General features: G+C 71.1%; 46 protein-coding genes, 1 other RNA gene and 3 pseudogenes (1 of these 50 running past the window's edge). 22 read left to right on the top strand and 28 right to left on the bottom strand.

Translation table 11 applies throughout. The annotated features are described in order from the left end of the window. The 4 genes in view from KUF83_RS16820 to KUF83_RS16805 are tightly spaced (at most 24 nt apart) and all read right to left on the bottom strand, a layout consistent with a single transcriptional unit that may run on beyond the window. Window positions 1-661: the start of a type I restriction endonuclease subunit R gene (locus KUF83_RS16820; protein WP_217455500.1), read on the bottom strand. Its footprint begins 2,645 nt before the window's first position; only the first 661 of its 3,306 coding nucleotides appear in the window; the start codon lies at window positions 659-661; its stop codon lies off the left edge, out of view. Further along, window positions 658-1,893 carry a restriction endonuclease subunit S gene (locus KUF83_RS16815; protein ID WP_217455499.1) on the bottom strand — a complete coding sequence of 412 codons (1,236 nt, stop codon included), beginning with the start codon at window positions 1,891-1,893 and terminating at the stop codon, window positions 658-660. Before KUF83_RS16815 ends, KUF83_RS16820 begins: the two co-directional genes overlap by 4 nt. Beyond that, window positions 1,886-3,508, bottom strand: a complete 1,623-nt coding sequence (locus KUF83_RS16810) for a class I SAM-dependent DNA methyltransferase (protein WP_217455498.1) — start codon at window positions 3,506-3,508, stop codon at window positions 1,886-1,888. The genes KUF83_RS16815 and KUF83_RS16810 overlap by 8 nt, the downstream gene beginning before the upstream one ends. Before the next feature lie 24 nt (window positions 3,509-3,532). Continuing rightward, the gene (locus tag KUF83_RS16805; RefSeq protein ID WP_217455497.1) at window positions 3,533-5,674 is read right to left on the bottom strand and encodes an N-6 DNA methylase; all 2,142 of its coding nucleotides are present in this window, start codon (window positions 5,672-5,674) and stop codon (window positions 3,533-3,535) included. A 304-nt stretch (window positions 5,675-5,978) separates the two neighbouring features. On the opposite strand from KUF83_RS16805, the gene KUF83_RS42610 reads away from it, so the two are divergent. Beyond that, a complete protein-coding gene (locus KUF83_RS42610) occupies window positions 5,979-6,110 on the top strand; it encodes a hypothetical protein (protein WP_302828520.1) in 132 nt (43 codons plus the stop codon). Window positions 6,111-6,223: 113 nt separating this feature from the next. After that, the gene (locus tag KUF83_RS16800; protein ID WP_217455496.1) at window positions 6,224-7,930 is read left to right on the top strand and encodes a DUF6119 family protein; all 1,707 of its coding nucleotides are present in this window, start codon (window positions 6,224-6,226) and stop codon (window positions 7,928-7,930) included. A 186-nt stretch (window positions 7,931-8,116) separates the two neighbouring features. Here KUF83_RS16800 and rnpB read toward each other — a convergent pair. The 5 genes and pseudogenes from rnpB to KUF83_RS16775 form a co-directional block, all read right to left on the bottom strand. Further along, window positions 8,117-8,521: RNase P RNA component class A (rnpB, locus tag KUF83_RS16795), an RNA gene on the bottom strand. 229 nt (window positions 8,522-8,750) lie between these two features. Then, window positions 8,751-9,470 (bottom strand): annotated as a pseudogene (locus KUF83_RS16790) (DMT family transporter); the annotation flags it as partial. An 82-nt stretch (window positions 9,471-9,552) separates the two neighbouring features. Further along, window positions 9,553-10,404, bottom strand: a complete 852-nt coding sequence (locus tag KUF83_RS16785; protein ID WP_217455495.1) for an AraC family transcriptional regulator — start codon at window positions 10,402-10,404, stop codon at window positions 9,553-9,555. A 14-nt stretch (window positions 10,405-10,418) separates the two neighbouring features. Then, window positions 10,419-10,928 carry a TetR/AcrR family transcriptional regulator gene (locus KUF83_RS16780; RefSeq protein ID WP_217455553.1) on the bottom strand — a complete coding sequence of 170 codons (510 nt, stop codon included), beginning with the start codon at window positions 10,926-10,928 and terminating at the stop codon, window positions 10,419-10,421. Between the two features lie 109 nt (window positions 10,929-11,037). Continuing rightward, window positions 11,038-11,436, bottom strand: a complete 399-nt coding sequence (locus KUF83_RS16775; RefSeq protein WP_374106078.1) for a DUF4260 family protein — start codon at window positions 11,434-11,436, stop codon at window positions 11,038-11,040. Window positions 11,437-11,814: 378 nt separating this feature from the next. On the opposite strand from KUF83_RS16775, the gene KUF83_RS16770 reads away from it, so the two are divergent. Next, window positions 11,815-12,594 (top strand): MerR family transcriptional regulator, encoded by a 780-nt coding sequence (locus KUF83_RS16770; RefSeq protein ID WP_217455493.1) that lies wholly within the window; start codon window positions 11,815-11,817, stop codon window positions 12,592-12,594. Beyond that, window positions 12,591-13,220, top strand: coding sequence for a hypothetical protein (locus KUF83_RS16765; protein WP_217455492.1), 630 nt, complete (start codon window positions 12,591-12,593; stop codon window positions 13,218-13,220). Before KUF83_RS16770 ends, KUF83_RS16765 begins: the two co-directional genes overlap by 4 nt. Here the strand turns inward: KUF83_RS16765 and KUF83_RS16760 are convergent. Continuing rightward, window positions 13,171-14,610: an RNB domain-containing ribonuclease gene (locus KUF83_RS16760; protein ID WP_217455491.1), complete on the bottom strand. Its 1,440-nt coding sequence runs from the start codon at window positions 14,608-14,610 to the stop codon at window positions 13,171-13,173. The two genes, KUF83_RS16765 and KUF83_RS16760, sit on opposite strands and share 50 nt — an antisense overlap. A gap of 90 nt (window positions 14,611-14,700) precedes the next feature. Between KUF83_RS16760 and yaaA the strand changes: the two genes are divergently transcribed. Together yaaA and eda are read left to right on the top strand one after the other, a co-directional pair. Then, on the top strand, window positions 14,701-15,483 hold the full coding sequence (gene yaaA, locus KUF83_RS16755; protein WP_217455490.1) for a peroxide stress protein YaaA: 783 nt from the start codon (window positions 14,701-14,703) through the stop codon (window positions 15,481-15,483). A gap of 102 nt (window positions 15,484-15,585) precedes the next feature. Then, entirely contained in the window at window positions 15,586-16,269 is a 684-nt protein-coding gene (eda, locus tag KUF83_RS16750; protein WP_217455489.1) for a bifunctional 4-hydroxy-2-oxoglutarate aldolase/2-dehydro-3-deoxy-phosphogluconate aldolase, read from the top strand. Window positions 16,270-16,651: 382 nt separating this feature from the next. Here eda and KUF83_RS16745 read toward each other — a convergent pair whose 3' ends face one another. From KUF83_RS16745 to KUF83_RS16725, 5 genes and pseudogenes are all read right to left on the bottom strand, one after another. Then, window positions 16,652-20,017: a S8 family serine peptidase gene (locus tag KUF83_RS16745; protein ID WP_217455488.1), complete on the bottom strand. Its 3,366-nt coding sequence runs from the start codon at window positions 20,015-20,017 to the stop codon at window positions 16,652-16,654. Between the two features lie 206 nt (window positions 20,018-20,223). Then, window positions 20,224-20,862, bottom strand: a pseudogene (locus KUF83_RS16740) (histidine phosphatase family protein); the annotation flags it as partial. A 356-nt stretch (window positions 20,863-21,218) separates the two neighbouring features. Beyond that, the gene (locus KUF83_RS16735; RefSeq protein WP_217455551.1) at window positions 21,219-21,962 is read right to left on the bottom strand and encodes a zinc ribbon domain-containing protein; all 744 of its coding nucleotides are present in this window, start codon (window positions 21,960-21,962) and stop codon (window positions 21,219-21,221) included. Beyond that, on the bottom strand, window positions 21,959-22,807 hold the full coding sequence (locus KUF83_RS16730; protein WP_217455487.1) for a Nif3-like dinuclear metal center hexameric protein: 849 nt from the start codon (window positions 22,805-22,807) through the stop codon (window positions 21,959-21,961). Before KUF83_RS16730 ends, KUF83_RS16735 begins: the two co-directional genes overlap by 4 nt. Before the next feature lie 121 nt (window positions 22,808-22,928). Continuing rightward, the gene (locus tag KUF83_RS16725) at window positions 22,929-23,966 is read right to left on the bottom strand and encodes an ABC transporter substrate-binding protein (RefSeq protein WP_217455486.1); all 1,038 of its coding nucleotides are present in this window, start codon (window positions 23,964-23,966) and stop codon (window positions 22,929-22,931) included. Window positions 23,967-24,174: 208 nt separating this feature from the next. On the opposite strand from KUF83_RS16725, the pseudogene KUF83_RS16720 reads away from it, so the two are divergent. Further along, window positions 24,175-25,353: pseudogene (locus KUF83_RS16720) on the top strand (hypothetical protein); the annotation flags it as partial. Between the two features lie 870 nt (window positions 25,354-26,223). Beyond that, window positions 26,224-26,400 (top strand): hypothetical protein, encoded by a 177-nt coding sequence (locus KUF83_RS16715; RefSeq protein ID WP_217455558.1) that lies wholly within the window; start codon window positions 26,224-26,226, stop codon window positions 26,398-26,400. 192 nt (window positions 26,401-26,592) lie between these two features. Here KUF83_RS16715 and KUF83_RS16710 read toward each other — a convergent pair whose 3' ends face one another. From KUF83_RS16710 to KUF83_RS16700, 3 genes are all read right to left on the bottom strand, one after another. Continuing rightward, entirely contained in the window at window positions 26,593-27,546 is a 954-nt protein-coding gene (locus tag KUF83_RS16710) for a 3-oxoacyl-ACP reductase (protein ID WP_217455485.1), read from the bottom strand. 38 nt (window positions 27,547-27,584) lie between these two features. Beyond that, the gene (locus tag KUF83_RS16705) at window positions 27,585-28,661 is read right to left on the bottom strand and encodes a Zn-dependent alcohol dehydrogenase (RefSeq protein WP_217455484.1); all 1,077 of its coding nucleotides are present in this window, start codon (window positions 28,659-28,661) and stop codon (window positions 27,585-27,587) included. Between the two features lie 146 nt (window positions 28,662-28,807). Then, window positions 28,808-29,683, bottom strand: a complete 876-nt coding sequence (locus KUF83_RS16700) for a MaoC/PaaZ C-terminal domain-containing protein (protein WP_217455483.1) — start codon at window positions 29,681-29,683, stop codon at window positions 28,808-28,810. A 446-nt stretch (window positions 29,684-30,129) separates the two neighbouring features. Between KUF83_RS16700 and KUF83_RS16695 the strand changes: the two genes are divergently transcribed. From KUF83_RS16695 to KUF83_RS16680, 4 genes are all read left to right on the top strand, one after another. Beyond that, window positions 30,130-31,029 carry an ABC transporter ATP-binding protein gene (locus tag KUF83_RS16695; protein WP_308403029.1) on the top strand — a complete coding sequence of 300 codons (900 nt, stop codon included), beginning with the start codon at window positions 30,130-30,132 and terminating at the stop codon, window positions 31,027-31,029. Continuing rightward, window positions 31,029-31,748, top strand: a complete 720-nt coding sequence (locus KUF83_RS16690; RefSeq protein WP_217455481.1) for an ABC transporter permease — start codon at window positions 31,029-31,031, stop codon at window positions 31,746-31,748. The genes KUF83_RS16695 and KUF83_RS16690 overlap by 1 nt, the downstream gene beginning before the upstream one ends. 98 nt (window positions 31,749-31,846) lie before the next feature. Further along, complete coding sequence (locus KUF83_RS16685; RefSeq protein WP_217455480.1) at window positions 31,847-33,226, top strand: sensor histidine kinase; 1,380 nt, start codon at window positions 31,847-31,849, stop codon at window positions 33,224-33,226. A 437-nt stretch (window positions 33,227-33,663) separates the two neighbouring features. Further along, window positions 33,664-34,296 carry a response regulator transcription factor gene (locus KUF83_RS16680; protein ID WP_217455550.1) on the top strand — a complete coding sequence of 211 codons (633 nt, stop codon included), beginning with the start codon at window positions 33,664-33,666 and terminating at the stop codon, window positions 34,294-34,296. A gap of 136 nt (window positions 34,297-34,432) precedes the next feature. On the opposite strand, the gene KUF83_RS16675 is transcribed toward KUF83_RS16680, so the two are convergent. The 5 genes from KUF83_RS16675 to KUF83_RS16655 form a co-directional block, all read right to left on the bottom strand. Then, complete coding sequence (locus KUF83_RS16675) at window positions 34,433-35,275, bottom strand: hypothetical protein (RefSeq protein ID WP_217455479.1); 843 nt, start codon at window positions 35,273-35,275, stop codon at window positions 34,433-34,435. Next, window positions 35,275-35,814, bottom strand: a complete 540-nt coding sequence (locus KUF83_RS16670; protein WP_217455478.1) for a SigE family RNA polymerase sigma factor — start codon at window positions 35,812-35,814, stop codon at window positions 35,275-35,277. Before KUF83_RS16670 ends, KUF83_RS16675 begins: the two co-directional genes overlap by 1 nt. A 212-nt stretch (window positions 35,815-36,026) precedes the next feature. Next, window positions 36,027-37,463 (bottom strand): MFS transporter, encoded by a 1,437-nt coding sequence (locus KUF83_RS16665; RefSeq protein WP_217455477.1) that lies wholly within the window; start codon window positions 37,461-37,463, stop codon window positions 36,027-36,029. A gap of 250 nt (window positions 37,464-37,713) precedes the next feature. Further along, window positions 37,714-38,913 (bottom strand): lipid-transfer protein, encoded by a 1,200-nt coding sequence (locus KUF83_RS16660; protein WP_217455476.1) that lies wholly within the window; start codon window positions 38,911-38,913, stop codon window positions 37,714-37,716. Continuing rightward, window positions 38,910-41,240, bottom strand: coding sequence for an acyl-CoA dehydrogenase (locus tag KUF83_RS16655; RefSeq protein ID WP_217455475.1), 2,331 nt, complete (start codon window positions 41,238-41,240; stop codon window positions 38,910-38,912). Before KUF83_RS16655 ends, KUF83_RS16660 begins: the two co-directional genes overlap by 4 nt. 278 nt (window positions 41,241-41,518) lie before the next feature. Between KUF83_RS16655 and KUF83_RS16650 the strand changes: the two genes are divergently transcribed. The 9 genes from KUF83_RS16650 to KUF83_RS16610 all read left to right on the top strand — a co-directional run bounded on the left by KUF83_RS16650 (window position 41,519) and on the right by KUF83_RS16610 (window position 51,070). Continuing rightward, complete coding sequence (locus KUF83_RS16650) at window positions 41,519-43,273, top strand: MFS transporter (RefSeq protein ID WP_217455474.1); 1,755 nt, start codon at window positions 41,519-41,521, stop codon at window positions 43,271-43,273. A gap of 262 nt (window positions 43,274-43,535) precedes the next feature. Next, window positions 43,536-44,186 (top strand): class I SAM-dependent methyltransferase, encoded by a 651-nt coding sequence (locus KUF83_RS16645; RefSeq protein ID WP_217455473.1) that lies wholly within the window; start codon window positions 43,536-43,538, stop codon window positions 44,184-44,186. 157 nt (window positions 44,187-44,343) lie between these two features. Further along, entirely contained in the window at window positions 44,344-45,351 is a 1,008-nt protein-coding gene (locus KUF83_RS16640) for an AraC family transcriptional regulator (protein WP_217455472.1), read from the top strand. Window positions 45,352-45,471: 120 nt separating this feature from the next. After that, window positions 45,472-45,978 carry an RICIN domain-containing protein gene (locus KUF83_RS16635; RefSeq protein WP_217455471.1) on the top strand — a complete coding sequence of 169 codons (507 nt, stop codon included), beginning with the start codon at window positions 45,472-45,474 and terminating at the stop codon, window positions 45,976-45,978. 103 nt (window positions 45,979-46,081) lie between these two features. After that, window positions 46,082-46,630, top strand: a complete 549-nt coding sequence (locus KUF83_RS16630; RefSeq protein WP_217455470.1) for an RICIN domain-containing protein — start codon at window positions 46,082-46,084, stop codon at window positions 46,628-46,630. Continuing rightward, window positions 46,618-47,802 (top strand): sialidase family protein, encoded by a 1,185-nt coding sequence (locus tag KUF83_RS16625; RefSeq protein ID WP_217455469.1) that lies wholly within the window; start codon window positions 46,618-46,620, stop codon window positions 47,800-47,802. The genes KUF83_RS16630 and KUF83_RS16625 overlap by 13 nt, the downstream gene beginning before the upstream one ends. Before the next feature lie 148 nt (window positions 47,803-47,950). Continuing rightward, window positions 47,951-48,913, top strand: a complete 963-nt coding sequence (locus KUF83_RS16620) for an N-acetylmuramoyl-L-alanine amidase (protein WP_217455468.1) — start codon at window positions 47,951-47,953, stop codon at window positions 48,911-48,913. Between the two features lie 158 nt (window positions 48,914-49,071). Continuing rightward, window positions 49,072-49,935 carry a DUF5336 domain-containing protein gene (locus tag KUF83_RS16615; RefSeq protein ID WP_217455467.1) on the top strand — a complete coding sequence of 288 codons (864 nt, stop codon included), beginning with the start codon at window positions 49,072-49,074 and terminating at the stop codon, window positions 49,933-49,935. A gap of 127 nt (window positions 49,936-50,062) precedes the next feature. After that, on the top strand, window positions 50,063-51,070 hold the full coding sequence (locus KUF83_RS16610) for an LLM class F420-dependent oxidoreductase (RefSeq protein WP_217455466.1): 1,008 nt from the start codon (window positions 50,063-50,065) through the stop codon (window positions 51,068-51,070). Window positions 51,071-51,197: 127 nt separating this feature from the next. Here KUF83_RS16610 and KUF83_RS16605 read toward each other — a convergent pair whose 3' ends face one another. From KUF83_RS16605 to KUF83_RS16595, 3 genes are read right to left on the bottom strand one after another with little or no spacing between them, the layout of a single operon-like run. Then, complete coding sequence (locus tag KUF83_RS16605) at window positions 51,198-51,956, bottom strand: hypothetical protein (protein WP_217455465.1); 759 nt, start codon at window positions 51,954-51,956, stop codon at window positions 51,198-51,200. Continuing rightward, complete coding sequence (locus KUF83_RS16600; protein ID WP_217455464.1) at window positions 51,943-53,535, bottom strand: VWA domain-containing protein; 1,593 nt, start codon at window positions 53,533-53,535, stop codon at window positions 51,943-51,945. Before KUF83_RS16600 ends, KUF83_RS16605 begins: the two co-directional genes overlap by 14 nt. Next, the gene (locus KUF83_RS16595) at window positions 53,532-54,854 is read right to left on the bottom strand and encodes a hypothetical protein (protein WP_254643954.1); all 1,323 of its coding nucleotides are present in this window, start codon (window positions 54,852-54,854) and stop codon (window positions 53,532-53,534) included. Before KUF83_RS16595 ends, KUF83_RS16600 begins: the two co-directional genes overlap by 4 nt. 269 nt (window positions 54,855-55,123) lie before the next feature. Between KUF83_RS16595 and KUF83_RS16590 the strand changes: the two genes are divergently transcribed. Beyond that, a complete protein-coding gene (locus KUF83_RS16590; RefSeq protein ID WP_217455463.1) occupies window positions 55,124-55,417 on the top strand; it encodes a hypothetical protein in 294 nt (97 codons plus the stop codon). 22 nt (window positions 55,418-55,439) lie between these two features. On the opposite strand, the gene KUF83_RS16585 is transcribed toward KUF83_RS16590, so the two are convergent. Together KUF83_RS16585 and KUF83_RS16580 are read right to left on the bottom strand one after the other, a co-directional pair. Further along, window positions 55,440-56,510 carry a prenyltransferase gene (locus KUF83_RS16585; RefSeq protein ID WP_217455462.1) on the bottom strand — a complete coding sequence of 357 codons (1,071 nt, stop codon included), beginning with the start codon at window positions 56,508-56,510 and terminating at the stop codon, window positions 55,440-55,442. Further along, window positions 56,507-57,310: a class I SAM-dependent methyltransferase gene (locus tag KUF83_RS16580; RefSeq protein ID WP_217455461.1), complete on the bottom strand. Its 804-nt coding sequence runs from the start codon at window positions 57,308-57,310 to the stop codon at window positions 56,507-56,509. The genes KUF83_RS16585 and KUF83_RS16580 overlap by 4 nt, the downstream gene beginning before the upstream one ends. Between the last annotated feature and the right edge of the window lie 58 nt (window positions 57,311-57,368).

Raw genomic sequence — 57,368 nt, 5'->3', positions numbered from 1 at the left:
CATCGGACAGCAACACCAGCGCGTTGTAGCGGAACGCCGTCGGGAACTCCTCCACATACCGGCTGATCTGCGCGTGCGCGCTTTCGAGGGTGGCGCTTTCGTCGCCGGCGCGCTTCAGTTCGATCACGGCGAGGGGGAGGCCGTTGACGTACAGGACGAGGTCGAAGCGGCGATTCTTCTCGCCGTCGATCACGATGACCTGGCGGACGGCACGGTAGGTGTTCGCGTCGGGGTCGGTGAGGTCGATGACGCGGACGGTGGGATTGTGTTCCGCGCCGAAGGAGTCGGTGTAGGTGACGGAGCGGATGCCGGCGGTCAGGAAGCCGTGCGCGGTCCGGTTCTCCTCGTATGCGTCCTGCGAAGCGGGGGTCGCGGCGGTGGCGAGAGCGTCACGGACGGCATCCGGGGGGAGGTCGGGGTTCAGTCGCTCGATCGCGTCACGGAGATCGGTGTAGAGGACGAGGTCGTCCCAGGAGGCGCGGTGGCCGGAACCGGGGGCTAGTTCGTTGCCCTCGGCCTTCGGCCAGTCGAGCTCGACGAGCTCGTCGAGGGCGAGGTGCTCCCAGTCGACTTCCAAGGGACGGTAGTTGCCGCTCGGGAGGTTCGCGATGGTGTGGGAGTCGTACGTGCCGTCGCGGTTGTCGCGACCGTCGTTCGTCATACCTGGCCCTCCACGATCCTCTCGGCGTCTTTGACGCGCAGTCGGCCGGACATGAGTTGAGGGAGGAGGGTGTCGCGGAGGGTGGCGAGGGTGCGGGACTCGCCCTCCAGAGATTTCATGTGCACGAAGGCCGACGATGCCTGCTGCCCAAAATCTCCGAGCGCAGTCGGGTCGGGCTCGTTCACCAGGTAGTTGGAAGCATCTGCCGCACTGACACGCTGGCGCCCCGATGTTCCAGCCATGTTGCGAATGGCGTGAGCCCGGAATCGCGCATCACGTGCAATGAAGTAGCTCAACTCACTGGGGACTCCCGGCCGGGAGCGCATCACGATGAATTCAGTGGATCCGAGCCCGATCTCCTCGTCACTCATGAAGTCGACGTAGCCGGTTTTACCGTTCTCCAGGCACGGAGTAATGCGTGCCAGAAGGGTGTCGCCGTTCATGAATCGCGGCCCAGACTTCGGAACGCGTCGACTCCAGGAAGGAATCCCTGCCCGATTTGTCTGGAGTGCAGCCATGTCGACATAGACGGGCTCTTCCTCGCTGGGTTTTCCCAGCTTGGGATTGAAGGCGATCAGATCCGTCAGAGGAATGGCCCGCGCACCGTCAGGCTCGTCAGCCATCCCCAACTCGGCAAACCTCACCTGGAGCAATGCTTCATACGTAGCCGCGATGCGCTCGTTGACGGCGATTTTGTCGTCCAGCGCCCCGAGCACGGCAGCCACAGCCGTCTGTTCCCAAAGCGGGGGATGCGGGACTTTGAGGTTCCGGATAGACGTCAGTGGAGTGGCGATTCCCGGCACACCAACTGTCGACGCGTTAGCTAGAATCGATCGCTGCCCCTCACTCGACTGGAACCAGTAATGATAGAATTCCGGAACCGCAATTTCCTCGTCAAGCCTGGTCTTCACCTGGCTTGACCCGATGACATATCGGCGGAACTTCGGATTTCGCGTAACCATGGAAACCTGGCCGATGGTTCCACGGTGAGTGAAGATCAGATCCCCGGGCTTTACGTTTGCGGGCCCAATCTCGTCTGCCTTTTCTTCGTTGATAAAAACGTAACCGTCGTCAACGAACGCGCCGCGAGTCAAGTTTACGCCGCGAATTACGGGAACTCCGGACTCGACATAATTTTCCTTCGTGATCTTAGAACCGAACGGCCCCATGGAGAAGGCAGAGCGATCCTTCGACGCAAGAGACTCATAGGCGACGAAATCCCAACTAGCCATTGATGCCCTCCAACTGCACCCGAACCGCCTTCGCCAACTCGTCCGACTTGTCGAAGAGCGCGTACAGCTCCTCCGTCAGCCGCGCGATCTTCTCCGCGACCGCCCCCGCGTCCTCTTCCTCCGCCTCAACGGCGCCCACGTACCGCCCCGGCGTCAGCACATACCCGTGCTCCCGCACCGTCTTCAGATCGGCGGTGAAGCAGAACCCGGGCTCATCCGCGTACGAAAGCCCTTCCTCGCGTGCCGACTTCGTCCCTCGCCACGCGTGATATGTATCTGCGATCTTCGCGAGGTCGGCCTCCGTCAGCACACGCTCCGTGCGGTCGGCCATCTCGCCCATCGCACGCGCGTCGATGAAGAGGATCTCCCCACGCCGGTCGTCCAGGCGCTTCGCGCCCTGTGGCGACTTGTTGCGCGACAGGAACCACAAGCAGGCCGGAATCTGTGTCGTCCGGAACAACTGCGAAGGCAGCGCCACCATGCACGCCACAAGGTCCGCCTCGACCAGCGCCTTGCGGATCTCGCCCTCACCGCTCTGCTGGCTGCTCATCGAGCCGTTGGCGAGGACTACGCCAGCCGAGCCGTTCTCACCGAGCTTGCCGATGATGTGCTGGAGCCAGGCATAGTTGGCGTTGTTCTTCGGGGGAACGCCGTACTTCCAGCGCGGGTCGGACTCCTTGCGCGCCCAATCCTTGATGTTGAAGGGCGGGTTGGCCATGACGTAATCGGCCTTGAGGTCCGGGTGCTTGTCCTCGGCGAAGGTGTCGCCCCAGCGGGCGGCGAGGTTGCCGTCGATGCCGTGGATGGCGAGGTTCATCTTGGCCAGGCGCCAGGTGCGTTCGTTGAGTTCCTGGCCGTAAACCGCGATGTCGGACTTGTGGTCGCGGCCCCGGTGCGCCTCGATGAACTTACCGGCCTGGACGAACATGCCGCCCGAGCCGCACGCCGGGTCGTACACCCTGCCCTCGTACGGCTCCAGGACCTCCACCAGGAGCTGGACGACGGACCGCGGTGTGTAGAACTCGCCGCCACGCTTGCCCTCTGCGCGGGCGAAGTTGCCGAGGAAGTACTCGTACACCTCGCCGAGCACATCCTGGGCGGGCTTGTCGCCGCTGCCGCCGAAGCGGGCGTCGCTGATCAGGTCGACGAGTTCGGCGAGGCGCTTCTGATCGACGTTGTCGCTGTTGAAGATCTTAGGGAGGACACCGGTGAGCGAGGGGTTCTCGCGCATGATCGCGTCCATGGCCTCGTTAAGGAGGAGGCCGACGCCCTTGGCCTTGGCGTTCGCCGCGATCCAACTCCATCGGGCGGTTTCAGGGACCCAGAAGACGTGTTCGCCGGTGTACTCGTCCTTGTCTTCCAGGAGTTCGGCCTGGCGCTCCTCCTCGATTCCCTCGTCTGCGAGCTCCTTGGCTAGCGCTTCGCGGCGCTCGTCGAAGGCGTCCGAGATGTACTTGAGGAAGATCAGGCCGAGGACGAACTCCTTGTACTGGGGGGCGTCCATGGAGCCGCGCAGCTTGTCGGCGGCCTTCCAGAGGATGTCCTGGATCTCCTTGGGAGTGGACGCGGAGAACAACTCCCCTTGCGGGGCGGGCTTCTTCTTAGCCGGAGGCATGAGGTGCAGGGCTCCTTCTAGGTGTCAGAGTGCGTGGCTCGGAAAGTCGGGGGCGAGGATCGTGAGGGTGCCGTCGGTGAGGCCGGCGGCCGTCAGACGGCTCAAGTCCTCCAGCGCCGCAGCCTGTTCGCGTAGAAGTGCGGCACGCCGGGCGATCTCGACGAGCAGGGCGTCACAGCGGGCGGCTTCGTCGGGATCCAGGTCCGGTATCGCCATGTCCTCGATGCGTCGGGCAGCCCGGACGGCTCCACTGGTGCGGCGGTGTTCGGCCGCTGCCGCGCGAAGCAGGGCGGCCAACACACGTGGGCGGAGCGGTTGTTCGGCTCCGGGGCGGACACGTAGGACACGGGCTGGATACGCGACGACCGACAGGCCCTCCTCGTCGACGTAGACCCCGAAGCGGGGAGTGACGGTGATGACCACGTCGCCGGGTTCGGTGAACTGAGCGTGCTCGTACGCCGTCATCAGCACCGCACGGTCGATGCGGTGCGTGCCGACCGGGGCGGTGCCGGTGATCTCGGCAGGAGTGATGACGTCGTAACGGCCCTCAGGTCGAAGGTGCTCGGCGTCGATGCGGTGGCCCGGCAGTTTGCGCAGGCGGCGTTCCTTGAGGAGTCGGGTGACTGTGGTGCGCCGTATGGGCCGGTCGGAAGGACGGAGTGCCGCGCGAGTGCGTAATTCCGGGCGTTGATCGTGCTGGCGATGCGCGGCGTCGGTGAGCCGGCTCAGGCGTACTTCGAGTTCCGAGATCAGGGCGGGGCGGTCGATCACCGCGCTGGTGTAGCGGCTGGCGTGGGAACGGTGTTGGGGGGTGAAGGCGATACCTGGCCGGCCGTCCAAAACCTGGATTGGCAGGATGACGCCGTGACGCGGTTCGTGGCGGCCGTCGTCGTCCCAGTTGGCCGTGCGCCAGATGTGGACGTCCTCGCACAGCGCGTCGAGGGTGCGGTGGGTCAGGTCCTGCGCGGAGAGGTCGATGAGGAGGACGCGGCCTCGTCGCTGCTCCTGCGGGGTGCGGTGCAACACCCACAGGGCGGTGCGGTAGGCGGGCCGGTAGGGCATGACCCCACCGGGGAGGTTGACGACGGCCTTGACCAGACCAGAGGTGAGCAGGGATTGGCGCAACCGGTCCGCCTCCCCTCGCGGGGGCAGTGCCTGGGCGAGGGCATCGGCGGGGCCGAGGACCACCGCCATGCGGCCGTCCGCGAGGAGGTCGGTCAGGGCCTCTATGCGCTCCAGCGCAACCAGCGGGTCCCGGTCCTCGCCCGCCTCGTAAGGGAGCACGGCAGTGATGAGGTCGGGCGCGTCGAAGGCTTCGATGGGCAGCTCATCGCCCTCACAGATGTCGAGTTCGAACTCCGCGATGTCGTGGACCAAGGCCCGGCGCCGGACCAGGCGCACCAGGGACGGGTCCGGGTCGCAGGCCTGGTAGAGGTGTCCTGTGTCCGTGACGTCCGTGTCACGCAGGGCCGTCAGGAGGTCGCCGGTCCGCACGTAAGGGATACCGATGACACGGCCGTCCGCCATCTCCTCGATGCCAGAGAGTCGGGCGATGCACTGGGCCATGGCCGGGGTGACGGAATCCTTCGCCAGGTGATGGGCGCCCAGGCGGCGGCGCGCGTCGAGGATCCAGGTGAACGGTTCGGCCGGCGAGTACGCGGTCTCGACCAGTTCGTCGGCCACGGCCCGGAGGCCATCGAGCTGCTCCCCGGATTGGGCGGCCGCCGCGATCTCACGGGCGAAGAAGGCGTCTTCCTCATCGAAGTACCGGGCGCGCTCAACCAGCTCGGGCCATCCGTCGGCGGCAAGCGGCATGTCGTCATGACGGCGCAGGCAGATCAGTGACGTCAGGGTGTCGACGAGGGCCGCTCCCGGCAACCGTTCGCTCCATGCGGCGAGGGTGTGGAGGGCGAGCTCGCCGCGCAGGTGGCGGGCGTCGGCGTTGCCTCGTCCGGTGTCCAGAAGCCATCGGACGACGGCGTGACCGTCGAAGAGCGGGCGGGTGCCGTCGTGCTCCACCGGCGCGGGAAAGTCTGGGTACCGGCGGGCCCAGGTGGTGACGACGGGACGTTGGACCTGAGCCAAGGTCCCGATTTCCGTGTACGTGATCCGCCAGAGCGTCTGATCCGGCAGGATGAAAGTCGCCGCCTCGTGCTCAGTGGGCATCTGGTCTCACTCCTCTCCGCAGGCGGATCACGCACGGCTTGTACGTCCTGACGTCGCCGGCTCATCTGCAGGCATCACAGACTCTATCGCCGATCTGAAAATGGACCTCTGAGGCATCTGATAACCCTGGTTATCAGGATTTCAATTCTGCTTTCCACGACCTGTCTGCCACTTTGGATGCGTCAGGCCCCGGCCTTCCGCCGAGGCCCATCGGCCAGGGAGACGCACCGACGTCTCCCAAGCCGCCAGCACCACCACTCCGATCCCGGATCCCTTCCATTCCCGCAAGAGAGGCAGCCGCGCCATGTCCGCAACCCCCACCCTCGTCCAGCGCCTGACCGACGACTTCGCCGCCCGGACCAGGAACCACCGCGCGAACCGCGTCCTCACCGCACTCAGCAGGACAGGCCACGTACCGCACCTGCCCGTGGTTTGACCACGTCGCATCACTTCGACCTCACCGCTCGCCACTTCTTTCAACACCCGTAAGGCACGCACCTGTTATCCCGTCCCGCGCACATCGCGCTCCCCTGCCGCATGGAGGCACTCATGGCTCTTCGCACCTGCACCCGCACCGTCTACCAGCTCCCCGGCGTCACCCCGACCGTCGAGGCCATGCTGGAGGCGGTGAACCAGAAGTACCTGAACACCCCCCACGCTGTACTGAGGGTCTCTGCGCCGCAGGAGCCGATCCAGCAGATCGCGGTCATCGTCCCCAACGACAGGGAGCAGGTGGGTTGGGGTGATGTCTTCTCCAGCGGCTACGGAGAGTCCTTCACCATCTCCTCCAGTCGGCCCGCCGCCCTGCATCTGCTCGCCGTCGATGGCATGGTGTACGCCCTCGGCGCCGACATGGGCTACCGGATGCTGGAGGACAGCTACGTCAACAAGCGGTTCGGGCTCGCGTTCGTGCTTCGCGCGGGCGATCCCTACCAGTTGCGGGGTCTCGTGTCCCGCACCATCGGCGAGGCACGCACCGACATCGCGCTGACGCCCGCAGGGAAGCCTGTGCTCAGCTTCGCCGTCCGCGAGCACGCTCAGCACGTCGACCGGCTCGGCGCCTACCTCAAGGATCTCAAGCTCACCCGTTCCCACCTCGGCCGCGTGGAACAGTTCGGTGCGGACGGTGGCGCGGGGCTGCGTATCCCCCTCGGCGTCGAGCGCGAGGACCTGATCGCCGACCTCCGCGAGATCGGACGCGTTCTGCGGGACGAGAAGCCTCAGCCGGAGCTGGAGTTCGTCGAACACATCACGCCGGTCAAGGACACCGAAACTCTCGAACTCCTCGACATCGCCCTGGATGCCGCCCTCGGTGAGCCCGCCGACGGCCGGATCGTCTCCGCCGTCCCTACGGAACTCTGGCAGCCGTACCAGGCAGCCCGGATGTTCCACATCAGGATCGGCCGCAGCGAGCCCGGCCACCATGACGATTTCGACCTGGCCTATCTTCTGGGCCGCGCCCGCGTACACCGCCAGGGGACGCGCCTGGACGCCGTACGCATGGGCACGGTGAGCGGCTACCTCTATCCCAAGGGCGGCGGCCAGGAGCGTCTGTTCACCACTTCCGCGCTGCGCTGGATCGAGGCCCAGATCTCCGTCAGATCCCGCCGCTTCTGCTTCACCGACGGCGAGTGGTACGAGCTCGGCGCGCGTTTCGTGGAGACGATCCGCGCGATCATCGCCAGGCTCTTCACGCCGCGCCCCTCGGTGGATCTGCCCACCTGGTACAAGGGCCAGACCGAGCGCCAGTACAACGAGAGCGTCCCCGACACCCACCCGCAGCTGCTCTGCATGGACCGCAAGAACGCGCGCAACCCCGTCGGTACCAGTTCGAGCCAGTTCGAGGTCTGCGACCTGCTCACCAAGGACGGCACCCTGATCCTGGTCAAGCCCGCCCACGGCGGTTCCGGACCGCTCAGCCACTTGTTCAACCAGAGCATCGTCGCCATCCAGCTGCTCCTGCAGGACGCGGAGGTGCGCCGCCAGTTCACCGAGCGTGCTGCTGCGGAGGCCAAGGACAAGGGCAAGAACGGCTTCTACCTGCCCGCCGACTTCGTCCCGCGCCGCGTCGTCTTCGCCATCAAGCTGGGCAACGGCGCGACGCTGACGCCGGAGACCCTGTTCCCCTTCTCCCAGATCACCCTCGCCCAGACCGCCCAGGCACTGGAGCAGGCCGGCATCAGCGTGGAGGTGATCGGCATCCCGGAGTCCACGGAGAAGCGCCCGGCGAGGTCGGCCTTTACACCAGCGGCATAGTCACCGCCGACCTCCCCTTCCGCATGGTTCCGAGCACGATCCGGACGGCTGTTCCGGTACCCCGTTGCACACCAGTGCAAAAAACGGGCGGGAACTCCCGGGACACCCCAGGTCAGCCGGGCACACCCACTACGACGACAAAAACGGCCCTGTCCCGAGGAAACCTCCAGGTCAGGGCCATAAAAGCAGACGAGTCAGGCTGTACGCCGGGTTCTGTCGCCCGGGCGCCTCGCGGCGGCCGGGGAGACGGCCATCCATCTAGGGCCGGCGTTGCCGCCGGCCTCGTGCGGTCTACCCGCGGACTCGGGCGGGCAGCCCTCGAACGTCCGCGCAGAAACACCTGGGTGCTTCCTTTTGACCTTGCTCCGGGTGGGGTTTACCTAGCCGCCTGAGTCGCCTCAGGCGCTGGTGGTCTCTTACACCACCGTTTCACCCTTACCTGGGACCGAGGTCCCGGGCGGTTTGTTTTCTGTGGCACTGTCCCGCGGGTCACCCCGGGTGGCCGTTAGCCACCACCCTGCCCTGTGGAGCCCGGACGTTCCTCGGGAAGCGCCCCCGAAGGGGACTCCACGCGGCCGTCCGCCCGGCTCGTCTGCCGTGTCGACCATGCTACCGGGCCTCCGGCCGGCTCCGCTCCCGAGGGCCCGGCGGGTACAACAGGTACAACGGGTACAACGGGTGCCACCGGTGCAGCGGACACAATGGGCGGCTCCCCCTGCTTCCCCGACCCCGTCCCTGGCCTCGCCCCCGGCCCCGCCGTCGCCAGGAACGACCCCAGCAGGATCAGCGTGAACGCCGCCACCACTCCCGCCGTCAGTTCCTCGTCCAGGAACAGGACCCCCGCCGTCACCGCCACCGCCGGGTTGACGTACGTGAAGACCACCGCCCTGGTCGGGCCCGCCTCCCTGATCAGTTCCAGGAAGACCACGAAGGCCAGAGCCGTGCAGATCACTCCCAGGCCCGTGAGGGACGCCAGGACCGACGGGGAGGGGACCGATGTCGGCCAGGACAGCGCCGCCGCCGGGGCATACACCAGTGCCGACAGGAGCAGGCACGGGGCGATCAGTTGCAGCGTCGGGACCGGCTTCAGGTAGCGGGCCATGATCAGCGGGGCCGTCGCGTAGCCCACCACCGTCACCAGCATCTCCGCCAGGGAGCGGGCGTCGCCGCCGGTCAGGTGCGGGGCCGTCAGGACCGCCACGCCGCCGAGGCCGAGTGCCAGGCCCGTCATTCGGCGGGCACCCAGACGTTCCGTCTCGCCGAAGAAGCGGGCCAGGAGTATGCCCACGATCGGTACGCCCGCGATCAGCAGGCCCGCCGTCGAGCTGGAGAGGTGGCGTTCGGCGTCGGTCAGCGTCCACCACGGGCCGATGATCTCTATGCAGGCGAAGGCGAGCATGGGGCGCCAGTGCGTCCGTACGACTCCGGCGAGGTTGCCCTGGCGGATCGCGAAGGGCAGGAGCAGTGCCGCGCCCAGCGCACAGCGTACGAACACGACCATGGACGGGGACATGTCGCCGTCCACCGCCACTTTGATCATCAGGTAGGGGATACCCCAGAGCACTCCCATGAGGGAGAAGAGAAGCCAGCCGCGTGCAGTCATGCGGGCAGTCTCGGCGGGGTCAGCGGCGGGCGTCTTGAACGCTGTTGCGGTACGCCGCCGGGGTGACCCCCAGGACCCGCCGGAACCAGCGTGTCAGGTGCGCCTGGTCCGCGAAGCCCACGAGTGCGGCCGCCTCGGCGGGGCGGTGGCCCGCCTCCAGCAGGCACCGGGCACGGTTCACCCGGTACTGGGCGAGCCAGGCGTACGGCGGCATCCCCATGCTCGTACGGAAGGCGCGCAGCAGTTGGTAGCGGGACAGGCCCAGGTCGGCGGCCAGTGCGGCGAGTGAGGGCGGGGCGAGGAGTTCGTCGGCGAGGCGGTCCCGTACCGCCTCGGCCACGCGGCCGGCGCCCGGGATGGTGTCGCACACGGGGCGGGCCGTGGAGTGGCGGCGGGCGAGGGCGGTCAGCAGCCACGGTATGCGGGACTCGGTCTCCAACGGGTCGGGGCAGGCGCTGAGTTCGGTGTGCGTGAGGCGCAGGGCGGTGGCCAGTTCGGGGTCGTCGAGGAGGGGTTCGCGGAAGTCCGGGACGCCCAGGGTGCCCTCGGTGAGCAGGGGCACCTCGGCGTACAAAGCGCGGTAGGCGTAGCCGTCGTCCGCCGCCGGGGCGCCGGTGTGCACCTCGCCCGGACCCAGGACGACGATCGAGCCGGGGCCGGGGCGGATGCGGCCGCCGCGGTAGTCGATGACCTCGGCGCCGCCGACGCAGACGCCGATGGTGAACTCGTCGTGCGCGTGGGGCGCGTACCGGTGGCGGTCGAAGCGGGCCGTCAGGAGGTCGAGCGGCCGGCCGGATCTGCCGAGGGTCGCCCTGGTCCAGACGGCCTGTTCACGCCCGGCCGTGCGTTCGTGCTCACCCGCTGCCCCCATGGCGGCGCACCCCCTCAGGAGTGCAACGCGCGCGTGCCCCGTTTCCATGCCCCGGCCAGGTCGGCGTCCTGCGGAAACCTGCCGTGGATCTCCAGGATCACCATCCCGTGGGCGAAGGCCCAGGTCGCGCGGGCCAGGTCCGCGTCGCCGTCGCAGGCCCGGACGAGCGGCGCCGCGGCGCGGGCCTCCAGGCCGGGCGGGAGGGCGGCGCGGGGCAGCGGGCGTTCGGTGGCGAGGCAGTAGAGGTGGGGGTGTTCGAGGGCGTACGCGCGGTACGCCTCCGCGAGGGCCGGGATCGAGCCGGGGGTCTCGGCCTCGGCCGCCTCCAGGGCGTCGGCGGACTCGGCGAGCATCTGCGCGATCAGTTCGACCTCGACGGCCGACTTGTCGGGGAAGTGCTTGTAGAGGGACGGGGCCTTGATGCCCAGGTGGTCGGCGAGGGCCCGCATGGTCAGCGCCGCGGGGCCGGACTCCTCCAGGAGTGCGCGGGCCGCCGCGACGATCGCGCGGGCCCGGGGCGACAGCCCACCACCCCCGGCCCCGCCCCCGGCCCCGGCGCCTCGCCGGTCGGCCTTGGCACCTTGCCGGTCGGCCGCCTTGGCGCCTTGCTCGCCGGCCTTGGCCTCTTGCCGGTCAGTCACGCTGGAAGCCCTCCTTGGTCCGCAGTCCGTAGCCGAAGGCGCGATCGTACGAGATGTGGGCGAGCCAGCCGCACAGGGCCGCGAACGCCGGGGGCCAGGCCACGGGGCCGAAGGCGTAGAGCGTCATCAGGGCGAGGGGGAGGGCCGCCCGGTGCGCGGCGTTGTAGTACGGCACCGCGCGGGGCGGGAGCTGACCCTTCGCCATGCGGGGAGCGTCGCCGAGGCCGACCAGGAAGGTGAGGTCGGGGGCGACGAAGAACGCCGCGGCGAGGAGTCCGGCGAGCCAGCCGTGGTTCGCGCCTTCGAGCACGGCGAAGGCCGACCAGAAGAGGGCGTTCAGCAGCCAGGCCGTGCGGCGGGTGACGGCGAGGGCTCCTCGGCGTCGCAACACCGTGGCCGTATCCGTCGTACTCGCTGTACCGGTCGCACTCGCCGTACCAGTCGCACTCGCTGTACCGGTCGCACCAGTCGTGCCAGTCGTAACGGTCGAGCCGACCGTGCCGGTTGCGGTGCTCGTGCCGGTTGCGGTGGTCGTGCTCATCGGTGCCTCCTGAGAGTGGACGGGCGGACAGACGGACGGCGCGGCAGTCGGCCGACGACCACCGGCTAACACTGTTAGCCACAACCGTAAGGCTAACAGCGTTAGCCGTCAAGAGGTGGGCCGGAGTGCGTCAGACACCCGCCCGGCGGGTGGGCCGGAGCGCACCGGACACCCGCCCGGCGCACCGCCGCTTGACCCCGACGCAACGTCAACGTTTCTACTGAGGGCATGCGGATCGGAGAGCTCGCCTCGACTGTCGGAGTCACCACGCGGACCGTGCGGCACTACCACCACCTCGGGCTGCTGCCCGAACCCGAGCGGCGGTCCAACGGCTACCGCGACTACGGACTGCGGCACCTCGTCGCGCTCGCCCGGATCAGGCGGCTGACCGAACTGGGGCTCGGCCTCGCCGAGGTCCGGGACGTCCTCGCGGACGACGCGGGACGCGACCTCACCGAGGTGCTCGCGGAACTCGACGACGACCTGGCACGCCAGGAGGCGGCGATCCGGGCCCGGCGGCTGCGGCTGCGCGCCCTGCTCGACGGGGGCGACATGCCCGCCGAAGGGCCCGTGTCCCCCGAACTCGCCGCCATCTTCAGCGAGTTGACCCGGTACCCGGAACCGGCGATGGCCGCGAAGGACCGCGAGATGATCGCCCTGCTCGAAACGGTCGCCACCCCGAAGGACCGGGAGCGTCTGCTGTCCGCCCTGCGCACAGCCGCCGACGTGCCGGGCGCTGCCGAGCGTACGCACAGGGCGTACGGGCTGCTCGACGACCTCGCCGACGCCGACGCGGCCGACCCGCGCGTCGAGGAGGCCGCCCGCGCCCTCGCCGAGTGTCTTCCGGACGAGGCCCTGGCGGACATGGGACTCGCCCAACTCGACCTGGACGGAGTCGGCATGAACGACAACGGCGGCTTTCTGGGCACCTTCCTCGACGACTTCCCGCCCGCGCAGGCCGCGGCGGTCCGGCGGACGATGCAGCTCCTCGTGGAGCGTGCGCGATGAAGGCCCTGAGGGTCCTGCGGCGGCTCTTCGCCCATGAGGTGCGGCTGCTGGCGAGCATCGCCCGGTGGGCCGCCCGGCGCCCGCACGGCATGGAGGGGGGCCGTGCCTTCGGGTACGCCCGGGGGCAGGGCGCGATGATGTTCGGCATCGCCTTCGTGTGCGTGCTCGAAAGCGTGTGCATGGCGGTGCTCCTGCGCAACCATCCCGCCGTACACCGGGTGGTGCTGGTCCTCGACGTCTACACACTGCTGCTCGTCGTCGGCATGCACGCGGCCGCCGTGACCCGTCCGCACGTCCTCGACGGCACGGTCCTGCGCATCCGCCGGGCCGCCCATGTCGACCTGCGCGTCCCGCTGTCCGCCATCGCGTCCGTACGCCGCGAGCTGGTCACCACGCACGAGCGGAGCGAGGGACGGCTCGACCTGGCCATGGCCGCCCAGACCACAATCACGCTCGAACTGGCCACCCCTGTACGGCACTTCACGTTCCTAGGGCGCCCGCAGGACGTACGGCTGATCCGCTTCCACGCCGACGAACCCGACGCGCTGGTACGCGACCTACGGGCCGTGCGTGAGCTCACGCGGGAGCGAACAGCACCTTCGCCGACCCCGGGTCGGCCTGCGTGAGCCGCACCCGCAGCCGCTCCCCCAGCGGCAGCGGCCCGCTCCCGCCCTCGACGCGGGCGACGATGGCCGGGTCCGCCAACTGGACGGTCCCGACGGAGGGTTCACCTTCCCGTACGTCCACGACCGTGCCGTCGAAGAGTTCGCCGACGCGGTCCTTGAGCAGGGCCGCCTCGACGAGGTCGACGCACCCCCGCTCGACCGCGCCCGCGCGGCGCGTGCCCTCGGCCATCCGCTTCGGCAGGTCGTCCAGGGCGGCGAGCACCCATTCCGGCGGCTCCTCCCCCGCCACCGCTGCCAGGGACAGCTCGGAGGCGTACCGGTCGACCAGGCGGCGCAGGGGAGCCGTGCAGTGGGCGTAGGGGGCGGCGACGGCGGCATGCGTGGTGAGGTCCGGGACGACGCCGTCCCGGAAGACGGTGTAGCCCGCGCCGCGCAGCAGCGTCGTGCACTCCTGGAGGAACGCCGCGTGGTGCGGCGAGCGCGGATCGAGCGAACGGACGAGCTGCGCGTACGAGACGTGGTGCGGCCAGTCGATGCGCAGCGCCGTCGCGGTGCGCCGCAGCCGGCCGACCGCGCCGTCCGGGGCGGCCGGGAGCGTGCGCAGGATGCCGGTGCCGTGCGTGAGCATCAGTTCGGCCGCGGCCAGGCCCGTGAGGAGGGAGATCTGCGCGTTCCAGCCCTCGGCCGACAGCGGGGCGCGGTAGGCGAGTTCGTACGTGCCGTCGCGCTCGACGATCTCCTGCTCGGGGACGCTCAGCGAGATGCCGCCGCGCGCCACCTCCCGCTGTTCGCGCAGGAGGCCGATGTCCTTGAGGAGGGCGAGCGGTTCCTCGGCAGTGCCCGCGTCGATCCGCTGCTGCACGGATGCGTAGTCGAGTTTGGCGCGGCTGCGGACGAGGGCCCGGCGGACGTCCGTGGCGGTGGGACTGCCATCCGCGTCGAGGTCGATGGTCCACAGGACGGCCGGACACGTCTGTTCCGGGAGGAGGCTCGCGGCGCCCTCGCTCAGCGCCGCCGGGTGGAGGGGGATCCTGCCGTCCGGGAAGTAGAGGGTGGTCACCCTGCGGTGTGCCTCCGCGTCCAGCGGTCCCCCGGGTGCGACGTACGCGGCGACGTCGGCGATGGCGTACCGGACGCGGTAGCCGCCCGGGCGGCGGGACAGGTGCATCGCCTGGTCGAGGTCGGTCGACGTGGGCGGGTCGATGGTGAAGAGGGGGATGTCCGTCGCGTCGTACGTCGGCAGTGTCGGTTCCCTCGCGGCCCGCTCCGCCTCGGCGAGCACGTCCGGCGGGAAGGCCTCGGGCACGCCGAGTCCGGTTCGCAGCGCGCGCAGCTCGGCCCGCAGAGGAGCCTCGGCTGCACCGGTCACACGTATCTGGCGGCGTGGCATACGGCGAGCGTAGGACGGGGTGCGGCGGGCGGCACCCCGTAGGCTGGCGCCTGCTTCTCGTACGTACCGAAAGTCCCAAGGAGAACCGCCGTGCTCGTGTTGCTGCCGCCTTCCGAAGGAAAGGCTCCCTCCGGGCGGGGCGCGCCGCTGAAGCCGGAGTCCTTGTCGCTGCCGGGGCTCACCGAGGCGCGGCAGGCGGTGCTCGACGAGCTGGTCGAGCTGTGCGTCGGCGACGAGGAGAAGGCGCGTGAGGTGCTTGGCCTGAGCGAGGGCCTGCGCGGCGAGATCGCCAAGAACACGGAGCTGCGGACCGCGGGCGCTCGCCCCGCCGGGGAGATCTACACGGGTGTCCTGTACGACGCCCTCGGCCTGGCCTCGCTCGACACGGCGGCCAAGCGGCGGGCCTCGCGGTCGCTGCTCGTGTTCTCGGGGCTCTGGGGCGCGGTCCGGGTGACGGACCGGATTCCCTCGTACCGCTGCTCGATGGGTGTGAAGCTGCCGGGTCTCGGGGCGCTGGGTGCGCACTGGCGGGCGCCGATGGCCACCGTGCTGCCCGAGGCCGCCGGGAGCGGGCTCGTGCTGGACCTGCGGTCCTCCGGATACGTGGCCGCGTGGCGGCCGAAGGGTGAGGTCGCGGGGCGTACGGCGAGCGTGCGGGTGCTGCACGCGCCGACCCGGAAGGTGGTCAGCCACTTCAACAAGGCGACCAAGGGGCGGATCGTGCGGAGCCTCATGGAGTCCGGGTCCGTGCCGTCGGGGCCCGCGGAGCTGGTGGAGGCGCTGCGGGACCTGGGGCATGTCGTGGAGGCGGCGCCCCCGGGCGGTACGGGCAAGGCGTGGATGCTGGACGTGCTGGTGGACGAGATTCACTGAGCGCAGTCAGCCAGCCAGCAGCCAGCAGCCAGCAGCCAGCCGCGCATTGCATCCTGCGCAACGGCCTTTGCGGAGAGTGTTCGTCGCGGGCAGGATGAGGGCATGGCCCTGCCCTCGCCCGCATCCCCGTCACACTCGACTCCCCTGTCGTTCCCGTCGCCCTCGTCCCTGCTGGAACTCGCGCCCGTCGTGCCCGTGGTCGTCGTCGAGAACGTCTCGGACGCCGTGCCGCTGGCGCGGGCGCTCGTCGCGGGCGGGCTGCCCGCGATCGAGGTGACCCTGCGGACCCCGGTGGCGCTCGACGCGATCCGGGCCATCGCGGACGGAGTCCCGGACGCGGTGGTCGGGGCGGGCACGGTCATCTCGCCTGAGCAGGCCGCGCTGTCGGTGGCCGCCGGGGCGCGCTTCCTCGTCAGCCCCGGCTGGACGGACGCGCTGCTCGACGCCATGAAGGCGTCCGGAGTGCCGTTCCTGCCGGGGGTGTCCACGACGTCCGAGGTCGTGGCGCTGCTGGAGCGGGGCGTGCGCGAGATGAAGTTCTTCCCGGCACAGGCGGCGGGCGGCACGGCGTATCTGAAGTCGCTGGCCGGACCGCTGCCGCAGGCCCGCTTCTGCCCCACCGGGGGCATCGGCCCCTCCGTGGCCCCGGAGTACCTGGCGCTGCCCAACGTCCTGTGCGTGGGCGGCAGTTGGATGCTTCCGCCGGACGCGATCGCGTCCCGGGACTGGCCGCGCGTGGAGGAACTTGCGCGGGAGGCGGCGAGTTTGGGCCACGCCTCACGCTGAGGCGCTCGCAACCCGCACCCCGTGACCCGCACCCCGCACCCCGTGACCCGTGACCGGGAAACCCGAACGCCCCGAACGCCCCGAGCGGTGTCGGACCCGCGCGCCGATGTACGCGCCGTCGGACCACGCGGCGTCGGACCACGCGCCATCGAATCCGCGTGCCGATCCGCATGCTGTCGGACCCGCGCGTCGGTCCACCCGCCGTCGAGCCCGCGCGTTCGGCCGGTTCGCCCGGTGCCGATTCCCTGCCAGTCAGTACTGATTGCACTGCTTGCCGGTCGAGCGGACGTGAGTCCGGCCCGGTCCCCGCGGGTGCGGGGCCGGGCCGGAGGGTTCACCGGTGCCGGGCACCGATCATCGCCGTGCGGTCATCTCACGCATCTCACGGAGCGAGCCGGTAGGCGTTCGTGATCGTCTCGCGCACGGTGTTGCCGCCCTTGTCCTTCAGGTCCACCCGGAAGGTCACTGCCTTGGCGGTCGCCGGGTGCTTGACGCTCACCGAGCGCGCCCCCTTCGCGTCGGTCGTCACGGTGAGCGGCTTCCACGTCCGGCCGCCGTCGAAGGAGACCTTGACGGTCAGCGTGGCGACCTGCCCGGCCGCGGCGGCCGCGCCGCCCAGCTTCAGCGGCACCTTGAGCGTGCCGCCCGCCGGAGCCGTGCCGCGCAGGGTCAGCTTCGGCGCGAACCGCACCGTCGACAGCGGCAACCTGACCACGTCGTCCGACGTCGGCCGGGCCGAGGTGAACGTCCACACCCCTGTCACCTTCGTACTGGTGGAGGTGTCCGCGGCGGCGCGGCTCGCCTCGACCGTCAGACGGTACCCGGCGGAGGCGGCGGGGACCTCGGTGCTCAGCCAGTCCGTGGCCGGGCCCTCGGCGAGGACGCGCCCACCGGACTCCAGCCGGGCGAAGCCCTTGGTAACCGTCGAGGAGCCCAGGTTGCCGCCGCCGTCGTTGAACAGCGGGACCATGGCGAGGACGGAGTCGCCGATCCGCTCGGCACCCTGCTGGTGCGGGCTGCCCGCCGCGAGGTCGGGACCGACCACACCGGTGTTGAACTTCAACGTGTGGCTGGAGCCCGGCCGGTAGGTCACCTCCTCCTTCGTGTAGGTCATGCGCGCCTCACTGCGGGCGTCTAGCTGCAAGGCCCTCCAGGACCAGCGCACGCCGGCCGTGCTGAGGTAGTGCGTGGTGCTCCGCGGCAGGGTCTGCTCCGGCGGTTCGCCGATACCGATGCTCCTCCCGTCCGCGTCCAGCGGCGTGATGTGGACCTGGCCCTTGACCCCGGTGACGGAGGCGCCGAAGCCGAGCTTCACCTCGGCCACGTCGGCCCGGGTGACGGTGCGGTTCAGGCCGGTGAAGAAGCTTCCCTTGCGGTTGAAGGCGAGCCGGTAGTCGACGTTCTTGCCGGCCGCGCCGGGTGTCTTCCACACGCCGTTGAACTGGGCCCGCATCGTGTCGGAGGCCGCGCCGACGGCGGCGGTGCGGATCGGCGGTATCCCGTTGGTGGACCAGGTGTTGGACCCCGCGGCATCGTCGTAGTAGCCGACGATCGAGGTGACGAGCTTCGCGGCCGGATCCGGGGCCTTCACGACCATCGGCTTCGCCTTGCGCGAGTCGAGAGTGACCGAGACGTCCTTGTCCACCTTCAGAACCGGCTGGACGAAGAAGCCCACCTCGTTGTCCTCGGCGAAGACCAGGCTCTCCAACTGGTAGGAGCCCTTGGGCAGTCGCTGGACCACCGTGCCGTTCTCGCTGGACGGGAGCTCCGTGCGGGCGCCGTTCCCGTCGACGGGGTTGATCGTCGTCGCGTAGTTGGACGCGTTCACCCCGTCGGCGTCGATGTGCCGCACCGTGACGTCGTACGACTCCACCTCCCGTTCGACCACGAGTCCGGTGCGCACCTGCTGGCCGCCTCCCGACGCCAGTACGGTGCCGCCGAAGACGCCGTCGACGGCGCCCTTGCGTGTGTCGGCGGTGACGGTGGTCTTCGCGGTGCCGCCGGCCGGGACGGTGAGCTGCGCGTCCTTGACGGTGAACATGCCGGCCGGCACGGGGTCGCCCGACGAGTCGGCGCCGGAGGCACTCAGCTGCAGGGTGAGGGCCTCGGTGCCGTGGTTGCGGTAGGTGAGGGTCTTGGCGACGGGCTTGTCGTCGGCGTGCGGCCAGGCGTGCGTGCCGAAGCTCAGGGAGCCGGGCTCGGCGGCGACCTGGGCCGTGGCGGCGCGTGTCAGGTCCACCCGGCCCGCGCCCTGCTGGTTGGCGTTCAGCAGCGGGTGGGGCTTGGCCGAGCCGGTCAGGAGGGACTTCAGCCGGGCCCCGTCCCAGTCCGGGTGCTGCTGGAGCACCAGGGCGGCGGCGCCCGCGACGTGCGGAGCGGCCATCGACGTGCCGGACTGGGACACGTAGCCCTCGTCCGAGGGGGTCTCGCTCTGCGTGGTCAGGGCGGCGGTGATGTCCTCACCGGGGCCTGTGATGTCCGGCTTGGGCACTCCGTCGAGAGTCGGGCCGCGGCTGGAGAACACGGCGAGCTCGTCCTGCTTGTCCACGGCGCCGACGGTGAGCGCCTCGGGGGCGCTGGCCGGCGACCTGACCGTGCGGGGCCCGTCGCCCTCGTTGCCCGCGGACACCACGAACAGGGCCTTGTCGGAGAGCCGGGCGACGGCCGTCTCCACCGGGTCGTCCCCCGGGGAGTCGGTGAAGCCCAGACTCACGTTGACGACCTTCGCGCCCTGGCCGACGGCCCACTCCATGCCGGAGACGATGTCCGACATGCTTCCGTCGCCGTAGTCGTCCAGGACCTTGCCGTCGAGCAGCTGCACGTCGGGCGCCACACCCTTGTAGCGGCCGCCGGACTTCGCCCCGCTCCCGGCGAGGATGGAGGCCACGTGCGTGCCGTGCCCGTAGCGGTCCTTGGTGTCGGGGGACGTGCTGAAGTTCTTCTGCGTCGTCTCGACTCCCTGGAGGTCCGGGTGGGTCTCGTCCACACCCGTGTCCAGGACCGCCACCTTGATGCCCTTGCCGGTGTAGCCCGACTTCCACATGTCGGGCGCGCCGATCTGCGGCACGCTCTCCGCCAGGGTGGGCCGGACCTTCGCGTCCAGCCAGACATGGGCGACGGGCCGCGCGGAAGCGCCCGTACCGCCTGCCGTACGGGCCGACGAGCGGCCGGTGACAGCCGCCCACACCGCCTGGGCACCGGACTTGGGCACCTCGAAGGCCTCACCGTCGACCACGGGCAGCGCACGGCGCTCCCGGACGGCCACGCCCGCGAGCGGGTCGCGGGCTTCGCCGCGGGCCCCCGCTCCGGCGCTGTCCTTCCCGTAGCCGACGATCAGCGGCAGCGTGGTGCGGCGCGCGTCGCCGTACCCGTCCTTGACGAGCTGCGCGACGTCGAAGAGCTGCCGGTCGAGCACCCCGTCGGCGACCAGGCGCAGGGCGTCCTGCGGGACGACGTACGTGTGGCCGGTTTCGCGCCGTATCGAGAAGCCGAGCTTCTCGCGGCCCTTGCCGCGTACGAGTCGGACCACCTTGCCGTCGGAGTCGACGGTCACACGGTCACCCGTGATCAGCGTGACGGTCGCCGGTGGCTTCGCCTTCGCCGAGGCGTTCTTCGCCTTCTTCCCGTCGTGCGTGGCTGAGCCGGCCGCCTGCGCCGGCTGGCCGCCGGCCGACACCACCCCCGTGACCAGCGCCCCGGCCATCGCGGCGGCCAGTGCCGCCGTTCTCGCGCGTGCTGTGAACCCCATTCGCGTTCCCCCGCTTCGTGTGCATGCCAACGCGTTCTCCGGTACTACGCACGGGGGACGCGTTCGGTTGCCTGCGGTGTTCGTGAATCGCGCCGGGTCCTGACGGCACGCCGGGAACTGCGCGTGGGAACTGCGCGTCCGGGCCTCACCGGCCCGCGGCCGTCCACAGCCGTCCACAGCCGGGGGCGGCCCTCCCCACAGCTCGACTAACGCAGCGCGGACGTGTCGTTGAGGAACCGCACGCTCGCGTTCCCGTCCGCGTAGTACGCCACCGCCGACAGCGAGGCCGCGGACAGTTCCATGCGGAACAGGGCTTCCGGCGGGGCGCCCAGAGCCAGCCGTACGAGGGTCTTGACGGGCGTGACGTGGGAGACGAGGAGCACGGTACGGGTGGCGTACGACGCGAGCAGTCTGTCGCGGGCCTCGGCCACGCGCCCGGCCACCGCCTCGAAACTCTCGCCGCCGCCGGTCGGTTCGGCGTCCGGTGAACCCAGCCACGCGGTCATGTCGTCGGGGTATCGCTCCCGTACCTCGGCGAAGGTCAGGCCCTCCCACGCCCCGAAGTCCGTCTCACGCAGCCCTTCTTCGACGCGTACGCCGAGTCCGAGCGCGGCGGCGACGATCTCCGCGGTCTCGCGGCAGCGGGCGAGGGGGGAGGACACGATGTCCTGCACGGTGCCCTGGGCGGCGAGCGCGCTCGCGACGCGTGCGGCCTGGTGGCGGCCCACGTCCGACAGTGCGGGGTCGCTGCCGCCGCTGCCGGAGAACCGCTTCTGGGGGGTCAGGGCGGTCTCGCCGTGGCGCAGCAGTACGAAGGTGGTGGGGGCGCCGAGGTCGGGTGGCGGGGCCCCTCCGGCGGCCGGCGCCCGCGAGGCCACGTTCCGTGCGGCACCGCTGTCCCTGGCGTCGGAGGGGGCGGTGGTTGTCGCCTGACCGCGGGCAGGCTGCGGCTGGGCGCGCCGTTCCCCGCGCCCTTCGCGGGGCGCCTCCGACACCGGCGTCGCCAACGCGGCACCGTCGGCACCGTCGTCACCGGCCACAGGAGTACCGCCGGGAGTTGCAGTCGCCCGGCCGCCGGTCGGCCGTGGCTGGCCGCGCCGTTCCCCGCGCCCCTCGCGGGGCGCTCCCGTGCCGGGGCCCGCGGGGCCCGGGACGGGAGCGCCCCGGGAACCCCCGTCTGCCTCGGCGGTCAACTCGCTTCCTACAGGCCGGACTCGGACGTACGGATCAGGATCCGGCGGCAGTTCTCGCAGCGCAGCACCGTGTCCGGCGAGGCCGCCTTCACCTCGTTGACCTCGGTGATGTTCAGCTCCAGGCGGCAGCCCTCGCAGCGGCGCTGGTAGAGGCGGGCCGCACCGACGCCGCCCTGCTGCTCACGGAGCTTCTCGTACAGCTTCAGCAGGTCGGCGGGCAGGGAACCCGCGATGACCTCACGCTCCTTGGTGACCGTCGCGGCCTCGCCGTCGAAGGCCTCGACCGCGCTGTCCCGCCGGGCCGTCGCGTCGTCGATCTTCGACTGGACGGAGGAGACCCGCCCGGTCAGCTCGGCGACCCGCTCCTGCGCGGACTCGCGGCGCTCCATGATCTCCAGGACGACGTCCTCCAGATCACCCTGCCGCTTGGCGAGCGAGACGATCTCGCGCTGGAGGTTCTCCAGGTCCTTGGGGGACGTGACGGCGCCCGAGTCGAGGCGCTGCTGGTCGCGGGAGGCACGCTGGCGCACCTGGTCGACGTCCTGCTCCGCCTTGGTCTGCTCGCGGGAGCAGTCGCTCTCCTCCGTCTGCGAGGCGACCAGCAGGTCACGCAGCTGGGTGAGGTCCTTGGTCAGCGACTCGATCTCGGCGTGCTCGGGCAGCGACCTCCGCAGGTGCGTGAGCTGCTGCAGGCGGGCGTCGAGGGACTGGACGTCGAGAAGTCGGATCTGGTCGGCGGGCGCGGCGTTCAGTTGGGGGCTCCAGGTGAAGGGGAGTGGGAGTTCCACGGGTCGGTGACCGTCTTCGAGACATGGACCCGCAGGTCCCAGCCGTGACGGTCGGAGATCTCGTCGAGCTGGGCTGCGGCCAGCTCGCACCAGGGCCACTCGGTGGCCCAGTGCGCCGCGTCGAGCAGCGCGAGAGGACTGTGCGTGCCGTCCGCCATGAACTCCGACGCCGGATGGTGGCGCAGGTCGGCGGTGAGGAAGGCGTCCACGCCCGCGGCACGTACGTCGGCGAAGAGGCTGTCGCCGGAGCCGCCGCTGACCGCGACGGTCCGCACCAGTGCCTCGGGGTCGCCCGCGACGCGGATGCCCTGCGCGGTGGCGGGCAGCCGCTCGGCGGCGCGGGCGGCGAACTCGCGGACGGTGACCGGATGGTCCAGCTCGCAGACGCGCCCCAGGCCGCGGCGGCCCCCGGGGTCGGCGGGGTCCGGCACCAGCGGGCGTACGACCCTCAGGTCCAGCGCGCCGGCGAGGGCGTCGCTCACTCCCGGGTCGGCGCGGTCGGCGTTCGTGTGGGCGACGTGCAGCGCGATGTCGTTCTTGATGAGGGTGTGCACGACGCGGCCCTTGAAGGTCGAGGCCGCGACCGTCGTCGTACCGCGCAGATAGAGCGGGTGGTGGGTGACCAGCAGGTCCGCGCCCAGCTTCACCGCCTCGTCCACGACCTCCTGGACCGGGTCGACGGCGAACAGGACACGGGAGACCTGCTGGTCGGGGTCTCCGCAGACCGTCCCGACCGCATCCCATGCCTCCGCGCTCCCGGGGGGCCAGAGGGCGTCGAGCGCGGCGATTGCTTCAGACAGACGGGGCACGAACGAAAGGCTACCTGCCCTGGGTCCGTGCCCCGCCGGTCGCGGGCCACGTGACCAGCTGTGACCGGGCGACCCCGCTCCGGGCGCCCGGTCGTGCGGCCCCGCCCCGCCGCTTCGGCGGCTACTTGGCGAGGTAGCCCTCGAGATCGTCGAGGACCTCGTCGGCGGCGGTCACACCGAGGCCGAGGTACCAGGTCTCGTCGGGTACGTCCTTGGCCTGCCCGTTCTTCACGGCGCCGAGCTTCTTCCAGAGCGGGTTGTCCTCGGCGCTCGCGCGGTCGGTCTTCTTCGCGTCGCCGTAGACGCCGGTGAAGATCCAGTCGGCGTCGGCCTCGTCGATCCTCTCCGGGCTGATCTCCGCCGCGAGGTCGTTGATCTGCTGGTTCTTCGGGCGCGGGATGCCGACGTCGTCGAGGATCGTGCCGATGAAGGACGCCTTGGCGTAGAGGCGGATCATGCCCGGCAGGTAGCGGAGCATGGTGACGGTCGGCTTGTCGGCGCCGAGTTCACCGCCGAGGGCCTCGGCCTTCTTCTCGTACGCGGCGAGCTGGGTCTTCGCCTCGGCGGTCTTGTCGAGGGCGGCGGCGTTGAGGAGGTAGTTCTCCTTCCAGGTGAAGCCCGGGCGGATGGAGAAAACGGTCGGCGCGATTTTGGAGAGCTGCGGGTAGAGCTTGGCGGCGCGCAGTTCGCTGCCGAGGATGAGGTCGGGCTTGAGGCCGGCGATGGCCTCCAGGTTGAGGGCGTTGATCGTGCCGACGTCCTTGGGGCTGCCCGCGTCCTTCTTCAGGTACGAGGGGATGCCGGCCGACCCCTCGGTGGGTGCCCAGCCGACGGGCTTCACGCCGAGCGAGACGACGTTGTCGAGTTCGCCCACGTCGAGGACGACGACCCGCTTGGGCTCGGCCTTCAGTTCGGTCTCGCCCATGGCGTGCTCGATGGTGCGCGGGAACTCCCCGGCCTTGGCCGTGGTGCCCATCTTCGCCGTCTCCTCGGCCGCCTTGGAGAAGTCCTCGCCGCCCACGGCGACGGACTTGCTGCCGCTGCCGTTGTCGGACTTCTTCGAGTCGGAGCCCGCGTCGCCCGACGAGCAGGCGGCCAGGGACAGCGCCGCGGCCACGGCGAGGGCGACAGCGGCGGAGCCGCGGCGGCGTGGGGACATCAGGGAACACACTCCAGAGGTTGCTCAGCCGACGCACAGGCTGTACTTAGGCCGCCCTAACCATAAGCGCCCTCATCTCGTCCAGCACACCCGCCCCTGTTCCCTCAGGCGAATCGAAAGTCGGCCACTCTTATGTGTGAAGGGGCTGCTTGCCGGTCCCACGTCTGTGCGTGCGAAAACTAGTTTCGTCGCCGGAGGTGACCGAACGATGGCGGCCTGTGCGATCGAGTCCGCGGCGGTGCCCGGGAACGAGTGGGCCACGCGGGCAGGGTGCGTGATCACCGTCGACGGGTCCTACGCGGCCCGGCTGGCCCGCAGCGGCGATTCCTGGTTCCCGGAGCGCTGGACGCTGGACGGCCCCGAGCCGTACGCGGTGCCGCTGCCCGGCAACCAACCGGAGGAGCCCGGCACGGAGGTGTTGCCGCTGGCGGACGGGCGGGTGCTCATCCACCGGCTCGTCGACGGTCGGCACGCGTTCTCGCTGCTGTACCCGACCGGCCCCGGGACGGGCGAGGTACCGCTCGGCGCGGTCGAGTGCCCCGAACCGGGGACGGAGATGCGGCTGCTGCCGCCCGCTCCGGGCGGCACACGCGCGTACGCCCTTGCCGTGGGCCGCGGTTCGACCGCCGTGTGGCTCGTGGCGGGCGGCGCCTTCGGTCCCGAGCATCTCGCGGAGGTTCCGGGCCGCTGCTCGGGCGGGGTGTGGCTCGGCGGCGGGGACCGACTGCTCGCGCTGGACCGGGAGTTGGACGGCCGCACCAAGACGGTGGTGGCCGACCTGGAGCGCGGGGGCGAGCTGTCGCCGCTGCTGCAGATCTCCGAGGAGAGCAACGACCGGCTGCTGCTCGCGGACGCCGACAGCGGGCTGCTCCTGATCCGCTCGGACGCGCCCTCGCCCGGGCAGGAGCGGCTCGGCTGGGGCGTGCTGGGGAGCACGCTCCCGGTCCGGTTCCCCGAGTGTCTCCACCTGGCCGGCTGCGCGGTCACGCCGTTCGCGATCCAGCCGGGCCTGGTACTGACGCCGGAGAGCTGCGGGGTCGCTCTGCGGATCGACGGCGCCTCGGGCAGCTGGCTCGGCGTATGGCGTCCGACCGAGCGGTACGTCCAGCAACTCGCCGCGCCCGAGGGCTGGTTGACGGGGTCGGGTCGGTGGACCAAGGACGGGGTGCTTCAACTGCCGTACGCGACGGGGACGGTGCCGTGCGGCGTGTCACGGATGGAAGCACCCACGGGGGCGGGGGACGCGGGCCCGGGGGATCCGGACCGCACGGCCGAGGCGCCGGGGGAAGCGCCGCGGGGGCCGTCGGTCACGGGTCCCCCGGAGCCTGTCGTGGCCCGTCCGGTACCGCTTCAGCAGGCCCCGCTGACGGGCCGGACGGTCGCGAACGCCTTCGCGGGACGGCGGTTGGCGCAAGCGGCCACGAAGGGCCGGGCACCCGACGAGGCGACGGGGGCGGTTGCCGGAGAGGGGCCCGGCGGAGGGCATGGCGGGGTGCCCGGCGGAGGGTATGGCGGGGTGCCCAACCAAGGGGCGGCCCCGGTGGGCATGCAGAGGGCGGACCAGGCGGGCACGCAAGACGCGGACCAGGCGGGTACGCAAGGCGCGGACCGGGCGGGTACGCAAGGCGCGGGCCACACGAGCACGCAAGACGCGCGCCGCACGAGCACGCAAGACGCGCGCCGGGTGGGCACGCAGGTGGCAGGCGCTGGGGCTGCGGCAGACGCAGAGGCTGCGGGACGCTTTGGGGCAGCGGGAGGCGCCGGGGCAGTGGGAGGCACAGCGGCTGCGGCAGGCGCCGGGGCTGCGGGAAGCACCGCCCCCGCGGCGGAACCTCCCATCCCGGTGGCGGCAAACCGTTCCGTCGCGTCGGAGGACCGTTCCGTCGCGGCGCCGGACCGTTCCGCCCCGGCGGCCGGCGAAAGCATGCGCCGGACGTTTCCGGCGGTCGCCGGAATCAGCCTGCCTGCAGCGCCCCTGAGCATGCCTCCGGCGGCACCCGCGGGCGTTCGCCCGGCCGTCCCCGGAGGGCTTCGTCCCGAGGGCTCCGAGCCGGTGAAACCCCTGTGTGTCGAGCAGGTCAGTACCGAGGCGCCGCCGGCCTTCCGCACGCTCCGGACGACCGCCGGGACCACCCCGTCTCTCACCCCTCCCAAAGTGACCACCGAGTAGCCCCAACCACCCCTCAGGCCGGTCACATCCGCCCGTTAGACTCGCCCGCGCTGTAAAGAAGGATCTTGTTGACGGGGTGAATCACACATGAGCGACACGAGCACCATGGAGACGACGGACACCGACCCGCGGGGGGCGTTGGCGCAGGCCACCGCCGACGGTGGCCAAGGTCGGCACCGGGGACCGGTTTCCGCCCAGGAGGACGGGGCGACCCCCCGCGGGCGGCACCGCAGGCCGGCCGAGCAGAGCGACACGGCGGCCTGACCACACCGCAGGTCCGTACCGTGAAGCGGCCCCGCCCGACATCTCGTCGGGCGGGGCCGTTCCGCGTGGGTCGCGGCCTTCACGGTCGTACCCGGATCCGCTCCCCGTCCGGGACCTGCTCGGGGAGCGTCTCAGGGACCGACCTGGGTACGTCGGGGGTACGTCAGGGATACGTCACGGTGACGCCATGGGTCACTCGTGCCGCAGACCCAGTACTTCCGCGGCCGCGAACGTCTCCCCCGCCGGCCGGTCCGCGAAGTGGGGCGTGAGCAGCGCGTCCAGTTCGTCGTAGGTGAAGGCGTCCTGCTTGGTGTCGAACTTCGCTGCCACACGCGGCCGTTCGACGGCGGCGACCATTCCGCCGTGCACCACGAGGAGCTGGCCGTTGACGTGGGCCGCCGCCGGCGAGGCCAAGTAGCCGACGAGTGGGGCGACATGCTCGGGAGCGAGCGGGTCGAGCCGCCCCTCGGCTTCCTCGCCGCCCGGTTCCTGGAAGCCCGCGAAGACGTCCGCCGTCATCCGGGTCCGGGCCCGAGGGCAGATCACGTTCGCCGTGACGCCGTACTTGGCGAGCGCGAGCGCCGACGAGGTCGTCAGGCCCACGATCCCCCCTTTGGCGGCCGCGTAGTTGGGCTGCCCCGCGGAGCCCGCGAGGAACGCCTCCGAGGAGGTGTTCACGATCCGCCCGTACACCGGCGCGTCCGCCGCCTTGGACCGTGCCCGCCAGTGCGCCGACGCGAAGTGGGTGGTGTTGAAGTGGCCCTTCAGGTGGACCCGGATCACGGAGTCCCACTCGTCCTCGGACATCGAGAAGACCATCCGGTCGCGCAGGATGCCCGCGTTGTTGACGAGAACGTCCAGCCGCCCGTACTCCGAGATCGCCAACTCGACGAGCTCCCGCGCCTGTTGGTGGTCGGCCACGTCACCGGTGTGCGCGAGTGCCCGGCCGCCCGTCGCACGGATCTCGGCGGCGACCTCCTCGGCGGGCGCGGCCGAGGCGTCGCCGGACCCGTCCCGGCCGGGCTGTCCGAAGTCGTTGACGACGACGGCGGCACCGAGCCGGGCGAGTTCCAGCGCCTCCGCCCGGCCGAGGCCGCGGCCCGCACCCGTGACGACCGCGGACCGGCCCTCAAGTGGCAGTGACATCAAGGTCCTTCCGGTCGACGGCAGTGGGGTTCAAAGCGTCAGATCTCGATGCACGTACGCAGCGCCACGCCCGTACGCATCTGGTCCAGCGCCTCGTTGATGTCGCTCAGCGGCACCCGGTGCGTGATGAGGCCCTCCAGGTCGATGCGTCCTGCGCGCCACAGCGCGATCGTCCGCTCGTAGGACCGCAGGACGTCCCCGCCGCCGTACATCGACGGCAGGATCCGCTTCTCGTCGAAGAACAGCTCGAACATGTTGAGCTGGAGGTAGTCGTCCATGGCGCCCGCGCCGACGACGACCAGGGTGCCGCCGCGGCGCGTGTTGTCGTACGCGGTGCGGGCGGTGGCGGACCGGCCCACGACCTCGAAGACGTAGTCGAAGCCCTCGCCCGCGGTCACCGACTGCTTGGCGTCGGGGAGTTCTTCGGGCGAGACGGCCCTGGTGGCACCGAACTTCAGCGCGGCCTCGCGGCGCGAACCCACCGGGTCGACGGCGACGATCTCGGCGGCGCCCTTGAGCCGGGCACCCTGGATCGCGGAGATGCCGACGCCGCCGCAACCGATGACGGCGACCGACGAACCGGCCTCCACGTCAGCGGTGTTGAGGGCCGCGCCGAGTCCGGTGGTGACTCCGCAGCCGATGAGGGCGGCGATGTCGAAGGGCACGTCGTCGGGGATCGGCACGGCACAGCCGGCGTCGACGACGACCTCCTCGGTGAAGGTCCCGGTGCCCGCGAAGCCGAAGACATCGCCGCCGGGCCGCTTGAAGTTGGGCGTGCCCGCGTTCATGAAGCCCGCCAGGCACAGCTCGGTCTGGCCGCGCTTGCAGGCGGGACACACGCCGCACGCGGGCAGCCAGCAGACGACGACCCGATCGCCGGGCTTGACGCTCGTGACGCCCTCGCCGACCTCCAGGATCTCGCCGGCCCCCTCGTGTCCGGGGATGAACGGGGCGGGCTGCGGCAGGACCCCGGCCATCGCCGAGAGGTCCGAGTGGCACAGGCCGGTGGCCCGCACCCGGATCCTCACCCGGCCCGGCCCGAAGCCCGTCGCCTCGACGTCGTCGAATATCTCCAGCTTGTCCTGGCCGATCTCGTGCAGTACGGCTGCGCGCATGGTGCGGCTCCCCTCGGAAACGTACGTACGACACTCAGGTGTGCCGACACCCGGGTGCGGGACTCACGGCGGGATGCGTGGGCGGGACGCATGGGCTGGGGCGGGCGGGGCTCAGGTGTGCTCCGCGACTCGGGGGTGTCCACGACTCAGGTGTGCTCCACGACGGTGTCGGCGAGGACCGGCGCGTCGTCCCGGTCGGCCGCCCCGACCGTCACCCGGACCGTGCCGTCCCCCTGCCACATGCGGATACGCAGGGTCTCGCCCGGGTACACGACGCCGGCGAAGCGCGTGGCGTAGGAGCGGACCCGGCCGACGTCGCCGCCGAGCACCGTGTCCACGACCGCCTTCAGCGTCATGCCGTACGTGCACAGCCCGTGCAGGATCGGGCGGTCGAAACCGGCGAGCTTGGCGAACTCCGGGTCGGCGTGCAGGGGGTTCCAGTCGCCGGAGAGCCGGTACAGGAGCGCCTGGTCCTCGCGGATCGCGCGCTCGACCTGCCGGTCCGGTGCGCCCGTCGGTGGTTCGGGACGGACGGAGGGGCCGCGGTCGCCGCCGAAGCCGCCTTCGCCGCGTACGAAGATCTGGGCGTCGTTGGTCCACAACGGGCCCTGTTCGTCGCGCACTTCGGTGCGTACCACGAGGATGGCGGCCTTGCCCTTGTCGTACACGTCCGCGATCCGGGTGGTGGCGACCGCCTCCCCCTCGACCGGAATCGTCCGGTGCAGCACGATCGTCTGGCCGCCGTGCAGGACATGGGCGAGGTTGACGTCGACGCCCGGCATGGAGAGGCCGTTGATCACGCCCGGGGAGCCCGCGCCCGCGACGGTCGCGAAGCTCGGCAGGACGTGCAGCCGGGACTCCAGGGTGTAGCGCAGTTCGTCGGGGTCGGTCGCCGGGTTGTGCCTGTCCGGGTTCGCGGCCGCGCCGACGCCGAGGTGGTAGAGCTGGACGTCCTTGTGGCCCCAGGTGATCCCGGCGGACCGGGGCTCGGCCGCGAGGGCCCTGGCAACGTCGATGGGCATGGGGCTCCTGACTGCTGGGCGTGAAGACCCCGGTGCGGCCGTCCGCACCGTCGGCCGCACCGAGGTCGACCTTGAACCGGGGAACCCGCCTGTTCTAGAACGCGTTCCAGTCCGGCGAACCCCTGTATAGCCGAGCCCCCGGCACATGTGAAGACTCCTGACGCCATGTCAGATGTGGTGTCGGGCGTTGGGAGCCGGGGGTCGGGTGTTGGGCGTCGGGAGTCAGGTGTCCGGCCCGGATGTCACGGGCGGGGTCGGCTCCTGGGGTGCCGGGGCTCGGCCGTGACATTTGTCCTGCCCGAGTCCGTACATGCGCATCTGCCGTGCACCACCGGCCGGTTCGTAGCGTCGTACGCATGACGAAGACGGGGACGAAGACAGGCACGACAGGCAGGACGGGTCCGAGGGCGGCCGGGACGGCGACGGTCTCCGGCACGGACCGGGCCGTGTCCTTCACCGGAGCGGTCAAGACCTTCGGTGCGGTACGGGCCGTGGACGGTGTCGACCTGGAGATCTCCCGCGGCGAGACGGTCGCGCTGCTCGGCCGCAACGGCGCCGGCAAGTCCACCGCGATCTCTCTCCTGCTGGGCCTGAACGAGCCCGACGAGGGCGTCGTCCGCCTCTTCGGCGACGCCCCGGAACACGCCGTGCGGGCAGGCCGGGTGGGCGCCATGCTGCAGGACGGCCGACCGGTGCCGCGCGTGACGGTGGGCGAGCTCGTCGGGTTCGTGGCCGGGACCTACCCCGCGCCGATGCCCGTCACCGAGGCACTGGAACTCGCGGGGATCACCGAGCTTGCCGGGCGGCGCGTCGACCGGCTCTCCGGAGGCCAGACGCAGCGGGTGCGGTTCGCCGTGGCCCTCGTCGGGAACCCTTCACTGATCGTGCTCGACGAGCCGACCGCAGCCCTGGACGTCGAGGCCCGGTACGCCTTCTGGGACGCGATGCGCGTCTACGCCCGCCACGGCCACACCGTCCTCTTCTCCACGCACTACCTGGAGGAGGCGGACGTCAACGCCGACCGGATCGTCGTCGTCGACCACGGGCGCGTCGTCGCCGACGGCACCGGCGAGCAGCTCAGGCGGGCCGCGGGCGGCAGCCTCGTCGCCTTCGACCTCGCCGGGACCGGCGCGGACGGGCTGTCCCTGCTGCCCGGAGTGGTCTCCGTGGAGGTACGCGGCGACCGGGCCCGGCTGCGGACCGACGACCCGGACGCCACGGTGATCGCCCTCGCGGAGCGCGGCGCGATACGCGGCCTGGAGGTCGCGCCCGCCTCGCTCGACGACGCGTTCCTCGCTCTGACCTCCCCCTCCGCCACGCGGCCCGCTTCCCTGGAGACAGTGTGATGCTCGACTACCTGCGGCTCGAAGTGCGCCGGACACTGCGCGACACCGGCTTCGTGATCGGCGGTGTCGTCATGCCGGTGGTGATGTACCTGCTGTTCACGAACCTCGGCGACGGCAGCGACGGCGGCTGGAAGACGGCCTCCATGATCGGCATGGCCGCGTACGGCGCGATGGGCTCGGCCCTGAACACCGGCGGCGGGGTGGCCGAGGACCGGTCGATCGGCTGGCTGCGACAGCTGCGGATCACCCCGATGAGCCCACGCCAGGTCGTGACCGCACGGGCGCTGACCGGCGCGGTCACGGTCCTGCCGGCGATCCTCGCCGTCCTCGCCGCGGGCGGCCTGGTCAACGGTGTCCGTCTCGACGCCTGGAAGTGGGCGGTGATCGCGCTGCTGCTGTGGCTCGGGTCGATTCCCTTCACCCTGCTCGGTCTCGGCAACGGCTACCGCCTGACCGCGCAGGCCACGGGCGTGGTGAACATGGTGTGCAACCTGACGCTCGCGGTGGTCGGCGGGCTGTGGTTCCCGCTGAGCCTCTTCCCCGGCTGGCTGCGGTCCCTGTCCTCCTACACGCCCACGAACCGCTTCGCTCAGCTCGGCACGGCCGTCGCCGACGGACGGGCACCCGCCCTCGGAGCCGTGCTGGTGCTGACCGGCTGGCTGCTGGCCTTCGGCTCGTACGCTGTGGTCTCGTACCGCAGGACCGCACGGACCGTGTGAACCGCTCCGTGAACCGTATGAGCCGATCCGTGCACCGCGTGAGCCGATCCGTGAACCGTGTGAACCGATCCGTGGACCGTCCGAACGGAGGTGGGGACATGCCCTGGTCGCAGAGGGTCAGCTGCCGGATGGCCGAGTGGCAGGAGTCGCGGACGCACCGGAAGGCCGACCGGGACGCGTTCGTGGCCGACCAGAAGGCCGGGCGGCGTACCGGGAAACTGCCGGAGCACCTGGGCCCGCCGCCCAGCGGTTTCGCGCTCCTCCCCTGGCTCCTGATGGGCATGGGCGCCTTCTCCAACCTCTTCCAGGGCCGGACCCCGAACCCGTGGGTCGGCGGCATCGGCCTCTTCGTCTTCAACTCCCTCTACATCCACGTGGTGTTCCGCGCCTTCACGAAGGAGGCCCGCGAGGCTCTCTCCACCCGGGCCGCGCTGATCGCGCTGGGCGTGGTGACGTGCCTCCTCGGCGGTCTGTACGGCGGCAGCTGGCTCCTCTTCTTCCCGCTGCTCGGCCTGGCCGCGGGCGCCATCGTGCGGGGGCGGTGGCTCGGCAGGACCGGCATCGGGCTGAGCGCGCTCGCGGGCGTCGTGGCCGGGCTGCGGGACGGCTGGGGCGCGGTGAACGTCGCGTACGGCACGTTCCTGTCCACCATGGTGACCGCCGCGATCCTGTCCCTGTCCGAGGCCGTACGTGAACTGCGCGCCGCCCGCGAGGAACTGGCCCGCCGCGCCGTCGAGAAGGAACGCCTGCGCTTCTCCCGCGACCTGCACGACCTGCTCGGGCACACGCTCTCCGTCATCGTCGTGAAGTCGGAGGCCGCCCGGCGCCTCGCCCACCGGGACCTGGACGCGGCACTCGTCCAGGTCTCCGACATCGAGTCGGTCGGCCGGCAGGCCCTCACGGAGATACGCGAGGCGGTCACCGGTTACCGGGAGGGCAGCCTGGCCACGGACCTCGACCGGGCATGCTCGGCGCTCCTGGCGGCCGGCATCGAGCCCGTCGTCCGGCAGTCGGGGCCGCCGCTGTCCGCGCAGACCGAGGTCCTGCTCGGCTGGGTCGTCCGCGAGGCCGTCACCAACGCCGTCCGCCACAGTGGCGCTACTCGCTGCGAGATCACGGTGGAGGGGGCGCCGGAGCGGGTCCGGGCGTGCATCTCGGACAACGGGGGTGGTGCCGGTGTTCGTACCGGATCCGGGTCCGGCTCCGGCTCGGGCTCCGGCTCCGGCTCCGGCTCCGGCTCCGGGATCGGCGGTACCGGCCTTAAGGGGCTTACGGAACGGCTTGCGGCCGCGGGCGGGTCCCTCGAGGCGGGGGTGGGACCGCGGGGCGGGTTCGTGGTGACGGCGGAGCTTCCCGTTGAGGCGGCGGAGAGGGCTGAGGCGGGTGGCGTGACGCCTGCGGCGGCGACCACGTCCGCGTCCGCGCCTGCGGCTGTGGCTGCGGCCGGCGAGGTCGGCACCCCGGGGACGGTGGGCTGAGCCTGCCGGCCGTGGTGTGTCGGGTGCGGGTTCGCTGTGGCTGGTCGCGCAGTTCCCCGCGCCCCTGAAGGGCCGAGGCCAATTGTCCGGTGCGGGTCTGTTGCGGCTGAGCGCGCCGTTCCCCGCGCCCCTGAGGGGCCGAGGCCAACTGTCCAGTGCGGGTCCGTTGGGGCTGAGCGCGCCGTTCCCCGCGCCCCTGAAGGGCCGAGGCCGACTGCCCGGTGCCGGTCCGTTGGGGCTGAGCGCGCCGTTCCCCGCGCCCCTGAAGGGCCGAGGCCGACTGTCCAGTGCGGGTCTGATGGGGCTGAGCGCGGCGTTCCCCGTGCCCCTGAAGTGCGGGGGCCGGTCGGCCGGTAACGGGGGGTTGCCGTGGCTGGGCGTGGCCTTGGTCGCGGCTCTTGTGGTGCGGTGGCGCCTACTCTTGGGCCGTGAACGAGATGCCTCGGGACCATCGGCCCGCCAAGTCCATTCGTGTTCTCCTCGCCGAGGACCAGGGGATGATGCGTGGCGCTCTTGCCCTGCTGCTCGGGCTGGAGGCGGACATCGAGGTGGTCGCGCAGGTCGGGACGGGGGACGCGATCGTGGGGGCGGCCCTCCAGTCGCGGCCCGATGTCGCGCTGCTGGACATCGAGCTGCCCGGTATCAGCGGGCTGGACGCCGCCGCGCTGTTGCGGGACGAGACGCCCGACTGCCGGGTGCTGATCCTCACCACCTTCGGCCGACCCGGGTACCTGCGGCGGGCCATGGAGGCCGGGGCCGCGGGGTTCCTGGTCAAGGACGGGCCCGTCGAGGAACTGGCCCAGGCGATCCGCCGGGTGCTGACCGGGGAGACCGTCATCGATCCTGCGCTCGCCGCCGCCGCGCTGAGCGCCGGGCCCAATCCGCTCACCGCCCGCGAGTGCGACGTGCTGAAGGCCTCGGCCGACGGCGCGACCGTCTCCGACATCGCGTCCAAACTGCACCTCTCCGAGTCGACCGTCCGCAACTACCTCTCCTCCGCGATCGGCAAGACGAGCACCCGCAATCGCATGGAGGCCATGCGGGAGGCCCGGCAGCAAGGGTGGCTCTGAGGCCGGGGGCCGAGGGTGAAGGGGCGCGCTCCCCCGGCCCCGCCCCGGCCGCCACGCCGCCTCACTTTCCTGGTCAGCGCGCCGCCTCTTCGCCGTCTCACCGCGTCGGGTGTTCTCGTCCGCCCTCAGCGCGGGTCTACTCCGTCACCTCCGCCGACTCGTAGGACACGCCCTCAGGTGCCAGGCACACGAACCAGTTGGGCTGGGAACCGGCTACCGGGCGGATCGCGAGCGCGTCACCGCTTCTGACGTCGGTGTCACTCGAAACCCGGCGGGCATCGGTCGTCGTGCCGTCGTCCCAGGTGCAGGTGACACGCCGCGCGGTGGGAGCGACCTTGCCGATCACCAGCCGCTGAGCCGCGCCGGCCTTGTCGGCGTCGTTCGTCTCCAGCGGCATCCCGTACGCCTGGATGTCCTTGCCCGACAATGAGTCGCCCTTCTCCACCGGCCCCTGCACCACCACCGAGGGAGCGCCGAACCCCACGGTCAGCCGCACGAACACCCAGCCCTTGCCCATGATGTCCTCGGCCTTCCGCACCTCGCTCGGCCGGACGCCGTACTCGTTCATCGAGTCGAACTGCAGCCGTGCCTCCGCCTTGTCCTTCGGCGCCGACCACACGTCGATCTCGACCTGCCACTCCTTGCCCCGGTCGGTCCCGATCGCGAGCGTGGTCCGCCGGGCCGCGTACTCGTCCGGCTGGTCACTTTTCGCGGGCTTCGTGGCTGCCGGAGCGACCCGGCTCCCGTCCCCGTCCAGCGCCCCGGCCAGCGCCAGTGACCCCGTCGAGCCCGCGATGACCAGTGCCGCCGCCGCGGCCACCGCCCACCGGCGCGCCCTGCGGCGCCTGCCGCCCCGTACGACCGCCTGGTAGGGGGCTATGCCGATCTCGACCTCGTCCGCGGCGTCCGCCAGCAGGAGGGCGATGTCCCTGTGCGAGCTGTGCGTCATGTCGTGGTTCGTCTCCCGGTCCGCGCTCATCACTTCCGCCCTCCGTGTTTCACCGTGTCGGCCAGGCACGGTATGGCGCGGAGCTTGGCGATCCCCTTCGCCGCGTTGCTCTTCACCGCGCCCACCGAGCAGCCCATCGCCTGTGCCGTCTGTGTCTCGCTCAGGTCCTCCCAGTAGCGCAGGACCACCGCCTCGCGCTGGCGGGGCGGCAGCTGGGACAGGGCCGTGCGCAGCGCGGAGCGGTCGTCTGCCTGGGCGATCCGGTCTCCCGTGTCGGGCCGCTCGGGTGTGAGGTCCGTGTCGGTCCTGGGGGCCAGGAACTCCTTGAGGCGCCTTCGGTGCCTGCGCGCGTGAGCGTTGATCATCAGACGCCACACGTAGGCGTCGGGGTCGTCCGCCGTGCTGACCTTGCGCCAGGCCACGTACGCCCGCTCCAATGACGACTGGACCAGGTCCTCCGCCGCGTGCTGCTCCCCCGTGAGGAGAAATGCCGTACGCATCAGCCGTGGCCAGCGGCCGATGACGAAGCTCTGGAACTCCTCGTCCTGAGCCTGTTTCCGATCCCCCATGGGCACCTCCTAGATGACCAATAGAGTCCATGGGTCCCGGATTTCGTTGCCTCCCCCAGACGATCCGTTTTCGAGGTCGCACGCGGCATCGCGCCAGGCCGGAGCGGCCCGGGCGTGCGGCGCCCCGGGCGGCCCCGCCGGCCTGGGCGCCGGTACCCGCCAGCACCTTCCGACTGCCCGCCCGGACCTGCCGGCTGCCCGCCGACTGTCCCTCAGGCCTTCGTGACCGGTCCGCGCGGCAGCCACACCAGCATCAGCAGCGCGCCCGCGAGCATGACGCCCCCGCCCGTCCGGAACACCAGTGCGTACCCCTCCGTGAGGGCCTCCGGCGAGGTCCCGCCGCCCGTACGGGCCGCCGCGATCGTGGCCATCACCGACAGGCCGAGCGAGCCGCCCATCGTGCGCGAGGTGTTGACGAGGCCCGAGACCAGTCCGGCGTCCCCGGGCTCCGCGCCGGAGGTGGCGAGCGCGGCGAGCGGCGTCGCGGAGAGTCCGGCGCCGAGCATCATGAGGATGCCGGGGAACATGATCGCGGTGAGGAACGAGCCGTCCGCGGTCATCGTGGACTGCCAGCCGAACCCGGCCGCCGCCACCAGCGCCCCGATCACCGCGACGTTGCGTGCTCCCACGACCGGCATGAGCCTCGGCGCGGCCTTCGAACCGATGATCACGGCCAGGGAGCTGGGCACGAGCGCGAGTCCGGCGTCCAGGGGTGTGTAACCGAGCACGTTCTGCGCGTACAGCGTCATGAAGAACCACATGCAGAACATCGCGGACCCGCACAGGAACATCGACACGTTCGCCGACGACACGGACCGCACCCGGAACAGCTTCAGCGGCATCAGTGGCGTCTTCGTCCGTGCCTCGACGAGTAGGAACAGCCCGATCAGGACGGCTCCGCCGGACAGCGGGACCAGCGTCGCGGCGGACGTCCACCCCGAGGCCTCGGTCTGCACGATCCCGTACGCGAGGGTCGCAAGGCCCGACGTCACCAGGACGGCACCCGGCAGGTCGAGCCGTCGCCCGCCGCCGACCCGGCTCTCGGTGAGCCACCACAGGGCGCCGGCCAGCACCACGGCACCGATCGGCACGTTGATGAGCAGGACCCATCGCCAGTTGAGCCCGTCGACCAGGAGTCCGCCGACGAGGCCGCCCGCCGCGCCACCGCCACCGCCGACCGCGGTCCAGGTCGCGATGGCACGCGCGCGTGCCGCCCCCTCCGGCACGGCCGACGTCAGGATCGTCAGCGTCGAGGGCGCGAGCACCGCCGCTCCGAGCCCCTGCACGGCCCGCGCGGCCAGCAGCTGCCACTCCGCCTGGGCGAGGCCGCCCGCGAGCGAGGCCAGCGTGAACAGCGCCAGCCCGACCAGGAACATCCGCTTGCGCCCGTACAGGTCGCCGGCCCGCCCGCCGAGCAGCATGAATCCGGCGAAGGCGATCGTGTACGCGTTGACGACCCACTGGAGTCCCGGGGCGCTCAGGTCCAGGTCGGACCGCATCGACGGCAACGCCACGTTGACGACGGACACGTCGAGGACCACGAGGAACTGCCCCGCGCAGGCCAGGGCGACCACCACCCAGGTGGGTGGCGTGGGGCGGCGGGAGACGGGTGTCTCTGCGGTGGCTCTGAGCGTGGGCATGGGAGTCATGCTCGCAGGGGCCCTGCGCCCCGTACATCGTAATTTCGCTGCATGATTCGTCCGCCGCAGGACCTAGGCCGGATGCGGGCCGGACCTGGGCCGAAGACAGGCGGGTCCCGCCCGGGTCGCGTCGAGGAGCCGGCCGGGTTGGGCTCAGGCCGGGTCCCGGGTCGGGCTCAGACCGCCTCCGCCTCCACCTCCACCTCCGACTCCGCCTCCATCTCCGCACCCGACCAGCCGGGCCCGGCCCCTGTCCCGTTCAGGCGCGCCTGAGGAGTGTCACCACCGCCGCGCCTCCGAGCCCGATGTTGTGGGCGAGCCCCACGCGCGCGTGTTCCACCTGCCGGGCCTGCGCCTCGCCCCGCAGCTGCCACACCAGCTCGGCCACCTGCGCGATGCCCGTGGCGCCCAGCGGGTGCCCCTTCGAGATGAGCCCTCCCGAGGGGTTCACGACCCACCGGCCGCCGTACGTCGTGGCGCCGGACTCCACGAGCTTGCCGGACTCCCCCGCCTCGCACATGCCGAGCGCCTCGTAGGTCAGCAGTTCGTTGACGGAGAAGCAGTCGTGCAGTTCCACGACGTCGACGTCCTCGATGCCGAGCCCGGCGCTGTCGTACACCTGGCGGGCGGCGGCCCGTGACATCGGCTGCCCGACGACGTCGATGCACGACCCCGAGGCGAACGACTCCTCGGTGTCCGTGGTCATCGCCTGCGCGACGATCTCCACGGCCCGCTCCCCCAGCCCGTGCCGCTCCACGAACCGCTCCGACACGACGACGGCGGCGGCCGCCCCGTCCGAGGTCGGCGAGCACTGGAGTTTGGTCAGCGGGGAGTGCACGGTACGCGCGGCGAGGATCTCGTCGACCGAGTAGACGTCCTGGAACTGTGCGTACGGGTTGTTCGCCGAGTGCCGGTGGTTCTTGGCTCCCACGGCCGCGAGCTGCGCTTCGGTCGTGCCGTACCTCTCCATGTGCTCACGCGCGGCGTTCCCGAAGATCTGGGCCGTGGGCGGCGTCATCTCGAAGCCGTGCCGCGCCGCCATCACGGCGTAATGACGCGCAACCGGTGACGCCTTGAAGTCGCCCCCGTCTCCACCTCCGGCCCCGCCGCCCAGCGCGCCGCGCGTCATCTTCTCGAACCCCACCGCCAGTACGCAGTCGCTCGCGCCGCCCTCGACGAACTGCCGCGCGAGCATCAACGCGGTCGCGCCCGTCGCGCAGTTGTTGTTCACGTTGTAGACGGGCACACCGCTCAGACCGAGTTCGTAGGCGGCCCGCTGCCCGGCCGTGGAGGCCTGGAAGCAGTAGCCGACGGGCACCTGCTCCACCGCGTCGTAGGAGATCCCGGCGTCCGCGAGGGCGCCCGTGCCCGCCTCCCGGACCATGTCCCAGTACTGCCAGTCCCGGGTCTCCGGCTTCTCGAACCTGGTCATTCCCACACCGACGACGTACGCCTTCATTGGCTCTCCCCAGTTCCTGGTCCCCGGTCAGTTCCTGGTCCCTGGTCGCGCGGCAGGCCGAGGATGCGCTCCGCGACCACGTTCAGCTGTACCTGTGTCGTCCCGCCGGCGATGGTCAGGCAGCGCGAGAGCAGGAACCCGTGCACGGCCCGCTCCGCCGCTCCCTCACGCAACGCCCCTTCCGGGCCCAGCAGTTCGAGCGCGAGCTCGGCGACCTGCTGCTGGTGCACGGTCTGTACGAGCTTGCGTACGGAGGCCCCGGCGCCCGGGTCCGCGCCGGAGACCTGCCGCATGGTGGTCCTCAGTCCGATGCAGCCCAGCGCGTGCGCCTGCGCGACCAGGGCGCCGACGCGCGCCCGCACACAGTCGTCGAGGCCCGCGGAACGGACGACGATCGCTTCGAGACCGGTGCCGAAGGTCAACTGGTCGGCCATGTGGACGCGTTCGTTGCCGAGGGTGTGGCGTGCGACCCGCCAGCCGTCGTCGACCGCACCGACCACGGCGTCGGCGGGGAGCAGCACGTCGTCGAAGTGGACCTCGTTGAACAGCGATTCGCCGGTGATCTCCTTCAGCGGCCGGATCTCCATGCCGTCCGTCGTCTTCATGTCGACGACGAAGTACGTGAGCCCCTTGTGCTTGGGCGCGTCCGGGTTCGTCCGGGCCAGCAGGATGCCGAAGTCGGCCCGCTGCGCCGAACTCGTCCACACCTTCTGCCCGTTGACGCGCCAGCGGCCGTCCGCGGTCCGTTCCGCGCGGGTGCGCAGCGAAGCCAGGTCCGAGCCTGCTCCGGGTTCGGAGAAGAGCTGGCACCACAGCGTGTCCCCGCACAGGGTCGGCAGCAGGTACCGCCGCTGCTGTTCGGGGCTCCCGTGGGCGATGAGGGACGGCACGACCCAGGTGGCGATCCCCAGTTCGCTGACGCGTACACCCGCCGACGCCAGCTCCTCCTGGACACAGAGCTGCTGGACGGGCCCGGCGCCGAGGCCGTACGGCCGGGGCAGGTGCGGGGCCGCGTATCCGGTGGGCGCCAGTTCCCGTCGTACGGCGGTCGGTTCGAGTCCGCGTACGCGCTCGATCACATGCCGGGCCGCTGCCCGGTGGCGCGCCGCCTCGTCCGGAGGAAGCTCGGTACGCAGCTCGCGTCTCGCCCCGCCCTCCGCGGACCGCGCCGCCCGCAGGAAGTGCCCGCCGCCGAGCAACTGCCGTGCCACGAGGGCCCGTCGGAGATAGAGATGGGCGTCGTGCTCCCAGGTGAAGCCGATGCCGCCGAGCACCTGCACGCAGTCCTTGGCGCACGAGAAGGCCGCGTCGAGCGCCAGCCCGGCGGCGAGCGACGACACCAACTCGCGTACGGGCGGCGGCTCCCGGACCGAACGCGCGGCGTCCCAGGCGAGCGCCCTGGCCTGCTCGACGCGCACCAGCATGTCGGCGCACAGATGCTTGATCGCCTGGAACTGCCCTATCGGCCGTCCGAACTGTTCCCGCACCTTCGCGTACGCGGTCGCCGTCTCCAGCGCCCAGGCGGCGGTGCCACACGCGTCGGCGGCGAACACGACGGCGGCGAGGTTCCCGACGAGACCGGAGTCGATGCCGAGGATCCGGCCGGCCGGGACGTGCAGGGCCGTGGCCACGACTTCGGCGGTCGCCCGGGTCGGGTCGGCGCTCTCGTGGACGCGGACGTCGAGGTGTGCGGCGTCCACGGCCGCCCACAGGGTCCGGCCGTCCGGCGCGGCTGCCTCCAGGATCAGCAGGTCCGCGTCACCGCCGGACAGGACGGGAGGAGCCGTCCCGTCGAGTACGTACCCGTCCGCCGCGACCACGGCGGTCAGCGTCCCGGCCCCGAGGGCGACCGCCCCGATCCGCTCCCCGGCTGCCACCGCCCGCAGCAGCCCGGCCACCTCGGCGCCGGCAGCGGCCCCCTCCCGTGCACCGGAACCGGAACCGGCGCCCGGCTCCACGTCGTCGTCCTCCGTCCTCCCCGATTCCTCCTCCGTCCTCCGCGATTCGGCCTCGCTCGCGAGCACAGAGGAGGCGAGCGCGTTCGCCGCCAGCGGTCCCGGCAGCGCCGCCCGGGCGGCCTCCTCCAGGACGACGGCAAGGTCGAGAACCGTCCCGCCCCCGCCTCCGTACGCCTCCGGGAGGTGCACGCAGGCGAAGCCCTGCTCGGTGAGCGCGTCCCAGTGGGCGGGGCGTCCGCCCTGGCCACCGGGTGCGTCGAGGAGTTTGCGCACCTCCTCGGGTGGCACCGTCCGCGCGATCCAGCCGCGTACGGACTCGGCGAGCTCCCGCTGTTCCGGCGTGATCCCGATCCCGGTCCCGATTCTCATGCGGCGAAAGACTAGAACACGTTCCAATCTGACGGAAGGTCAGATTCGGGTCGGATCGGCACCGGAGTTTCCGGCCCGAGGCCGGATGCCCCGACCCGCCCGCCCGCCCTGAGCCCACCCTCTCGATCCGCCCCCCTCGATCCACCACCCCGATCCACCGGCCGGACGTAATGGGAAGGTCAAGAATTCGTTAGCGGCTCGAAGCAACGGAATAGTTGCCCGGGCGCACGGGGTTCACCCTGCATCTACCTCGCTCCCGCCCCTGGAGGCTGCACGTAATGACCCGGACAACGACGGACCCGCGCACGCGAAGGCCGAGCGGCAGCGGAATCGTCCCGGTACTGGCCTTCGCGGGCATCGTTGTCGCGGTGATGCAGACCCTGCTCGTGCCGGTCATCAAGGACCTGCCGGAGCTGCTGAACACCTCTCCCGGCAACGCCACCTGGGTCATGACCTCGACCCTGCTCGCGGGCGCGGTGTCCACACCGATCATGGGCCGCCTCGGCGACCTCTTCGGCAAGCGGCGCATGCTGATCACCAGCCTGGCCGTGATGGTCGTGGGCTCACTCGTCGCCGGATTCACCAGCGACCTGCTCGTGATGATCGTCGGCCGCGCCCTCCAGGGCTTCGCGATGGGCGCCATCCCGCTCGGCATCGGACTGATGCGCGACGGGCTGCCGCTGGAGAAGCTCGGCTCGGCGATGGCCCTGATGAGCTCCTCGATCGGCGTCGGCGGCGGACTCGCCCTGCCACTCGCGGCCCTGGTGGCGCAGCACGCCGACTGGCACGCGCTGTTCTTCGGCTCGGCGGGCCTCGGCGTCCTGTCGATCGTGCTCACCCTGATCTTCGTACCGGAGTCCCCGATGCGGGCTCCGGGCACCTTCGACACCCTGGGCGCCCTGGGGCTGTCCGCCGGTCTGGTCCTCTTCCTCCTGCCGATCACCAAGGGCAGCGACTGGGGCTGGACCTCCGGCACGACCCTCGGCCTGTTCGGCGCCGCGGCCGCCGTCCTCCTCCTGTGGGGCGTGATGGAGCTGCGGGTGAAGGCCCCCCTGGTCGACCTGCGCACCACCGCCAGGCCCGCGGTGCTCTTCACCAACCTCGCCTCGATCATGGTCGGCGTCGCCTTCTACGCCGTCTCCCTCGTCCTGCCCCAGCTCCTCCAGCTGCCCACGTCGACCGGTTACGGCCTCGGCCAGTCCATGGTCGTCGCGGGCCTGTGCGTGGCTCCGCTCGGCCTGACGATGATGTTCACGGCGCCGGTGTACGCCCGTATCTCCGCCAAGTACGGCCCCAAGGTCACCCTGATGATCGGCATGCTGATCATCGCGGTCGGGTACGGCGCCGGGCTCGGCCTGATGAGCGCCGCCTGGCAGACCGTCGTCATCGCGGTCGTCCTGGGCGCGGGCATCGGCCTGGCGTACTCCTCGCTGCCCGCGCTGATCATCGGCGCCGTGCCCCCGTCGGAGACCGGCGCCGCCAACGGCCTCAACACGCTGATGCGCTCGATCGGCACGTCCGTGTCGAGTGCCGTGATCGGCATGGTCCTGGCGAACACCGCGAACCATGTGGGCGGGGTCGCGATCCCCACGATGCACGGCTTCCGGGTGTCCTTCCTGATCGCCACGGGCGCGGTGCTGCTCGGCCTGGTGTTCGCGGCGTTCCTGCCGGGTCGCCGGGCGGCGAACGCGGAGAAGCCGCATCTGGTGGCGTCCAGTGAGGACGCTCCCGAGGTGCAGCAGGCTGCCGACGGGCGCCCGGACCGGGCCGGGTTCCGTGGCCGGGTCCTCACCGCCGACGGTGTTCCGGTCGCCCGGGCCAAGGTCACCCTGATCGACCGGCGGGGCCGGCAGGCGGGGGCGACGCTGTCCGCGGAGGACGGCGGGTACGTCCTCGCCGTGCCTTCCGAGGGGGCGTACGTTCTCGCCGTGACGGCGGGGGGTCATGCGCCGCTCGCCTCGGGGGCGAGTCATCCCGGTGGCGGCCGGGCGGTCGAGGTGGACCTCGCGCTGCCCAGCGTCGTCCCGGCGTAGCGCTCCGCGGGGCGGGCGGGTTCTGGTGCGGGTTCGTCGTGGCTGGGCGCGCCGTTCCCCGCGCCCCTTGCGGGGCGCCCCGCCCTGCGGACGCCCCACCGGGCAAGACGACGTATCCGCGTGCCGGTTCGTCGTGGCTGAGCGCGCCGTTCCCCGCGCCCCGCCAGGGGGCGCCCCCTGCGGGCTACCCCCTCGTCGGCTCGGTCGGGGTGTGGGGCACCATGGGCGCCCAGACCACCCCCGTATCAGCTGGAGGAAGCCCATGGCCTCGGTGCCCTCGCCCGAGATCCTCGCCTCGTTCGAGGAGGCCAAGGGGTTCATGCCCGTGGGTGAAGGGCTCGCGTTGTACGGGGCGGCCGTCGAGGCGGGGCGGCTGGGGCTGCCCCTGCTGGAGGTCGGCACGTACTGCGGGCGGTCCACGATCCTGCTCGCCGACGCCGCGCGCGAGGCCGGTGTCACCGCGATCACCGTCGACCACCACCGCGGCAGCGAGGAGCAGCAGCCCGGCTGGGAGTACCACGACCCGGCGACCGTCGACCCGGAACTCGGGCGCATGGACACCCTTCCCGCCTTTCGGCGCACGCTCCACAGGGCCGGTCTGGAGGACCACGTGGTCGCGGTCGTCGGCCGGTCGCCGCAGATCGCCGCGTTCTGGAACTCCCCCCTCGGCCTCGTCTTCATCGACGGCGGCCACACCGACGAGCACGCGACCGGCGACTACGAGGGCTGGGCGCCCCATGTCGCCGAGGGCGGGCTGCTCCTCATCCACGACGTGTTCCCGGACCCGGTGGACGAGTTCACCGGGCAGGCGCCGTACCGCGTCTACCTCCGGGCACTGGAGTCGGGCGCCTTCACGGAGGTCTCGGCGACGGTTTCGCTGCGGGTGCTGCGGCGGACGGGCGCGGGCGTCTGAGGGCGGGCACGGGTGTCTGAGGGCGGTTGCCCGAGGGCGGGCGTCGCCGGGGTCGGGCTTTCCCGGGCACCCCGACTCGCTGTGTGAAAGTTGAAGTACCCTCCGCAGGGGCGGAATTGGACGGCCGTACGCCCGGTGGCCGGAGAGAGCGGGCGGGATGATCGGGACGGTATTCCGAAGCGACGACGTGCCGGTGGAGGACAGGTTCGACTACTGGTGTCAGCTGGTCCACCAGGCCGTCGCGCCGAGCCACATCACCAGTGACTACGCCGCCGACTTCTGGGCGGAACAGCACATGATGGAGCTGGGGCCGGTGATGGTGTGGCCGGTGTCCGTGCTGCCGACGCGGTTCCGGCGGACCGAGAAGCTGGTGCGGCAGTCCGACCCCGACATGTACCACCTGTCGCTGGTGCTGGGCGGTGGGCTCGGGGTCGAACACATCGGGCGGACCGATCTGTACGGCCCGCGCGACCTGTGGGTGACCGACACGGCGAAGCCGTACGAGGTGCGGCCCCCCGACGGGGCGCGGCGCCCGGTCCGGGGCGTGGGGGTGGACTTCCCCAAGGCGCTGATGCCCGTGTCACCGAACCGGGTCCGGGAGCTGCTGGGCAGGCGGCTGTCGGGTCGGGAGGCGACGGGCGCGCTCCTGACGGCGTTCCTCACGGGCCTGGAGCGGGAGTCCAATTCCCTCCGGCCGTCCGACGCGCCACGGCTGGGCATGGTGCTGGTCGACCTGCTGTCGGCCTGGTTCGCCCAGGTGCTCGACGCGGAGGACGCCCTGTCGCCCGAGACCCGCCACCAGACGATGGTGGCCCGCATCCGGGCGTTCGTCCGGCAGAACCTGCACGACCCGGACCTGACGCCACCCGTGATCGCCGCGGCGCACCACATCTCCGTCAGCTATCTGCACCGGCTCTTCAAGGACCGCGCGCAGGGTGAGGGCGAGGGTGAGACGGTCGCGGCCTGGGTCCGCACGCAACGCCTCGAAGGTGCCCGCCGCGACCTGGCCGACCCCGCGCTCCGCACCACCCCGATCCATGCCGTCGCCGCCCGCTGGGGCCTTCCCCGCGCCTCCGACTTCACCCGCGCCTTCCGCACCGTGTACGGGCTCACGCCCAAGGAATACCGGCTCCAGGCTCTTTCCTCGCCGGAGCAGGCGGAGTAGACGCAGAGCGCAGGATCTGTGGACTCACCGCTCACGACAGCCCCAGGAGTCTCGCCGCATTCTGACCAGGCACGTCTCGCACACCGTTCCCGACCGGACCGAACCGAGGGGCGCATCACCATGTCCAAGACCACGAAGATCATCGCGCGAGTGTCCGCAGTGGCCACCACAGCCGCCTGCGCACTGGCCTTATCCACAGTGGCCCAAGCCGACGCAGCCGCCTACAAGACTCTCGTCAACCTGAACAGTGGAAATTGCCTGGCCGTTCCCAACGCCAGCACGGCCAACGGCACCGGCCTGATCCAGTGGGACTGCAGCGGCGACGGTGAACAGCAGTGGCAGCTGGAAGCGGTGGAGGGCGGAAACGGCGACCGCTACCGCGTCCGGAACCTGAACAGCAACAAGTGTCTCGCCATGCCCAACGCCAGCACGGCCAACGGCACCCAGGCCATTCAGTGGACGTGTGGCGGCGGCAGCGAGCAGATCTGGATCCACGACAGCATCAAGCGCCTGCGGAACCTGAACAGCGACAAATGCCTGGCCATCCCGAACGCCAGCACGGCCAACGGCACCGAAGCCATTCAGTGGACCTGCTCCACGAGCACGGACCAGCGGTGGCTCTGGTAGTGATCAACCGGGGTGGCCCTCTTTCTGAGGGCCACCCCTCGTTCTCGAACACGCAGAAAGGGATGAGCAGTTGACAAGGAGCAGAGCGTCAGCGAACTCCAGGGTGCGAAGACGAGCCGTCGCCGCGGCGGCCGTCGCCCTGCTGAGCGCGCCTGTGCTGACGGGGTCCTCGCTGACCGGTACCGCGTCGGCGGCGGAGAGCACCGTGGCAGCCGGGACCGCCACGGCGGCCGCGGCGGCCGAAGCCCCCGTGTACGCCCGGCTCTACAACCAGAAGACCGGCCAGTGCCTCGCCGTCCCCAGCGGCAGTACGACCAACGGCGTCGAGATGATCCAGTGGACCTGCAGCACCAGCGAGAGCCAGTACTGGACGTTCGAAGCCGTGCCGAACGGCTACCTGGTGCGCAACCTGGCGAGCGACAAGTGCCTGGCCATCCCCAGCGGCAGTCCCACGCCCGGCGTCACGCCCATCCAGTGGCCGTGCAGCGACGAGGGTGACGAGCAGGTCTGGACGCGCGAAGGTCTCGACCGGCTGAAGAACAAGAAGACCGGTCTCTGCCTGGCCATCCCCAACAGCTCCACGACCGACGGAGTCAAGGCGATTCAGTGGGACTGCTCGGAGGAGAGTGTGGACCAGCAATGGCTCTGGTAACGGAACAGCAGGCCTCGCGTCGGCCGCGGCCGGCACTCCTGGCGGCACTCCTCGCCCTTGTCGCCGCCGTCCTCGGGGCCCTCCTCATCGCCCCCGACCGCGCCTCCGCCGAGGGAGTCTCCGGCGAGGTGACGGTCTACCGGAACGCGGTGACCGAGGGCGACGGCACCCGCACTCCCGACATCATCAGCACCAGCGCGAACAACGCGGTCGTCGCCTGGCGGGAGGGCACCACCGCCGCGGTGATCAGCAAGCCCGGCGCGCGCGTCGTCGACCGCGGATACATCCGGTACTCGTACACCACCGACGGCGGCGCGCACTGGAGCCGCCCGCAGACCCTGGCGCAGGAGACCAGCGAGTACGCCTGGCACTACGTCGTCCTGTACCGGACGGGCAACGAGATCTTCGCGTACCTCGGCCGGACCACCGCCACCGAGAGCAACAACGGCCTGCCGATCAACGCCGTCGTCGCCAAGCGCAGCACCGACGAGGGTCACACCTGGCAGGACTTCACCGTCAATATGCCGCTCGACCTGGACACCACCGACAACACCGGCTCCGGCCTGGGGAACCTCGCCCTCGCCGGACGTCCGGTCCAACTGGCCGACGGAACACACGTCATGCCGTACTGGGCGTCGGGCAGGAAGAACGGGGCCCTGTACTCCACGGACCTCGTGAACTGGACGGCAGGCACTCCCGCGGCCAACGCGACGGGCTATCTGGCGGGCGAATCGCAGCTCGTCGTCTCGCAGGACGACCCGAACAAGCTGGTCATGGTCGCCCGCAACACCCTCAACGGCGGAACACAGAAGTACGCGCTGACGGCCACCAGCACCAACGGCGGCCGTTCCTGGACTTCCTTCGCCCTGGACACCAACGTGCCCGGGTACGACTCCAAGGTCTACTTCACCAAGGACAGCACCGGCCGGTACCTGACCATCTACAACACCGCCGACGACAAGCTGGCGCTGAACTACAAGGTCAAGACCCCCGGCAAGTCCTGGCGAGCGGCCAAGTTCTTCGCCGACGGCGCCGCGGAGACCACCAGCGACGGTGCCGGCTGGGACAGGTACCCGATGGCCGACGAGTACGCGCCCGGCAAGTTCTTCGTCGTCTGGGAGCACGACACCTCGCGCATCAAGGTGAACAAGCTCGACATCTCCGACACGTAGGCCTCCGCAGGACGGCCGTACGCGACACATGCGGGCCGGAGCCCCCGACCAGGGGCGCTCCGGCCCGCGCTGCGTGGGCGTCGACGCCGTCAGCAGCGTGGAGCAGGGAAACCTGCGGACGTCGGAGCCTGCCCGTAAGGTGGCACGCGTGTCGTACGTAGGTCCTGACTTCGAACCTCCCCGTCCCCCGCGCCACCCCCTGCGCGGCCCCCTGACCGTGGCCGTCGCCGCGCTCGTACCGGGCGCGCTGGTGGGCTGGCTGGTGTGGCAGGCCGTCGGGGACTCCGGCGAGGACGGATCGGCCACGCGGGCGTCGGCCTCGTCGAGCGCCCAGGACGACGGCAAGAAGCAGCCGGACGGCGGCATCGGCCGGTCGGGGGACGGCGAGCAGCCCGGCGCGTCACCCTCCGCCACGGCCTCGGCCCCCGCCGCGTCAGGTCCCCTCAAGGGCAAGGTCGTCGTCATCGACCCCGGTCACAACCCCGGCAACTTCCAGCACACGTCCGACATCAACCGCAAGGTGAACATCGGGACGAACTGGAAGGAGTGCGACACGACCGGTACGTCGACCAACGGGGGCTACACGGAAGCCCGGTTCACCCTCGACGTCTCCCGCCGCCTTCGCGCGATCCTCGAGAAGGAGGGCGCCACGGTGAAGTTCACCCAGGACGGCGACCGCGCCTGGGGGCCGTGCGTGGACGAGCGGGCCCAGATCGGCAACAAGGCCGAGGCGGACGCCGTGGTGTCGGTCCACGCGGACGGTTCGGCCGTCGGCAACCGCGGCTTCCATGTGATCCTGCCGGGCTCGGTGCGCTCCGGCGCCGCCGACACCCGCCCCATCGTGGCCTCGTCCCGCGACCTGGGCGAGCGCATCGCGAAGAGCTTCCGGCTCACCACCGGCAGCGCGCCCTCCAACTACATCGGTGGCGGCACCGGTCTCGATGTGCGCAAAGACCTCGGCGGTCTCAATCTGTCAACGGTTCCGAAGGTGTTCATCGAGTGCGGGAACATGCGCGACAGCAAGGACGCCTCGCAGCTGACCAGCGGCACTTGGCGCCAGAAGGCGGCGCAAGGCATCTCTGAGGGAATTGTGAGTTTCCTGCACGGGTAGTGATCAGCGGGTTCATCCGGGCGGACACCTCCGTGGGGCGGGCGATAGTGTCGTCCCTACGATGGGGGGCCACCCCCGCGCTTCCCACCGCAGCCTGACGGCGACATGGTGACAGCGATGCCTCCACCGATGACGAGACGACTGACGAAGGACCTGAAGTGAATATCCGCTCCCTCACTCGAGGCGACGGCGTGGTGATCGGAGCAGCGGTTCTGCTGTTGATCGCGTCGTTCCTCGACATCTACTCACTCGACGGGGCCCCCGACGACTACGAGATCCCGAACGCCTGGGAGAGCGCGCCCGTCCTGATGGGTGTCGTCCTCGCGGGCATCATCGGCGCCGCGCTGATCGTCGTCGCGCGGGGTCTGCCGCAGGTGCCGAAGGTCGCCGGTCTCGACCTCGGCCAGTTCGGCATCGCCTTCACGGTGTTCGCCGCCTGGAGTGCGCTCGCGAACATCTTCGACCCGGCCGGCGGCGCGGACAACATCGGCCCCAGCTCGGGGGACGGCGGGGTGGACGCGGGCATCGGCCTGATCCTCGCCCTCATCGGCACCCTGGTCCTCGCCGGTGCCGCGATCGCCACCAGCCTGGTCCCGGCGCTCAAGGGCCCGCTCATGCCCGCCCCCAAGCCGGCCTCCCCCCAGCCCTACGGCGGTCAGCCGCAGGGTGGTTACGGCTACCCGGGCGCCCAGCAGCCTCAGCCCTACGGTGGTCAGCCGCAGCCCGGAGGGCCGGGCCAGCCGGGTCAGCCGTTCGGCGCCCAGCCCGGTCAGCCCCAGCCGCCGCAGCAGGCGCAGGCCCCGCAGGCGCAGCAGCCCGCCGGGGAGTTCTCCCCGTTCTGGTTCGCGGTGCCGGTGGCGCGTCCGCTGTTCGCGGAGGACGGTTCGCCGACTCCGATCGCCGAACTGGCGCCGGGCACCTGGTACCTGGCCGTCGAGCAGCGCGGTCCGAGCCTGGTGGCCCAGACTCAGGACGGCCGCCGCGGTGTGCTTCAGGACACGTCCGGGATCCAGCGGGGCTGACACGCCACCGCCGGTCCCGACACGGCCCTTCGCCCCCAAGAGCTCTTCGGAGCTCTTCCGGGCGGGGGGCCGTTCCCGTAAAGTCGGCCGGACGACCAGGTATCTGACGGACCGTCAGGAGTGGTGTATGCGGCTCGGACTCGCCCTCGGCTACTGGGGCCGCGGCCCCTCCGCGGACCATGTGCCCCTCGCCCAGGAGGCCGAGCGGCTCGGCTACGACTCGGTGTGGACGGCCGAGTCGTGGGGCTCGGACGTGTTCACCCCGCTGACCTGGATCGCGGCGCAGACCTCAAGGATCAAGCTGGGTACGGCGATTGCCCAGATGGCGGCCCGCTCCCCCACCACGACCGCGATGCACGCGCTCACCCTCGACCACCTCTCCGGCGGGCGCGTGATGCTCGGGCTCGGGCTCTCGGGTCCGCAGGTCGTGGAGGGCTGGTACGGACGTCCGTTCCCCAAGTCACCGCTCACGGCGACCCGTGAGTACGTCGACGTCGTACGCCAGGTCCTCAGGCGCGAGGCCCCGGTCGAACTGGACGGGCGCTTCCACTCCCATCCGTACCGGGGAGCGGACGGTACGGGACTGGGCAAGGCCCTGAAACCGATCACGCATCCGCTCCGGTCCGAACTGCCCGTCCTGCTGGGGGCCGAGGGGCCGAAGAACATCGCGCAGACGACCCGGATCGCCGACGGCTGGCTGCCGCTGTACTGGTCGCCGACGCGAACGGACGTGTACGAGGCGTCCCTCGCCGCGGCTCCCGAGGGCTTCGTCATCGCGCCCATGGCCCGGGCGCAGGTCTGCGACGACGTCTCCGAGGGGCTGCTGCCCGTGAAGGCGATGCTCGGCTTCTACATCGGCGGCATGGGGCACGCGGCCCGTAACTTCCACGCGGACCTGATGGCACGGATGGGCTTCGAGGAGGAGGCCCGCCGCATCCAGGAACTGTTCCTCGCGGGCCGCCGCGAGGAGGCCGTGCTCGCCGTGCCGGACGCCTTCGCCGACGAGATCTCCCTGGTCGGCCCGCGGGAACGGATAGCGGAGCGGCTGGAGTTGTGGCGCAAGGGGCCGGTGACCGACCTGCTCCTCCTGTCGCCGGACCGGCTCACGCTGCGGACGTTGGCCGAGCTCAACTGAGACGCTCCGCTGCCTGGCCCGTGGTCTTGTGCGGGTGCCCTGTGGCTGGGCGCGCAGTTCCCCGCGCCCCTTCGGGCGCGCTGCTTCGGGACGCGCATCTTCGGGGCGTGTCCCTGCGTGGCCCGGGTCAGCGGAAGATGGCTATGGCCTCCAGCGTCACCTCGCGGCTTTCCGGGCGCCAGCCGGTCATCTTTCCGAGGCAACGGGCCTGGAACGTTCCGCTGTTGAGGCGCTCGCCCCGCAGACCTCCCGCGGCGCACGTCACACGGACGTGGGCCGGCTCCCCGGGATCGCCGTACGGGGCGCGCAGCACGATCTCCTCCGCGGTCTCCGACTCCACCAGGAAACGGCCGCGGACCGAGACGAACTCCTCGATGTCGCTCAGCGCGACGCCGCCCCGGCCGGCGTCGGGGCCGAGCGCATCCGCGAGGGCGCGGTTCGGGGTGATGTCCCCGGAGCGCAGGTCCGCGTGGACGATGACGTCGGCCCGTTCGAAGGCGTCCATCAGCATCCCGATCACGGAGATCGGCTCGCTCTTCTGCACGTAGCTGCTGAACTTCTCCTGGGAGACGTCCCGGTTGGCCTTGACCGTCCACGGCAGCAGCCTGCCCACGAGCCCCACACTGGTGTTGACGTTGGTCCGGTGCTCGACGGCCTGTTCCAGGGCCGCGCTGTAGTTGCCGATGCGGTAGAGGTCCATCACCGCCTTCTCGTCCAGGTAGAAACAGACGCTGTACGCGGACCGCTGCCCGACGGTCCGCCGTCTGCGCTCGCGGACGTGCCGCACCAGCACGACGGCGAGCGTCACCAGACCGGCCGCGGTGACGAGCCACACCGTCATCCACGGCCACCACACACCCCACCACTGCGCGTCAACGACAGCCACGGATCTCCTTGAACGCCTCGGAAAGGGACGAGTTTCGCGCGTCCACCATGCGCCCGCCGGTCTTCGCCGCGACGCGCCGCAGCGCCCCGGCGTCGGCCTCGCCGAAGTGCACGGGGTAGGTGTGGACCGCGGTCCGGGTTCCGGCGGGCCGTGCCTCGTAGCGGCGTACGAACACCTCGTACGTGAGGCCCGCGTTGTTCTCGCCGTCCGTCATCAGCACGATGGACACGGGGCGTCCGGGCTCGGCGGCCACCGCGGAGGAGGCCGTGCGGTAGCCGTGGTCGAGTGCCGTCCAGACGGCGGTCGCGTCACCGTAACCGCCGTCGGCGACGACGTCGGCGAGTGCCCTGAGGTCCGCCTGCCCGGCCTTCCGTTCGCGGACGGTGATGGTCCGCTCCTCCAGGATCCGCCCGCCGAACCGTACGACGGTCAGCCGTTCGCCCTGGTAGAACCGCGCGAAGCCGCCCTTCGCCGAGGTGTCCGCGCCGCTGAGGGCGGCGAAGGCCTCCCGCAGCTCCGCCATGCGTTTGCCGCGCATCGACCCGGAGAAGTCGAGCAGGAAGATCACCTGGCTCGCGACGCGGCGGCTGGGGTCGCCGTAGTCGTCCAGCAGGCGTTGCAACACACCCGGCCGGTCGGGGAAGTAGAGCGCGTTGCCGACCGGCGTGCGCAGCCCGCCTTCGCGGGCGACCGACGGGTTCACCGGGCGCCGCAGGGCCGTCCGCATGATCTTCTCCTGTACGGAGTCCCGCCGGAGCCACTCCACGACCTTGTCGTACGCGGGCCGTCGGTCGGGGTCGAGGAGGAGCAGCGGGAAGTCGGCGAGGACGGTGCCGTCCTGCGGGCGCACGATCTCCAGCTTCTCCTTCAGGCGGCCGCCGGCGTTGAGGGCGAGCAGGTCGGACTCGTAGGTGATGAGCGCGTTCGCCGTGTCGGGGTGGGCGACGAAGTCGTCGAGCAGGTCGCGGGTGGAGGCCGCGGTGAGCCGCTGCCCGGAGCGGAAGCCGCGCAGGCGGTCGCAGGAGACGTCATCCTCGCGCAGGGCGCCGCCGGTGCCGGCCGCCGCGGTGGCGACGCCGACGAGCGCGGCGAGGCCGGTGCCCGTCCGCCGGGGGTCGGCCATGCCGAAGCGCACGGCGCCGGTGGCGGCGGCGTCGGCGAGGTCGGCCCAGCTGAGGCCGGATCCCCGGGAGCCGGCACGCAGTTCGCGTGCGGCGTCCGGGCGCAGGCCGACGACGACCGGGGAGAGCATGGTCGGGGTGCGCGGCATCCGCTGGGCGGCCTCCCGGTGCCTCAGCCGGAAGGAACGGTCGGTGGAGAGCCAGGCGAGCTCGTGCCCGCCGCTGTTCCCTCCGGTGGCGGCCAGCGCGTCGCCGGTGTCGGCGTCGGCCTGGTAGTCCATGTCGAGTTCGACACCGGTCTCGGCCCTCAACTCGCCCAGGAGCGGCTCCAGTACGGCGAGGTCCGGGCCCGCGAGGACGCGCAGGGTGGTCCGGTCCTCGTCGCCGCCGGAGCAGGCTGCCGTCACGGTCGCGGTCAGGAGCAGACAGAGCGTCAGGACGCCTAGGCGGCCCCTCACTTGGTGTCCTTCTGCGATGGCGGGCACTCGCCGACGGTCTGGATCATCCGCTCCAGGAGGGGCAGCCGCGGGAGGACCGCCTTGGTGTCGTCGGCCGAGGTGACCGGCACCTGGATGCCGCGCTCCGCCAGGAAGGCGGCCAGCTGGTCGCTGGTCGAGCCACTGGTGGCGTCCCGCACGCGGAACCCCAACTCCATCGCCTTGTGCTGGAGTTCGGGGTCGTTCGTGATCAGTTCGCCGAGCTTCTCGCCGTCGCCGGTCAGGGCGACGAGCTGGGGTTCGGTGACGAAGCGGGTCGAGGGGTAGAGCAGGACACGGCCGTTGTCGGGCTTGCCGTGCGCCGCCTCGTACCGGATCTGGTGGGCCAGGAACTGGTGCTCGTAGATCACCGAGATCGGGGCGATGCTCTTGCCGTCGACGGACAGGTAGGTCTCGGCGCGCTCGGAGCCCGGCAGACCCTGTTCGATGAGCAGGTCCTTGACGGCCCGGGCGTAGACGTCGGCCTCCTTGCCGCTGTTCGGGGCGTCGTTGTGGTGCCACACGAAGGAGACGAGGCCGAGGTACGTGCCGCCGGAGTTGGAGTCGCAGACGTCTGAGGTCTGGGCGAGGACCTTGTTGCCGTTCTGCACGCCGTGCTTCTCGATCCCGAGGTCCTTCCAGCGCTTTCCCTCCTTGGTCTGCTTCAGGAACTTGTCCATGTGGAGCGTGTAGTACAGCGGGCGGGCACCGCCGCCGGGCTGGGGTTCGGCGATGCCCACGTCGTCCAGGGTCTCGGCGTACTCCCGGTACGTGGCGAGGACGATGGGGCTGACGAAGGGCCGGTAGGTGAGGACGGGACGCCCGGCCTTGGCACGCTCCCGTGTGATCAGGTCCGCGGCGGGCTGTCCCGAGGGGAAGACGACGTCGTACCCCTCGACGTCCTGGGTGGCGATGTCCCGGGAGCCCATGCGGGTGATGTTCACCCGGAAGCCGTGCTCCATGAGGATGCGGCGGACTTCGGGGTCCTCGAAGAAGTCCCGTTTGGAGGCCATCTTCGCGTCGATGGTGACGACCCGGTCCAGCGGCAGCGTCAGATGGCCGGAGGCCAGGAGCAGGACGAGGCCGATGACGGGGACGGGCAGCGCGAGGGCCAGCGTGCGGCGCAGCCGGCTCCGTACGGGTCCGCCGACGGCCAGTCGGGGCTCCCCCGCGGGAGAAGCCGCGGGGCGGACGGGCCCCGGGGGCGGCGCGGGCCCGGTGGCTCGCGCGGGTGCGACGGGTCCGGCCGGTCCGGCGGTTCTGACGGGTCTGGCGGGTCTTCGGGCTCTGTTCGCGGGCAACGTCTCCCCCTACTGTGGGGCAGGATCGTCGGTGACCGCGCTTACCGCCGAACCGCCTCACGGCGTACGGCAGTTGAAGTCCAGGGTAAGCGCTGTTGAACCGCCTTGAGGAGAGCCGCGACACGGTCTTCGGCCGCCTCGCCGCACGCGGACCGGACGTGAAGTCCGGCCCTCCCGCGCCCTGTTGGCGGGGCCTCCGAGAGGACCCGGGTCCGGGGCCGGAAGCAGATGTGAGGTTTCATACGGGATTCAAGGGCTACCCGCAAGACATGTCCCCTCGATATCGCAACGGTTCCAATCAAGCCGGTACGGTCGTCGCGATCGTTGCCGACATCATGGCCCTCATCCTTGGCCTCTGGATCCTGATGTACCTGCTGGACGCCAACCAGGGCAATGATTTCGTCCAGTTCATCCACGACGCGGCCCGCTGGCTCGCGGGCTGGTCGCACGACCTGTTCACGTTCGACGAGCAGTGGGCTCGGGTCGTCGCGGGCTACGGCCTCGCAGCCGTCGTCTACCTCTTCATCGGGCACGCGATCGCCAATCGCGTACACCGCCACTGACCCCCTGCCGACAGCAGTCCCCCTACTGGCAGCAGTCGGGGTCCAGTCCCAGCGGCAGGCGGTCGCCGCCGAAGACCGCGCAGGTCGCCTCGTCGCCGCCGAGTGCCGCGACGGCGAGGAGGAGTGAGCCCGCCGTCCAGGAGGTGAGCTCCTCGGGCCAGATCGCCCTGGAGTCGAAGACATAGCCCGTCCAGTACAGGCCCGACCCCGGGTCCCGCAGGTGCTGGATCGACTGCAGGATCTCCAGGGCACGGTCGGACTCGCCCACGGCCCACAGGGCCAGGGCGAGTTCGGCCGACTCGCCGCCCGTCACCCACGGGTTCGGCACCACGCACCGCACACCGAGCCCCGGGACCACGAAGCGGTCCCAGTCCCGCTCGATGCGTTCCTTCGCCTCGGCGCCGGTCAGCGCGCCACCGAGCACCGGGTAGTACCAGTCCATCGAGTAGCGGTTCTTGTCGAGGAACCGCTCGGGATGCCGGCGGATCGCGTGGCGCAGCGCGCCGAGCGCCAACTCCCAGTCGGGCTGCGGCTCTTCGCGTTCCTCCGCGATGGCGAGCGCACAGCGCAGGGCGTGGTGGACGGACGAACTGCCGGTCAGCAGCGCGTCGCCGACGGCCGTGCCGTCGTCCTCTCGCTTCCAGCCGATCTGCCCGCCCGGCTGCTGGAGTTCCAGGACGAACTCCACCGCCGCGAACACCGAGGGCCACATGCGGTCCAGGAAGGCGTCGTCGCCGGTCGCCAGGTAGTGGTGCCACACGCCGACGGCTATGTACGCGCAGAAGTTGGTCTCGCGGCCGCGGTCGGTGACGTCGGTGGCGTCCCCGTCGGCGTAGGCCGCGTACCAGGAGCCGTCCTCGTTCTGGTGCCGGGCCAGCCACTCGTACGCCCGGGCGGCGGCCTCGTGCTCGCCGGCCGCGTCCAGGGCCATGGCGGCCTCGGTGTGGTCCCACGGGTCGAGGTGGTGCCCGCGGAACCACGGGATGGCGCCGTCCGCGCGCTGCACGGCCAGGATGCCCCGGACGGTCCGCGCGGCCTCCTGCGCGGTGAGCACCCCGGTCAGGACGAGGTGTTCGGTACGCGGTGTCGTCACGAAGCGTCCACAGCGGCCGCGTTCGCGGTGGCCTCGTCCGTGGACGCCGTGTCCACGGGGGCCGCGTCACTCACGCTGCCGGCGGGCAGGTGCGGCTTGGTCGCGTACGCCACGAAGCTCTTGCCGATCAGCGGGTTGAGCGCCTGCTCCGCGACCCGGGTCGCGAGGGGCTTCTTCATGATGTCCCAGACCAGGAGCTTGTGGTACGCCCGCACCGGCAGCGCCTTGTCGTTGTCGACTCCGAACGCGCACTTCAGCCACCAGTAGGGACTGTGCAGCGCGTGCGCGTGATGCGTGCCGTACGGCTTCAGGCCCGCCTCACGGATCTTGCCGAGCAGCTCGTCCGCCCGGTAGATGCGGATGTGGCCGCCCTCGACCTCGTGGTACGCGTCCGACAGGGTCCAGCAGACCTTCTCGGGCCCGTAGCGCGGGACGGTGATGGCTATGCGCCCGCCGGGCCTGAGCACGCGGACCATCTCGGCGAGCACGCCCTTGTCGTCGGGGATGTGTTCCATCACCTCGGAGATGATGACGACGTCGAACGACTCGTCGGGGAAGGGGAGCCGGAGCGCGTCCCCCTCCATGGCGGTGGCGGTGGCGCCCTCCGGTGCCTCGCCCGCCTCCTTCATCGCGGCGAACCACTTGGCGACCTCGCGGATCTCCTCGGCGTTCTGGTCCAGTGCGACGACCTGGGCGCCGCGCCGGTAGCACTCGAACGCGTGGCGTCCCGCCCCGCACCCGAGATCCAGCACACGGTCCCCCGGGGCAAGCGGGAACCGGGAGAAGTCGACGGTCAGCACGTGGTCCTGCTTTCGCGGTGAGGGGTGTCCACGGGGGCGGGGGCGTGGTTCACGGGGG

The sequence above is a fragment of the Streptomyces sp. BV286 genome (assembly GCF_019090165.1).
Taxonomy (GTDB): domain Bacteria; phylum Actinomycetota; class Actinomycetes; order Streptomycetales; family Streptomycetaceae; genus Streptomyces.
This window is presented reverse-complemented; position numbering and strand designations above follow the sequence as displayed.

Bases quoted from the DNA above. Each gene is read 5' to 3' on its own strand.
- KUF83_RS16655 (WP_217455475.1), bottom strand. From the start codon at position 41,240: ATGAGAATCGGGACCGGGATCGGGATCACGCCGGAACAGCGGGAGCTC.
- KUF83_RS16760 (WP_217455491.1), bottom strand. From the start codon at position 14,610: ATGCCACGCCGCCAGATACGTGTGACCGGTGCAGCCGAGGCTCCTCTG.
- KUF83_RS16675 (WP_217455479.1), bottom strand. From the start codon at position 35,275: ATGAGCGCGGACCGGGAGACGAACCACGACATGACGCACAGCTCGCAC.
- KUF83_RS16710 (WP_217455485.1), bottom strand. From the start codon at position 27,546: ATGTCACTGCCACTTGAGGGCCGGTCCGCGGTCGTCACGGGTGCGGGC.
- KUF83_RS16770 (WP_217455493.1), top strand. From the start codon at position 11,815: ATGCGGATCGGAGAGCTCGCCTCGACTGTCGGAGTCACCACGCGGACC.
- KUF83_RS16765 (WP_217455492.1), top strand. From the start codon at position 12,591: ATGAAGGCCCTGAGGGTCCTGCGGCGGCTCTTCGCCCATGAGGTGCGG.
- KUF83_RS16705 (WP_217455484.1), bottom strand. From the start codon at position 28,661: ATGCGCGCAGCCGTACTGCACGAGATCGGCCAGGACAAGCTGGAGATA.
- KUF83_RS16640 (WP_217455472.1), top strand. From the start codon at position 44,344: ATGATCGGGACGGTATTCCGAAGCGACGACGTGCCGGTGGAGGACAGG.
- KUF83_RS16700 (WP_217455483.1), bottom strand. From the start codon at position 29,683: ATGCCCATCGACGTTGCCAGGGCCCTCGCGGCCGAGCCCCGGTCCGCC.
- eda (WP_217455489.1), top strand. From the start codon at position 15,586: ATGGCCCTGCCCTCGCCCGCATCCCCGTCACACTCGACTCCCCTGTCG.
- KUF83_RS42610 (WP_302828520.1), top strand. From the start codon at position 5,979: ATGTCCGCAACCCCCACCCTCGTCCAGCGCCTGACCGACGACTTCGCC.
- KUF83_RS16625 (WP_217455469.1), top strand. From the start codon at position 46,618: ATGGCTCTGGTAACGGAACAGCAGGCCTCGCGTCGGCCGCGGCCGGCA.
- KUF83_RS16635 (WP_217455471.1), top strand. From the start codon at position 45,472: ATGTCCAAGACCACGAAGATCATCGCGCGAGTGTCCGCAGTGGCCACC.
- KUF83_RS16610 (WP_217455466.1), top strand. From the start codon at position 50,063: ATGCGGCTCGGACTCGCCCTCGGCTACTGGGGCCGCGGCCCCTCCGCG.
- KUF83_RS16685 (WP_217455480.1), top strand. From the start codon at position 31,847: ATGCCCTGGTCGCAGAGGGTCAGCTGCCGGATGGCCGAGTGGCAGGAG.
- KUF83_RS16665 (WP_217455477.1), bottom strand. From the start codon at position 37,463: ATGACTCCCATGCCCACGCTCAGAGCCACCGCAGAGACACCCGTCTCC.
- KUF83_RS16715 (WP_217455558.1), top strand. From the start codon at position 26,224: ATGAGCGACACGAGCACCATGGAGACGACGGACACCGACCCGCGGGGG.
- KUF83_RS16810 (WP_217455498.1), bottom strand. From the start codon at position 3,508: ATGCCTCCGGCTAAGAAGAAGCCCGCCCCGCAAGGGGAGTTGTTCTCC.
- KUF83_RS16590 (WP_217455463.1), top strand. From the start codon at position 55,124: ATGTCCCCTCGATATCGCAACGGTTCCAATCAAGCCGGTACGGTCGTC.
- KUF83_RS16680 (WP_217455550.1), top strand. From the start codon at position 33,664: ATGCCTCGGGACCATCGGCCCGCCAAGTCCATTCGTGTTCTCCTCGCC.
- KUF83_RS16660 (WP_217455476.1), bottom strand. From the start codon at position 38,913: ATGAAGGCGTACGTCGTCGGTGTGGGAATGACCAGGTTCGAGAAGCCG.
- KUF83_RS16650 (WP_217455474.1), top strand. From the start codon at position 41,519: ATGACCCGGACAACGACGGACCCGCGCACGCGAAGGCCGAGCGGCAGC.
- KUF83_RS16800 (WP_217455496.1), top strand. From the start codon at position 6,224: ATGGCTCTTCGCACCTGCACCCGCACCGTCTACCAGCTCCCCGGCGTC.
- KUF83_RS16745 (WP_217455488.1), bottom strand. From the start codon at position 20,017: ATGGGGTTCACAGCACGCGCGAGAACGGCGGCACTGGCCGCCGCGATG.
- KUF83_RS16645 (WP_217455473.1), top strand. From the start codon at position 43,536: ATGGCCTCGGTGCCCTCGCCCGAGATCCTCGCCTCGTTCGAGGAGGCC.
- KUF83_RS16815 (WP_217455499.1), bottom strand. From the start codon at position 1,893: ATGGCTAGTTGGGATTTCGTCGCCTATGAGTCTCTTGCGTCGAAGGAT.
- KUF83_RS16690 (WP_217455481.1), top strand. From the start codon at position 31,029: ATGCTCGACTACCTGCGGCTCGAAGTGCGCCGGACACTGCGCGACACC.
- KUF83_RS16725 (WP_217455486.1), bottom strand. From the start codon at position 23,966: ATGTCCCCACGCCGCCGCGGCTCCGCCGCTGTCGCCCTCGCCGTGGCC.
- KUF83_RS16805 (WP_217455497.1), bottom strand. From the start codon at position 5,674: ATGCCCACTGAGCACGAGGCGGCGACTTTCATCCTGCCGGATCAGACG.
- KUF83_RS16670 (WP_217455478.1), bottom strand. From the start codon at position 35,814: ATGGGGGATCGGAAACAGGCTCAGGACGAGGAGTTCCAGAGCTTCGTC.
- KUF83_RS16785 (WP_217455495.1), bottom strand. From the start codon at position 10,404: ATGGGGGCAGCGGGTGAGCACGAACGCACGGCCGGGCGTGAACAGGCC.